Annotated in this window: 52 protein-coding genes, 1 tRNA gene and 3 pseudogenes (1 of these 56 cut by a window edge); 29 read left to right on the forward strand and 27 right to left on the reverse strand. The window is 60.5% G+C overall.

Annotation, left to right across the window (positions count from 1 at the left end; all coding sequences use genetic code 11):
• Positions 1–231 precede the first annotated feature (231 nt).
• Positions 232–1,206, reverse strand: coding sequence for a helix-turn-helix domain-containing protein (locus tag BFN10_RS10420; RefSeq protein WP_071489614.1), 975 nt, complete (start codon positions 1,204–1,206; stop codon positions 232–234).
• 205 nt (positions 1,207–1,411) lie between these two features.
• Between BFN10_RS10420 and BFN10_RS10425 the strand changes: the two genes are divergently transcribed.
• The 3 genes from BFN10_RS10425 (at position 1,412) to BFN10_RS10435 (ending at position 4,907) form a co-directional block, all read left to right on the forward strand.
• Positions 1,412–2,788 carry an aspartate aminotransferase family protein gene (locus tag BFN10_RS10425; protein WP_071489615.1) on the forward strand — a complete coding sequence of 459 codons (1,377 nt, stop codon included), beginning with the start codon at positions 1,412–1,414 and terminating at the stop codon, positions 2,786–2,788.
• Positions 2,789–2,803: 15 nt separating this feature from the next.
• The gene (locus tag BFN10_RS10430) at positions 2,804–4,258 is read left to right on the forward strand and encodes an aldehyde dehydrogenase family protein (RefSeq protein ID WP_071489741.1); all 1,455 of its coding nucleotides are present in this window, start codon (positions 2,804–2,806) and stop codon (positions 4,256–4,258) included.
• A gap of 85 nt (positions 4,259–4,343) precedes the next feature.
• Positions 4,344–4,907: a cytochrome b gene (locus BFN10_RS10435; RefSeq protein WP_071489616.1), complete on the forward strand. Its 564-nt coding sequence runs from the start codon at positions 4,344–4,346 to the stop codon at positions 4,905–4,907.
• A gap of 41 nt (positions 4,908–4,948) precedes the next feature.
• On the opposite strand, the gene BFN10_RS10440 is transcribed toward BFN10_RS10435, so the two are convergent.
• Positions 4,949–6,286 carry an alginate export family protein gene (locus BFN10_RS10440; RefSeq protein ID WP_071489617.1) on the reverse strand — a complete coding sequence of 446 codons (1,338 nt, stop codon included), beginning with the start codon at positions 6,284–6,286 and terminating at the stop codon, positions 4,949–4,951.
• Between the two features lie 206 nt (positions 6,287–6,492).
• Between BFN10_RS10440 and BFN10_RS10445 the strand changes: the two genes are divergently transcribed.
• From BFN10_RS10445 to BFN10_RS10500, 12 genes are all read left to right on the forward strand, one after another.
• Positions 6,493–6,885 carry a DUF6152 family protein gene (locus BFN10_RS10445; protein ID WP_071489618.1) on the forward strand — a complete coding sequence of 131 codons (393 nt, stop codon included), beginning with the start codon at positions 6,493–6,495 and terminating at the stop codon, positions 6,883–6,885.
• A 61-nt stretch (positions 6,886–6,946) separates the two neighbouring features.
• Entirely contained in the window at positions 6,947–7,693 is a 747-nt protein-coding gene (locus BFN10_RS10450) for a hypothetical protein (RefSeq protein ID WP_071489619.1), read from the forward strand.
• Positions 7,694–7,703: 10 nt separating this feature from the next.
• Complete coding sequence (locus BFN10_RS10455; protein WP_083351566.1) at positions 7,704–9,191, forward strand: alpha/beta hydrolase domain-containing protein; 1,488 nt, start codon at positions 7,704–7,706, stop codon at positions 9,189–9,191.
• Between the two features lie 21 nt (positions 9,192–9,212).
• On the forward strand, positions 9,213–9,689 hold the full coding sequence (locus BFN10_RS10460; RefSeq protein WP_071489620.1) for a DUF6644 family protein: 477 nt from the start codon (positions 9,213–9,215) through the stop codon (positions 9,687–9,689).
• A 32-nt stretch (positions 9,690–9,721) separates the two neighbouring features.
• Positions 9,722–10,210, forward strand: a complete 489-nt coding sequence (locus tag BFN10_RS10465) for a DUF6644 family protein (protein ID WP_071489621.1) — start codon at positions 9,722–9,724, stop codon at positions 10,208–10,210.
• The gene (locus BFN10_RS10470; RefSeq protein WP_071489622.1) at positions 10,210–10,911 is read left to right on the forward strand and encodes a DUF6162 family protein; all 702 of its coding nucleotides are present in this window, start codon (positions 10,210–10,212) and stop codon (positions 10,909–10,911) included. The genes BFN10_RS10465 and BFN10_RS10470 overlap by 1 nt, the downstream gene beginning before the upstream one ends.
• On the forward strand, positions 10,908–11,855 hold the full coding sequence (locus BFN10_RS10475; protein ID WP_071489623.1) for a metal ABC transporter solute-binding protein, Zn/Mn family: 948 nt from the start codon (positions 10,908–10,910) through the stop codon (positions 11,853–11,855). Before BFN10_RS10470 ends, BFN10_RS10475 begins: the two co-directional genes overlap by 4 nt.
• On the forward strand, positions 11,855–12,523 hold the full coding sequence (locus BFN10_RS10480) for a metal ABC transporter ATP-binding protein (RefSeq protein WP_071489624.1): 669 nt from the start codon (positions 11,855–11,857) through the stop codon (positions 12,521–12,523). The genes BFN10_RS10475 and BFN10_RS10480 overlap by 1 nt, the downstream gene beginning before the upstream one ends.
• Positions 12,520–13,425, forward strand: coding sequence for a metal ABC transporter permease (locus tag BFN10_RS10485; RefSeq protein WP_071489625.1), 906 nt, complete (start codon positions 12,520–12,522; stop codon positions 13,423–13,425). Before BFN10_RS10480 ends, BFN10_RS10485 begins: the two co-directional genes overlap by 4 nt.
• The gene (locus BFN10_RS10490) at positions 13,422–14,360 is read left to right on the forward strand and encodes a metal ABC transporter solute-binding protein, Zn/Mn family (protein WP_231999490.1); all 939 of its coding nucleotides are present in this window, start codon (positions 13,422–13,424) and stop codon (positions 14,358–14,360) included. Before BFN10_RS10485 ends, BFN10_RS10490 begins: the two co-directional genes overlap by 4 nt.
• A 13-nt stretch (positions 14,361–14,373) precedes the next feature.
• Positions 14,374–14,697: a hypothetical protein gene (locus BFN10_RS10495; RefSeq protein WP_071489626.1), complete on the forward strand. Its 324-nt coding sequence runs from the start codon at positions 14,374–14,376 to the stop codon at positions 14,695–14,697.
• Positions 14,698–14,705: 8 nt separating this feature from the next.
• Positions 14,706–15,557, forward strand: a complete 852-nt coding sequence (locus BFN10_RS10500; RefSeq protein ID WP_071489627.1) for a DUF4198 domain-containing protein — start codon at positions 14,706–14,708, stop codon at positions 15,555–15,557.
• On the opposite strand, the gene BFN10_RS10505 is transcribed toward BFN10_RS10500, so the two are convergent.
• On the reverse strand, positions 15,551–16,300 hold the full coding sequence (locus BFN10_RS10505; RefSeq protein ID WP_071489628.1) for a creatininase family protein: 750 nt from the start codon (positions 16,298–16,300) through the stop codon (positions 15,551–15,553). The genes BFN10_RS10500 and BFN10_RS10505 overlap by 7 nt on opposite strands.
• Before the next feature lie 19 nt (positions 16,301–16,319).
• Positions 16,320–17,651 (reverse strand): MFS transporter, encoded by a 1,332-nt coding sequence (locus BFN10_RS10510; RefSeq protein WP_071489629.1) that lies wholly within the window; start codon positions 17,649–17,651, stop codon positions 16,320–16,322.
• 137 nt (positions 17,652–17,788) lie between these two features.
• On the opposite strand from BFN10_RS10510, the gene BFN10_RS10515 reads away from it, so the two are divergent.
• Positions 17,789–18,724 carry a LysR family transcriptional regulator gene (locus BFN10_RS10515; protein WP_071489630.1) on the forward strand — a complete coding sequence of 312 codons (936 nt, stop codon included), beginning with the start codon at positions 17,789–17,791 and terminating at the stop codon, positions 18,722–18,724.
• Here the strand turns inward: BFN10_RS10515 and BFN10_RS10520 are convergent.
• The 3 genes from BFN10_RS10520 to BFN10_RS10530 form a co-directional block, all read right to left on the reverse strand.
• Positions 18,707–19,744 (reverse strand): alpha/beta hydrolase family protein, encoded by a 1,038-nt coding sequence (locus tag BFN10_RS10520; RefSeq protein WP_071489744.1) that lies wholly within the window; start codon positions 19,742–19,744, stop codon positions 18,707–18,709. The genes BFN10_RS10515 and BFN10_RS10520 overlap by 18 nt on opposite strands.
• Before the next feature lie 9 nt (positions 19,745–19,753).
• A complete protein-coding gene (locus BFN10_RS10525; protein ID WP_083351565.1) occupies positions 19,754–21,118 on the reverse strand; it encodes an ArnT family glycosyltransferase in 1,365 nt (454 codons plus the stop codon).
• A 404-nt stretch (positions 21,119–21,522) separates the two neighbouring features.
• Positions 21,523–22,473 carry a LysR family transcriptional regulator gene (locus tag BFN10_RS10530; protein ID WP_071489631.1) on the reverse strand — a complete coding sequence of 317 codons (951 nt, stop codon included), beginning with the start codon at positions 22,471–22,473 and terminating at the stop codon, positions 21,523–21,525.
• 98 nt (positions 22,474–22,571) lie between these two features.
• On the opposite strand from BFN10_RS10530, the gene BFN10_RS10535 reads away from it, so the two are divergent.
• Positions 22,572–23,786: an MFS transporter gene (locus BFN10_RS10535; protein ID WP_071489632.1), complete on the forward strand. Its 1,215-nt coding sequence runs from the start codon at positions 22,572–22,574 to the stop codon at positions 23,784–23,786.
• Between the two features lie 187 nt (positions 23,787–23,973).
• Here the strand turns inward: BFN10_RS10535 and BFN10_RS10540 are convergent.
• From BFN10_RS10540 to BFN10_RS10560, 5 genes are all read right to left on the reverse strand, one after another.
• Positions 23,974–24,049 (reverse strand) — tRNA-Gly (locus BFN10_RS10540).
• 63 nt (positions 24,050–24,112) lie between these two features.
• Entirely contained in the window at positions 24,113–24,673 is a 561-nt protein-coding gene (pgsA, locus tag BFN10_RS10545) for a CDP-diacylglycerol--glycerol-3-phosphate 3-phosphatidyltransferase (RefSeq protein WP_003232771.1), read from the reverse strand.
• 32 nt (positions 24,674–24,705) lie between these two features.
• Positions 24,706–26,529: an excinuclease ABC subunit UvrC gene (uvrC, locus tag BFN10_RS10550; protein WP_071489633.1), complete on the reverse strand. Its 1,824-nt coding sequence runs from the start codon at positions 26,527–26,529 to the stop codon at positions 24,706–24,708.
• A 1-nt stretch (position 26,530) separates the two neighbouring features.
• Entirely contained in the window at positions 26,531–27,172 is a 642-nt protein-coding gene (gene gacA, locus BFN10_RS10555) for a response regulator transcription factor GacA (RefSeq protein WP_003190387.1), read from the reverse strand.
• Between the two features lie 151 nt (positions 27,173–27,323).
• On the reverse strand, positions 27,324–27,689 hold the full coding sequence (locus BFN10_RS10560) for a helix-turn-helix domain-containing protein (protein ID WP_071489634.1): 366 nt from the start codon (positions 27,687–27,689) through the stop codon (positions 27,324–27,326).
• 82 nt (positions 27,690–27,771) lie between these two features.
• Between BFN10_RS10560 and BFN10_RS10565 the strand changes: the two genes are divergently transcribed.
• Complete coding sequence (locus tag BFN10_RS10565) at positions 27,772–28,011, forward strand: DNA-binding protein (protein WP_071489635.1); 240 nt, start codon at positions 27,772–27,774, stop codon at positions 28,009–28,011.
• Positions 28,012–28,046: 35 nt separating this feature from the next.
• On the opposite strand, the gene BFN10_RS10570 is transcribed toward BFN10_RS10565, so the two are convergent.
• Together BFN10_RS10570 and BFN10_RS10575 are read right to left on the reverse strand one after the other, a co-directional pair.
• Positions 28,047–28,478, reverse strand: coding sequence for a GNAT family N-acetyltransferase (locus BFN10_RS10570; RefSeq protein WP_071489636.1), 432 nt, complete (start codon positions 28,476–28,478; stop codon positions 28,047–28,049).
• Complete coding sequence (locus tag BFN10_RS10575) at positions 28,479–29,228, reverse strand: carbon-nitrogen hydrolase family protein (protein WP_071489637.1); 750 nt, start codon at positions 29,226–29,228, stop codon at positions 28,479–28,481.
• Positions 29,229–29,836: 608 nt separating this feature from the next.
• Between BFN10_RS10575 and BFN10_RS10580 the strand changes: the two genes are divergently transcribed.
• Entirely contained in the window at positions 29,837–30,907 is a 1,071-nt protein-coding gene (locus BFN10_RS10580) for a 3-deoxy-7-phosphoheptulonate synthase (protein ID WP_071489638.1), read from the forward strand.
• A 137-nt stretch (positions 30,908–31,044) separates the two neighbouring features.
• On the opposite strand, the pseudogene BFN10_RS30120 reads toward BFN10_RS10580, so the two are convergent.
• Positions 31,045–31,334: pseudogene (locus BFN10_RS30120) on the reverse strand (hypothetical protein); the annotation flags it as partial.
• A 195-nt stretch (positions 31,335–31,529) separates the two neighbouring features.
• Between BFN10_RS30120 and dkgB the strand changes: the two are divergent.
• The gene (gene dkgB, locus BFN10_RS10585) at positions 31,530–32,345 is read left to right on the forward strand and encodes a 2,5-didehydrogluconate reductase DkgB (RefSeq protein ID WP_071489639.1); all 816 of its coding nucleotides are present in this window, start codon (positions 31,530–31,532) and stop codon (positions 32,343–32,345) included.
• Here dkgB and BFN10_RS10590 read toward each other — a convergent pair.
• From BFN10_RS10590 to BFN10_RS28740, 8 genes and pseudogenes are all read right to left on the reverse strand, one after another.
• The gene (locus BFN10_RS10590) at positions 32,342–32,764 is read right to left on the reverse strand and encodes an ANTAR domain-containing protein (RefSeq protein WP_071489640.1); all 423 of its coding nucleotides are present in this window, start codon (positions 32,762–32,764) and stop codon (positions 32,342–32,344) included. The two genes, dkgB and BFN10_RS10590, sit on opposite strands and share 4 nt — an antisense overlap.
• Before the next feature lie 134 nt (positions 32,765–32,898).
• A complete protein-coding gene (locus BFN10_RS10595) occupies positions 32,899–36,513 on the reverse strand; it encodes a transporter substrate-binding domain-containing protein (protein WP_071489641.1) in 3,615 nt (1,204 codons plus the stop codon).
• Position 36,514: 1 nt separating this feature from the next.
• Positions 36,515–37,141 carry a response regulator transcription factor gene (locus BFN10_RS10600; protein ID WP_071489642.1) on the reverse strand — a complete coding sequence of 209 codons (627 nt, stop codon included), beginning with the start codon at positions 37,139–37,141 and terminating at the stop codon, positions 36,515–36,517.
• Between the two features lie 301 nt (positions 37,142–37,442).
• Positions 37,443–38,159, reverse strand: a complete 717-nt coding sequence (locus tag BFN10_RS10605; RefSeq protein WP_071489643.1) for an MgtC/SapB family protein — start codon at positions 38,157–38,159, stop codon at positions 37,443–37,445.
• A gap of 16 nt (positions 38,160–38,175) precedes the next feature.
• Positions 38,176–40,881 (reverse strand): magnesium-translocating P-type ATPase, encoded by a 2,706-nt coding sequence (gene mgtA / locus BFN10_RS10610; protein ID WP_071489644.1) that lies wholly within the window; start codon positions 40,879–40,881, stop codon positions 38,176–38,178.
• 446 nt (positions 40,882–41,327) lie between these two features.
• Positions 41,328–41,672, reverse strand: coding sequence for an FKBP-type peptidyl-prolyl cis-trans isomerase (locus BFN10_RS10615; RefSeq protein ID WP_071489645.1), 345 nt, complete (start codon positions 41,670–41,672; stop codon positions 41,328–41,330).
• Between the two features lie 39 nt (positions 41,673–41,711).
• Positions 41,712–41,846: pseudogene (locus BFN10_RS28735) on the reverse strand (type II toxin-antitoxin system HicB family antitoxin); the annotation flags it as partial.
• 11 nt (positions 41,847–41,857) lie between these two features.
• Positions 41,858–41,986, reverse strand: a pseudogene (locus BFN10_RS28740) (type II toxin-antitoxin system HicA family toxin); the annotation flags it as partial.
• Positions 41,987–42,510: 524 nt separating this feature from the next.
• Here BFN10_RS28740 and BFN10_RS10620 point away from each other — a divergent pair.
• The 3 genes from BFN10_RS10620 (at position 42,511) to BFN10_RS10630 (ending at position 46,647) form a co-directional block, all read left to right on the forward strand.
• Positions 42,511–44,460, forward strand: coding sequence for a flavin monoamine oxidase family protein (locus tag BFN10_RS10620; RefSeq protein WP_071489646.1), 1,950 nt, complete (start codon positions 42,511–42,513; stop codon positions 44,458–44,460).
• A 112-nt stretch (positions 44,461–44,572) separates the two neighbouring features.
• Positions 44,573–45,460, forward strand: coding sequence for a nitrilase family protein (locus BFN10_RS10625; protein ID WP_071489647.1), 888 nt, complete (start codon positions 44,573–44,575; stop codon positions 45,458–45,460).
• Positions 45,461–45,474: 14 nt separating this feature from the next.
• Complete coding sequence (locus tag BFN10_RS10630; RefSeq protein WP_165447924.1) at positions 45,475–46,647, forward strand: hypothetical protein; 1,173 nt, start codon at positions 45,475–45,477, stop codon at positions 46,645–46,647.
• A 235-nt stretch (positions 46,648–46,882) separates the two neighbouring features.
• Here BFN10_RS10630 and BFN10_RS10635 read toward each other — a convergent pair whose 3' ends face one another.
• Positions 46,883–47,503, reverse strand: coding sequence for a transglycosylase SLT domain-containing protein (locus tag BFN10_RS10635; protein WP_071489648.1), 621 nt, complete (start codon positions 47,501–47,503; stop codon positions 46,883–46,885).
• 119 nt (positions 47,504–47,622) lie between these two features.
• Here BFN10_RS10635 and BFN10_RS10640 point away from each other — a divergent pair, with 119 nt between their 5' ends.
• Both BFN10_RS10640 and BFN10_RS10645 read left to right on the forward strand, forming a co-directional pair.
• On the forward strand, positions 47,623–49,119 hold the full coding sequence (locus BFN10_RS10640) for a PAS domain S-box protein (RefSeq protein ID WP_071489649.1): 1,497 nt from the start codon (positions 47,623–47,625) through the stop codon (positions 49,117–49,119).
• Positions 49,120–49,221: 102 nt separating this feature from the next.
• Positions 49,222–49,494 (forward strand): DUF1652 domain-containing protein, encoded by a 273-nt coding sequence (locus BFN10_RS10645; RefSeq protein ID WP_071489650.1) that lies wholly within the window; start codon positions 49,222–49,224, stop codon positions 49,492–49,494.
• Here BFN10_RS10645 and BFN10_RS10650 read toward each other — a convergent pair.
• Positions 49,457–50,650: an MFS transporter gene (locus BFN10_RS10650; protein ID WP_071489651.1), complete on the reverse strand. Its 1,194-nt coding sequence runs from the start codon at positions 50,648–50,650 to the stop codon at positions 49,457–49,459. The two genes, BFN10_RS10645 and BFN10_RS10650, sit on opposite strands and share 38 nt — an antisense overlap.
• 77 nt (positions 50,651–50,727) lie before the next feature.
• Positions 50,728–51,036 (reverse strand): RcnB family protein, encoded by a 309-nt coding sequence (locus tag BFN10_RS10655; RefSeq protein WP_071489652.1) that lies wholly within the window; start codon positions 51,034–51,036, stop codon positions 50,728–50,730.
• A 191-nt stretch (positions 51,037–51,227) separates the two neighbouring features.
• Here BFN10_RS10655 and BFN10_RS10660 point away from each other — a divergent pair, with 191 nt between their 5' ends.
• From BFN10_RS10660 to BFN10_RS10675, 4 genes are all read left to right on the forward strand, one after another.
• Positions 51,228–51,785, forward strand: a complete 558-nt coding sequence (locus BFN10_RS10660; protein WP_071489653.1) for a helix-turn-helix domain-containing protein — start codon at positions 51,228–51,230, stop codon at positions 51,783–51,785.
• Positions 51,786–51,796: 11 nt separating this feature from the next.
• Positions 51,797–53,143, forward strand: a complete 1,347-nt coding sequence (locus BFN10_RS10665) for a glutamine synthetase family protein (protein ID WP_071489654.1) — start codon at positions 51,797–51,799, stop codon at positions 53,141–53,143.
• Between the two features lie 20 nt (positions 53,144–53,163).
• Positions 53,164–54,264: a DNA alkylation repair protein gene (locus tag BFN10_RS10670; protein WP_071489655.1), complete on the forward strand. Its 1,101-nt coding sequence runs from the start codon at positions 53,164–53,166 to the stop codon at positions 54,262–54,264.
• A 147-nt stretch (positions 54,265–54,411) separates the two neighbouring features.
• Positions 54,412–56,271: a DUF3857 domain-containing transglutaminase family protein gene (locus BFN10_RS10675; RefSeq protein ID WP_071489656.1), complete on the forward strand. Its 1,860-nt coding sequence runs from the start codon at positions 54,412–54,414 to the stop codon at positions 56,269–56,271.
• Between the two features lie 23 nt (positions 56,272–56,294).
• On the opposite strand, the gene BFN10_RS10680 is transcribed toward BFN10_RS10675, so the two are convergent.
• On the reverse strand, positions 56,295–56,797 hold the 3' portion of the coding sequence (locus BFN10_RS10680; RefSeq protein ID WP_071489657.1) for a LysR family transcriptional regulator. 388 nt of this gene lie beyond the right edge of the window; only the last 503 of its 891 coding nucleotides appear in the window; its start codon lies off the right edge, out of view; it ends in the stop codon at positions 56,295–56,297.

Here is a 56,797-nt window from a genome sequence, read left to right on the forward strand (position 1 = left end):
GTTGACCGGGAGAGATACGCTCATGTTGTTGACCTTATTGTATGAGGCAGTCGCTGTTGGATCGGCACAGTCAACCGCTCACCGTCACCGAGTCGCTTATCGTTGTTGTTGCACGCTGGAATCGATCCTATGCCTGCCAACGAACGTCGCGGTAGCCCAAATCGGTCACGCACGTCCTCACCTTGCGCAAGCAGCGAAGGTGCTCTCAGGTCGTTCAAAATCGGTGAAGGTTCAGCCGCGCGCAAAACCGCTGATGGCGGCGCGTGCCGTCTGGGACGGCAGCTCGGCGAACAGTTCCTGGTACTCCGCGGCAAAATGGCTCAGGTGGTAAAAACCCCACTGGGCAGCGGCATCGCCGATGGAGAGGTCGCAGGCACGGGTCGACATCAAGGCCCGGCGCACGCCGTTGAGCCGCACCGAGCGCAGGTAGTTCAGCGGCGTGGTTTCGGCCACCGCACGGAAGCTGTTCTGCACGGTGCGCCGACTCACCTGGAGCCGCTGGCACAACTCGATCACGCTGGGCACGTTGATCATTTCCGTGGTGGTCAGGCGGTGGCATTTCTCGACAATGAAACTGCGCGTAGAGCTGGGGCTGCGCTGCTGCTTGTCACAGGCCGGATCGGTCATCAGTTGCAGCAGCTCACCGAGCATCGCCTGTTCCAGCACCATCTCTCGCTCCCGATCGCGCGTGCTGTCGAGGTCATCGTCGGCCAGGGCCTGGGAGAACAACGCGAGCAATCGGCGGCGCGCCTGGGCGAAACGCTGGGGCGACACCTTGATCACCGGCTGGCGCAGCAGCAGGTTGAGTTCCTTCGCCGACGCGGTCTGCTCCAGCGCCTGCTCGAACAGCTCACGCTCGAAGGTGATGGACAGCAGCTCCATGCCCATCGGCATGTGGAACATGAACTCCTCGCCACCGTGCAGGAAGAACAGGCTGCTGTCGTCCACGTCGCGCCCCTGCATGCGGATCGAACCGGGCACGTTGATCGGCACCGCGAAGCACATCTTGCCCCGAGGGGCCACGCCGTTCTGCACCACACGCTGGTTGATCTGTTCGAGGAACAAGTGGCAGCCGGCGGTCGTCAGCTGCATCAGTGTGCTTTCGGCGGAGCCGGCGGTCAGTTGGCTGTAGTCCTGGCTCCACTGCTGGACGGTGGCTGCATGCACATGGATATCGCGAAAATGGCTGATCGTCTGATTTTTCATGGAGTCGCAAGCCTCTGCCAGAAATTCTTGTTTTTTGATCGCCGCTGCGCTCGATAGTCGCACATAGCACACGTCCTGCAAATCGTTTGTGGGATAGCCGGCGGGCTGGAGCAGGCACGTGTATAGGTGCCGATTCGGGATACCGGTCAGGAACGCGCACCGGAGATGATCGGCACACGTAAATCGACCTGTCAGAGAGACCGTCATGAGTGAAGCCACACTAGAATCCCTGCACTTCGCGGATGCCCCGCGCATCCTCTCCAGCGCCCTGCCCGGCCCCAAGGCCAGCGAAGCCCTGGCGTTGTCGGCGCGCACCGAGTCGATGGCCCGTGGCGGCGGGCGCATGCCGGTGGCCATGGACCGTGCGTTCGGCGCAACCTTCAAGGACCCGGACGGCAATACCTACATTGACCTGTCCGCTGGCGTCGGCGTCAGCAGCGTGGGCCGTTGCCACCCCAAAGTGGTGCAGGCCATCCGCGAACAGTCCGAAGTGCTGATGCATGCACTGGAAATCAACAGCACCCGGCGCACCGAGCTGGCCGCCAAGATGTCCGAGATCGCGCCCGACGGCTTGCGTGGTGACTGCATCACCTTTTTCACCCAAAGCGGCAGCGATGCACTGGAAGCCGCGATCAAGTTCGCCAAGCGCATCACCGGGCGGCACCAGATCATTGCTTTCCACGGCGGCTACCACGGCGTGTGGAACGCGTCGGGCGCGCTGACCACCGGCACTGCCTACCGCAAAGGCTACGGCGCGCAGATGGGCGGTGTGATTCACGCGCCCTACCCGTATGCCTACCGTTTCCCGTTCGACACCACCCACAAGAGCGCCGAGCAGATCGCCGGCGACTACGTGGACTACCTGCTGAACACGCCCTACACCGCCGCCGATGATGTGGCCGCAGTGATCGTGGAACCGGTACAGGGCGAAGGCGGCTACGTGCCGCCTTCGCCGGAGTTCCTGCAACTGCTGCGCAAGGCCTGCGACCGCAGCGGCACCTTGCTGATCGTCGATGAAGTGCAATCCGGCGCCGGGCGCACCGGCAAGATGTGGGCGGTGGAACACTCGGGCGTGAAACCGGACATGCTCACCTTCGGCAAAGGCATCGGCAGCGATCTGCCGATGGCCGGCCTGATCATGCGCTCGGACCTGGCGGCAAAGATTCCCGATGGCTCGATGCCCAACACGTTCGCCGCCAACTCGCTGTCGGCGGCCGTGGCGCTGACCAACATCAGCATCCTGCAGGACCCTGAACTGGACCTGCTCAACCGTGCCCATGCGCTGGGCCTGGAAGCCCAGGCCTACATTCGCGGCTTCAACAGCCCACTGGTCGGCGAAGTGCGCGGGCGCGGTTTGATGATCGGTATCGAATTGGTCGAAGACCCAGTCACCAAGGCGCCCCTGGCGGGTGAAAAGATCGGCCAGCTCATGGGCTACCTGCTCAACCACGGCGTGCTGATGATTCCCTGCGGTCGCTACAGCAACGTGATGCGCGTGATGCCGTCGCTGACCATCTCCCGTTCGTTGTTCTTCAAGGCACTGGACATCTTCGGCGACGCCCTGGCCGCCCTCAAGGCATGACTCATGGAGCGCAACATGACTGAACACTTGAATCACTTCATCGCCGGCGCGTCGCTTGAAGCCTCCGATGGACGCCGCATCGACCTTATCGATCCGGTCACGGAACAGGTCTACGCCCGTTCGGCACGCGGCACGGCCGACGACGTCAACCGCGCCGTGGGTGCTGCGCTCGAGCAACTCGAACGGGGCGCCTGGAGCCAACTCGACGGCGCCCAGCGTGGCCGGCTGCTGTCGAAACTGGCGGATCTGGTAGAGCGCGACAGCGAACGGCTCGCCGACCTGGACGCCAACGCCATCGGCCGCTCCCCCATCGAGCCGCGCCGCATGGACCTGCCCAATGCGATCGCCCACCTGCGCGCCGCCGCCGGCTGGGCCAACCAGCTCGAAGGACGCACCATCCCCACCGGCGGCTACTTCGGCACCCGCACCCTCTCGTACACCGTACGTGAGCCGGTGGGGGTGGTCGGCGCTATCGTGCCGTGGAACTCGCCATTGATGATCACGGTCTGGAAGCTCGCCGCGTTGCTGGCGGCAGGCTGCACCGTGGTGGTCAAGCCATCGGAAGAGACCCCGCAGTCGGCCCTGCACCTGGCGGCGCTGGCGCAGGAAGCGGGTTTCCCGGACGGTGTGATCAACGTGGTCACAGGCTACGGCGCCGAAGTGGGCCGCGCCCTGTGCGAACACCCACACGTCGCCAAGATCAGTTTCACCGGCAGCCCCGAGGCCGGCCGCGAGATCCAGCGCACTGCCGGCGTGCTGTTCAAGCGCGTGGCCCTGGAACTGGGCGGCAAGAGCCCGCAGATTGTCTTCGACGACGCCTCCTTCGATGACGCCTTGCGCGGTTGTGCCCTTGGCCTGTTCGCCAACCAGGGCCAGGTGTGTGCGGCCGGTTCGCGCATCCTCGTCCAGCGCAGCTTCGCCGAGCGCTTCGGCGCGGCGCTGGCCGAAGCGGCCCAGGCGGTCAACGTGGGCGACCCGCGCCAGCCCGGCGTACAGATGGGGCCAGTGGCCAAGAAAGCGCAGTTCGATCGCGTCAACCGCTACATCCAGCTGGGCATCGACCAGGGCGCTACGCTGCTGGCCGGCGGCGTGTCCACCCCTGCACGCGGCTGGTTCGTGCGCCCGACGATCTTCGCCAACGCCCGCAACGACATGGCGATTGCCCAGGACGAGATCTTCGGCCCGGTGGGCACGCTGATCCCCTTCGACACGGAAGACGAGGCCATCGCGCTGGCCAACGACTCCACCTATGGCCTCGCCGCCACGGTGTGGACCACCGACCTGGTGCGTGCGCACCGTGTCGCCGCAGCGGTGAAAGCCGGCGCGGTGGGCATCAACTGCTGGAGCCCGCTGGACGCCAACCTGCCCTGGGGCGGCGTCAAGACCAGCGGAATCGGACGTGAAGGCGGCTTCAGTGGCGCGCTGGCCTACACCGAAGAGAAGGTGATCACCGTACTGATGCCCGGCTGAGCCAGCGCACTGAGCGAGCCACCCTCGATATCGCCAGGGTGGCTCACTCAACGGTGCATTTTTGATGATCGTTGGAGAGACCGTGATGAACCCAGAAAACCCAACCATAATCGATCGTTATCCAACATCCCTGCGCCTGCTGCACTGGGTGCGCGCTGTGCTCGTCGTCGGCCTGCTGTGGGCCGGCTGGCACATGACCGGTATGAATGATGAAGTGGCGAGCAAATTCGAGCTCTATTACCCCTGGCACAAATCCTTTGGGGTGCTGGCGTTCCTGCTGGTGTTGACACAGATCGCCGTGCGCTCGCGCACTCCGAATATTCCGCAACCGCTGCAAACCCTGGAACGCTACGAACAGGTGTTATCCCGACTGACCCAACGTGCGATGTATGCGCTGTTGGTGATCGTGCCGCTGATGGGCTACTCCATGTCGAGCACCTTCACCATGAGCGACGGTGTGTTCTTTTTCGGGGTCAACCTGCCCGAGTTGTTGCCGAAGAATGACGACTGGTTCGTGGTGTTCCAATGGCTGCACAAAACACTCGCCTATACCCTGCTGGTGCTGATCGTGTTGCACATCGCAGGGGCGCTCAAGCACCGCTTCTACGACAAAGACCCGCGCAACAACGTGCTGCGCCGCATGCTCTGAAACAACCAGGCGTCGGCGCCAGGCGCCGACGCCCTTCCCTTCTAGAACGTCACCCAGACAATGAACTGCATGTAGGTGTTGGTCGACGCACTGCCACTTTGCAGACCGCCATTGCCCAACCACTTCTCGGGTTTGTAGAAGCCGATCAGCGGTGACAGCGTGATGTTATCCGTCACCATCCAGTCCAGGAACAGGTCGACCTCGCGGGCGCTGAAATCCCGCTCCTGCTTGCGGGAAAGCTGGTGGTAATCGAAGGCCATCGCATTGAGGGTCAATGTATCGGTGGGCCGGACGGAGAGCAGCACATCGTTGATCCGCATGTTCGAGGTCACGGAACCGGCGTAATTCGTCGCTATCTCACCTTGGTAGCGTTTGCGGAAGCCACCCTGGAACAGGAAATCCCAGCCTTCGGAATAACGCGAATAGCGATAACTCACGGTCGGCTGCCATTTGACGTCGGCGAAGGTATAGCCCGCGTCGAAGAACATCGCCCGCTGCGAGCCGGAACGTTTTTCCTGGCGCGCCACTTCGAAGGCAAAGTCGGCACTCTCGATCCCGGCATTGCCCTGCCCGCGCAGGCTGTAGATGTTCATGCCCTTGCGCTCGAGCCGATCACCGAAGGCGTAGCGCTCCTCCACATCCAGGCCGCGAACGTAGGTAGAGCCGATGGAGCCGAGGGGTGTGGTGTAGTCAACCGTGGCCGCCGCCACTTCGGTCTTGGACTGTCCGGGGTTATCCGATTTCAGCCAGATCAGGCTGCCGTGAAGGCCATCCTTGCCACCCAGCTTGAGCACCGCCGTGTTGCCGAACGCCAGGCGCTGGCCCAGGTAGAACGCGCCGCCACGGTTGAAGCGCCCGTCACGCACACCCTCGATGGGGCTGAAGGCATTGCCGGGGTTGAAGCCATCGTCGGTGATCAGGAAACCGTCCACCGTCACCAGCTGGCGGCCGAAGGAAAAGTCGACGCCGTCCTGGCCCAGGGCGGGCACCAGGTCACCTGAGCGCCAGCCCAGGAAGGCATCTTCCACCGCGGTGCGGCGCTCGTTGCCGGCAGTGATCGCACCGGTGTCGCCATCGCCCCAGGTGCCGGAGCTGAGCAGGCTGAACCCGCCGTAGACCGACCCGGCGATGAGCTTGTCCGTCGAGCCGTTGAGGCCATATTTGGCATAGCCTTCCTGCCAACGCATGCTGCCGGGCGCCTTCTGCGGGTCGCCGAGGTAGTTGCGGGTGCTGCCGAACCAGCCAAAGCCGGCGCCCAGTTCCGCGTTCAACAGCGTGCCGCCGTCGTCTTCGTTATAGAGCGTGTAGGCGTGGGCCTGCGGCTCGAAGGCACAGAGTGCAACCAGCGAAAGCAGGGGGGCATAGGGGGGGGGGCGCATGACGTCTCTCCTGTTTTTATATTTATGAGGCGAGACACGAGTGTTCCGATTGCGGCGTGCAGGCGTTAACCCAAATCAGCATGTGCGGGGCTGCTCAAAACATTCCCCCCTCCTCCCTCATTGGTTGCCGTTTTGGGCTACGGCCCGAGAACGCCATCCCCCTATGCTGGGCCCATAAGAACCATAAAAAAACCGAGGCACCCGTCATGAGCGTTTCATCCCCCTCCCCGCTGTTCCGTCAGGCGCTGTGTCTGCTGACTCTCACTGCCTGCAGCGTGCTGTCGTCGGTCGCCACCGCCCACCATTCGTTCGCCTTGTTCGACCAGACCCGCACGGTCACGGTCAAGGGCGTGGTGGAGCGCTTCGCCTGGACCAACCCCCACATCACCCTTTACCTCGATGCCGACGGGCCGCCGCCCCAGCGCTACAAGATCGAGACCGGCAGCGTCAACGCCTTGCAACGCACCGGCTGGAGCGCGGACTCGATCAAGGCCGGCGACATCGCCGAGGTGTCCTTCAAGCCCCTGAAAAACGGTGAACCCGGCGGGCTCCTTGTCGAGATCAAGATCGGCGACGTGGTGCTCTCGGGCGGCGGATAGATCGCCCCTGCCCTGCGCCACGACATCCGAACTGCATCGATCCGCCGCGTGGAGACACCCCATGAAACCGACACGAACCTTGCTCGCCCTGGCCGTGGTCCTCGTGACCTGCGCCGGCATCGGCAACGCCGCGACAACACCGAATAAACACCGCCCCGACATCAGCGGCACCTGGGAAAGAACCCCGGACGACTGGTTCGGCGAGAACCCGGACGACCCTGTGCACCCGGGCGGGCCGATGGACCTCAAGGCGCCCTACGCCGCCGAATACGCCGCACTCAAGAAGAAACAGGCGGCGGCCAACGAAGCCGGGACGCCGCTGGCCACCACCAGCTCACGGTGCCTGCCCGAGGGCATGCCGACACTGATGGCGGCGCTGTTCCCGATCCAGATCATCCACGACGACCAGGACGTGATAGTGCTCGGCGAGTACCTGCAACAGGTCCGCCGCATCCGCTTGAACCAGGCCATGCCGCCCAAGGAAAAGCTCGACCCGCTCTACCAGGGCCATTCCCGTGGGCACTGGGAAGGCGACACCCTGGTGGTGGAGACCCAGCGGGTGCGTACGGATGTGCGGTTCTATGACGTGCCCCATGGCCCGGACATGAAGATCACCGAACGCATACGCCTGCGCGGGCCGGACCGCCTGGAAGACCAGGTGCTGATCGAAGACCCGCAGGTGCTTGCCACGCCCTATCGCTTCACCTTCGAGTACAAACGCTCCAGCTACGCCATCCAGGAGTACGTCTGCGAAAACAACCAGATCGTGATCGACAGCGAGGGCAAGGCGTCCCTCAGCCTTGAGTGAGGTTGACCGCATGGAACGCTCGATAATCCTCGGCGGCATGCTGCTATCGCTGGCCCTCACGGCAAACGCGTGGGCAGAAGTGCCACGCATGCCCACGGCGATTGCCATCCCGCCGTCGGGCCAGTTGCCGCTGTCGTCGGCCAGGCGTCCCGGCACCGAATACAGCGACCTCGACAGGTACGGCTACACCGAGGAAGAGTTTTACCTGCAAGGCGTCGCCCCGGCCATTACCGCCGCGGGTCAAACCCTGCTGGAGGCGCCTTACACCACGCGCATCCTGGTGCGTAAGCCAATGGACCCGGCGCGGTTCAACGGCACCGTGGTGATCGAGCCGTTCAGTTGGTTCGGCGAGCGCGGTGCCGGCTGGATCCTGACCCGTGACTACCTGCTGCGGCGCGGCTATGCGTTTGTCGGGTACACCCTGAACCTCAACCAGCCGGCCGTTGATCCGAAGTTCATCGCGGACACCCCGGCGGCCGAGGCCGATGGGATTACCCAGTACGGGCGGATCGTGAACTTCGAGTTCATGCGCCGCTTCGACTTCGCACGGTACGCGCCGCTGGGTACCTATTACGACCCGCAACGTTTCACCCGGGGCAACGCGCCCGACCCGTTCGTGCCGCAATCCCAGGGCATCGGCGCGCAACTCGCGTTGCTGCTCAAGACCCCGGCGACACAAGGTCCACTGGCCGGCTTCGCCGTACAGCGCGTGTATGTGAACAGCTGGGCGGTGACCGCCCAGGTCTGGATGGACTACCTCGACCAGGGCCGCCACCAGCAATGGCGCATGCCCGACGACACACCACTGATCGATGCCTACATGACCGGCCGCATGGCCTATGGCGAAGTCGGTGGCGACGTGATCCGGCTGCCACGCCGGATGCCCGAGGGCGTGCCGTTCGTGACCGTCTACAGCCAGTCCGAACTGATGCATGACGTGCTCGAAGGCATCCCCCTGCCGCCGGACACCGACAGCCCGCAGGTGCGCTACTACGAAGTCACCGGCATGCCCCACCTGCGCCTGGCCGACCTCGGCACGCAGCATACCGAACGGTTCGCCGCCGATGTCGGCAAGGGCGACGACCCACGTTGCCAGACGCTGTACGACGAACCGGTGGAACTGGTGGTGTCGGCGCTGCTCGAGCGCATGGATCAATGGGTGCGCGAGGGCACCCCCATGCCCCGTGCGTCCCGGGTGGTGCGTGACGGCAAAGCCGCTGCGCGCGCGCCCTCCACCGGCAACCTGCTGGGCGGCGTGCGCCCGCCGTGGGTGCAGGTGCCCAGCGCGACTTACCTCACCGACCAGGAGACCGGCTGCGGGCTGATCTACGACACCAAGGTGCCTTATGCGAAGGACGTGCTTGGCCGGCGCTATGGAAACTTCAACCGCTACGCCCAGAAATTCGAAGAGGCCAAGGCCCAGTCGGTCAAGGAAGGCTACCTGCTTCCAGACGATGCGGCGGGCCTGCGCCCGATCGCCACGCCCCAAGACTTCTAACCCCACGAGGAAGGTACGCCGATGTCATCGTCACTCATCATTGCCTGGCTCTATGCGACGCCCTTGAGCACCGCCATCCGTGACGTCCTCTGGGTCATCCCCACGGTCCAGAGCATTCATATCATCGCCATCACCGTGCTGTTCGGCTCGGCGCTGGTCAGCGACCTGCGCCTGGCCGGGGTGCTCGCCACGGACGAGCCCTTGCGGGGTGTGGTGCGCCGCTACTACCCGTGGATGCGCAACGCCCTCATGGTCCTGCTCTTCACCGGGCTGATCATGATCATCGCCGAGCCCGACCGGGTACTCGTCAACACCACGTTCTGGCTGAAGATGGTCCTGGTGGTGACGGCGTTCACCCTGACGTTACTCCTGCGGCGCCCACTGCTGCGAGCCCCCGATGAGCGCGAAAAGCGCCCCATCAAGGCACTGGCCTGGCTGTCGATCGGCCTGTGGTGCGCGGTGATCATTTGCGGTCGCTGGATCGCCTACACGATCTAAGCGTTTTCAACCCAAGCCTTGAGGTACTCGCCATGGACATCCAACCGCTGCTGCAAACCCTCCAGGACACTCCCGTCGCCGCGTTCATCCGTGAGTCGGGCTCGGTCTTCCCATTGCTTGAATCGGTGCATGTGATCGGCATCGCCATCGTCTACGGCACCATCGCCGTGGTGGACCTGCGCCTGCTGGGCGTGGCCTCCCATCGGCGCAGTGCGCTGAAGCTGATCCAGGATCTGCTGCCCTACACCTGGGTCGCGTTCGTGGTGTGCGTGATGACCGGCCTGCTGATGTTCTGCGCCAATGGCACGACCTATGTGCAGAACACCGCGTTCCTGTGGAAGATGGGCCTGCTGGTGCTGGCCGGGCTGAACATGGGGGTGTTCCACCTGGGCGCCTTTCGCCGCATCGGCGAATGGGACACCACGCTACCGCCGCCCAGCCAGGCACGCGTGGCGGGTTTCAGTTCACTGGCGCTGTGGGCAGGGGTGATTTTCCTCGGCCGCTGGATTGCGTTTCTCTGATGGCCAGCCTGAGCGATGCAATCACGGTGGTGCGCCCGCGCTCCGGGCGCTGGGAGTCGCTGGCACTGCTGCTGGCGACCCTGGCCGTGATCGCCGGCGTGGCCGGCTATGTGGCCCTGCGCCCGCAGAAAGCCGGCCCGCCCATCCCCTTGAGCTGGCAGGTGCGCTCCTTCGACGGTCTGGGCGCAGTCGACCAGGCGATCCATAGCGCGCTGTTGCCGGCCGGCGAGGAAATCATCTGGTTCAACAACGACACTGGCGGCTGGATCACCTTGGAGCATGCGCAAAAGCTGCTGTTGCCGCCCTTCTACCGCGATGGTTTCTGGAAGACCCATGGCGAGGTGCAATGGCAGTTGATTTTGCCGGGTACCCACCAGGCCCACGGGCTTTCCGGCGACGCCCATGCACCGGCGGACCCGAGCGCCAACCAGGTGTCGCAAGCCACCCAGGGCCAGGGTGCCACGGTGTACTACGGCGCTGGCGGCCGCGCCACGGGCCAGAGCGCCTACCTGCTGGTCATCGGTCACGCCCACGCCGGTGTGATGTGGGCCAACCAGGCGACGATCTGGGTCCATCCCGACCCGAACGCGCCCTACCCTGGCATCGTCAAGCCCGAGTCGCTGGTCGGCGATGGCTGGCGCCAGGTCATTCCATACGACGGCACCAGCGAAGTCGAACGTGTCAAAGGAACCCAGCCATGACTACCGCTACCCAACGCCCGTCACGGTGGCGCAGATGCCTTGCGCTGTTGATGCTGATGCCTGTGGTTGCACTCGCAGGCACCGCGACCGCCTCGGGCAAACCGCTCAGGATCGGCGTCACGCTCCACCCCTACTACAGTTTCGTGGCGAACATCGTCGGTGACCGGGCGCAGGTCATTGCGCTGATCCCGCCCGAGGCGAACCCGCACAACTACCAGCCGCAACCCGACGACATCACCCGGGCGATGAACCTGGATGTGCTGGTGGTCAACGGCATCGGCCACGATGAATGGGCTTTCCAGATCGTAAAGGCCGCCGGGCGCACGGCGACGTTGCCGATCATCCAGGCCAATGCATCGGTGGCCCTGATTCCCATCGCGGGCGACCAGAGCGGGGTCAAGGTGGTCAACCCACACACGTTCGTGTCCACCACCGCGGCGATCCAGCAGGTGTTCGAGATCGCCCGCCGGCTGGGCGAACTGGACCCGGACAACGCAGCGACGTACCGCCACAACGCCCTCGCGTATGCCGCGCGGATCCGCGAGTTGCGCGCGCGCTTCATGACCCGCTTCGCCGCGCTGGACCTGTCGGCGTTCCGCTGCGCGACCACCCATGCCGGCTACGACTACCTGATGCAGGAGTTCGGCCTGTTCGTCAGCGCGGTGATTGAACCACGCCATGGCGTGGCCCCGACGGCACGCCAGTTGGCCAACACCATCGAGGCCATCAAGCGCGCCAACGTGCGCGTACTGTTTGCCGAGAAGAACTTCTCCCTCGACCTGGCCAAACCGATCGAAGCCGCCACCGGCGTGAAGGTCTTCGCGCTGTCGCACATCACCGGCAACGCCTATAGCGCGGACGAGTTCGAGGTGGCCATGGCCGAGAACCTCGAAACCCTGGCCCAGGCCATTGAGTTCACCCAGCCAGCCAGGAGCACCCCGTGATGCGTGGACCTGCCATCGTGTTTGACAACGTGTCCCTGCAACTGGCCGGCACCCGGGTGCTCGATGCCGTGAGTTTCCGGGTCGAGGCAGGCGCCCTGCATTGCCTGGTCGGCCCCAACGGCGGCGGCAAGACTTCACTGGTGCGCACACTGCTGGGCCAGATGCCGCATTCGGGGTCGGTACGGCTGGAGGGCGAGATCACCACGCCACTGGGCTATGTCCCGCAGTTGCTGGACTTCGACCGCAATGTGCCGATGACCGTCAACGACGTGATGGCCTTGCTCGGCCAACGCCGACCGGCCTTCCTGGGTTCCAGCCGCGCAGCCAAGGCACTCAGGGCTGCGGCACTCGCGCGTACCGGCGTGGCGGCGATGGGCGCGAAACCCTTCGGCAGTCTGTCCGGAGGCCAGCGCCAGCGTGTGTTGCTGGCCCAGGCGATCAGCCCGGTGCCTTGGCTGTTGATCCTCGACGAGCCGACCGCCGGCATCGATGAACCCGGCGTGCGCCTGGTGGAGGCGTTGGTCGCCGAACTGCACGACCGAGGCGTCACCATCCTGTGGATCAACCACGACCTGGAACAAGTGAGGCGCGTTGCGCAATCGGTCACGGTGATCAATCAACGGGTGTCGTTCCATGGCAGCCCCGCCCAATGGGAGAACGTGCGATGAACGCGCTGTACGACTTCATTCGCGAGCACCTCCAGGCGCTCGCTGCGACGGGCGTGCTGCCGCAACCCTTCGAGTACGAGTTCGTGATCAACGCATTGCTCTGCGCGGTGCTGATCGGGCCGCTGCTGGGCGTGCTCGGCTCGATGGTAATGATCAAGCGCATGGCGTTCTTCAGCCAATCGGTGGGCAACGCAGCGATGACCGGCGTGGCCATTGGCGTGCTGATCGGCGAGTCCTACACCTCGCCTTACTTTTCGATGTTCGGCTTCTGCCTGCTGTTCGCCCTGACGCTCAAGTACACCCAGCATCGCACCACGCTGGCCAATGACACGCTGATCGGCGTGTTCCTGTCGATCTCGCTGGCAATGGGCGCCTCGCTGCTGCTGTTCGTGTCGGCGAAGATCAACACCCATGTGATGGAGAGCGTGCTGTTCGGCTCCATCCTGGCGGTGGACCACACCGACATGAACGTGTTGCTGGTAGTCACCGCGATCTGCGCGCTGATCGGGCTGCCGCTGTACAACGGCATGCTGCTGGCCAGCCTCAACCCAAGCCTGGCCCATGCGCGCGGCGTGCGGGTGCGCAGCGTCGACTACCTGTTCGTGGTGCTGGTCACCCTGGTCACAGTGGCCTGCCTGAAAATCATCGGCGCCGTGCTCGTCGAAGCGCTGTTGCTGATACCGGCAGCGGCGGCCCGCAACATCAGCCATTCACTGCCGGCACTGGTAACCCGCGCCGTGTTGATCGCGATGTTTTCCTGCGTGGTCGGCATCCTGGCGCCGATGCAGTTCCACATTCCCGTGCCCACGGGCGGCGCCATCGTGATCGTTGCGGCACTGGTGTTCGTCGTCACCACCGTCATTCGGGCGACCACGGCCCGGTTCAGAGGGGCCAGCGTATGAAATGGCTGAATGCTACGTGCCGCCCAAGACTGGCGCTGTTGGCGGTACTGCTGGGCAGCCCGTTGCTGGCCCAGGCGGACCAGGTGCTGGTGGCGTTGCCGGCGCTGTATGCACTCACCTCGGCACTCGGCGACGGCACTCGCCTTGAGGTGGTGCGTGTGCCGCCCGATGCGGCGGTGTCCCTGCAAAGCCAGGCCAATGCGCTGTCACGCCTGGACGCCAGTGTGTTCGAGCAGGCGACGGCGGTGGTCACCTTGAGCAGCCTGTGGCGTGCCGATCCTTTGTATGCCGCGGCCCGTCGCCACAACCTGCGGATCGTCGAGATCGACGCGTCACATTCCTGGGACGCCATCAAGCCCGGCGTGGCCGTGGCCCGCGTGCCGCCAAACGACGTGCCCTGGGCGGGCGCGCAAGTGGCCGACGACGGCCTGTCACCCTATGCCTGGCTCGGCCCCGTCAACGCCATGCGCATGTCGGCGCTGATCGCGGCCGACCTGGAACGCTTGTCTCCCGTCGACGCGCCACGCATAGAGCGCAACCTCACCGCACTCGACAGCCGCTTGCGCCGACTGAAGGCCAACTACGGCGCCCGGCTGCTGGCGGTGCCGGACCTGCGCGTGCTGTCGTTGGCCGACGAATTCATCTACCTGTTCGGCGAGTTCGGCATTTATGTCGACGGCTGGTTCGTACGGCAGGACATCGATTGGAGCGACGCTGACTGTGCTGCGCTGACCCGCTACCTGCGCGAGCGTGACATTCGCGTCGTCGTGCACAAGTGGGCGCCGGACGCCAGGATCGCCAAGGCCATCGAAGACGGTGGCGCACGCCTGGTGCTCCTGGACACCGGCGCCGATGCAAGCAACGGCTACGAGGCCCTGCTGAGTTCGAACCTGGACGCCTTGCTGGCGGCCTTCGCCCCCCTGCAACACCCTTGACTGTGGAGCGCTCATGAAACCCTTGGGTCCAACCCGTTTGATACTGATGACAGCAGCCCTGTCGTGCTGCCAGGCGGCCTTCGCCCATGGCCCGGTGTTCGACTGCTACCTCGAACACGATGACCAGGTGAAATGCGAGGCCGGCTACACCGACGGCAGCTCCGCCGTCGGGAGAAAAATCCGTGTCCAGGATGCCCGCAACAAGCTGCTGCTCGAAGGCAGCATCGGCGCGGACAACACCTATACGTTCCAGGCCCCCGCAGGCGACTACACCGTGTTGTTCCTGGGTGGCGACAACCATGACGCGACCATCCAGTCCGCCGACATTTCCAGGTGAAACAGACCATGACCTTCACACGACGACTGTTCCAAACCCTCGCCGGCGCCACTTTCGGCTGCGTGGCCTGTGCCGCCCAGGCCCACTTCCAGATGCTCTACGTCGAAGACACGGCGCCACAGCGCGGGGATAAGCTGGAGTTTGCGCTGGTGTTCACCCACCCCTTTTCCGGCGGCCCCACCCTGGTGATGGACAAGCCCCGGGCGTTCAGCCAGGTGAGCGCCCACGGCAGCAAGACCATCGACCTACGCCAATACCTGCGGCCGGTGCAGTGGCAGAGCCGCGACAACCAGGCGACGGCCTATCGTGCTTCAATCCCGCGGGAGTTGATGCGCTCGCTGGGCGACCATATTTTCGTCCTCGAACCCGAACCCTACCTGGAAGCCGAGGAAGGCCTGTACATCCAACAGTTCACCAAGCTGATCGTCAACGTCGGCGGCGTCCCCGGCGACTGGGCCGAGCCGCAGGGCTTGCCGGTGGAGATCCAGCCGCTGAGCAAACCCTACGCAAACTGGACGGGTGGCGTGTTCCGCGCCGTGGTACTGGCCGATGGCAAACCGGTGCCATTCGCCGAAGTCGAAATCGAATACCTCAACCATGCCGTCGATATCGAGCAGAACAGCTTCGGCCAGGCAGCCTACGTCACCGCGCCGCAAGCTTCATTCAACGCTCAGAGCACCTACGCGGACGCCCAGGGCATCGTGACCCTGGGCCTGCCCCGCGCCGGTTGGTGGGGCATTGCCGCGCTCGACATCGGCGCGACCAAGACCCACAAGGGCAAGCCGCTGTCGCAGGATGCGGTGTTGTGGGTGCAGGCCAGGGACATGGTGCCCGGCAAGGACTCAGGTATCGCTCATTGAGCTATTGGCTCGCGACTGAACGCCTCGACTTCGCGAATCAAGCCCTGTGCCGCCATCATCACCAGGTCTCGCCCTTTCTCCGGCGAGGCCTGCGCCGGGTCCGAGCCCATGCGCCCGTCGACGTGGCGGGCGCGGAAATCGAAGGCCTCGCGGATCGGTCCCCACGGCGCGATCCGGGGTGAGTAGTCGGCGGTCTTGATCGAGTCCGGGTAGGCCCATTGGGTCACGGCGATCTCGGACGGCGTGGCATGGATGCCGTGGCCGGTGGGGAACTGCGCCTTGGCCAGTTCGCCCACGCCTTCCAGGTCCCACCAGTTGCATAACTTCAGGGCGAACCCCGCCGGGCGACGGGCAAAGCTGGCTTCGGCATACAGCTCGGAAAACGCCGCTTCAATGGACGCGACGTTGCCGCCATGGCCATTGAGAAACAGGATCTTTTCAAAGCCATGGGCCGCCAGCGAATGCACCCAATCGCTGATCGCGGCAATGAACGTCGAGGGCCGCAATGAGATCGTGCCGGGGAAGCCGATATGGTGCTGGGCCATGCCGATATTGAAGGTCGGCGCGATCAGGATATCGGCGCTTTTTTGCGCCTGACACGCAATGATCTCGGGGCACATCCAGTCGGTGCCGAGCAGCCCGGTCGGCCCGTGCTGTTCGTTGGAGCCGATGGGGATGACAATGGTGCGGCTGCGCTCGAGAAAGTGGCCGATCTCGGCCCAGGTCGACAGGTATAGAAGCATCTTGGGTTCCTCAGGGTTTTCAATGATGGCGGGCCACTCGACCCGTGCTGTATTCGCCCGCCGAGCCGGTGCGCGTTCGCGGTTTGGTCGCGATGATCACGAACGCCGCGCACAGGAACACGCAGCCCACGGCTACGACCCCCGTGTTCAAGCTGCCGGTGGCGGTTTTGGCCCAGCCGATCATGGCCGGGCCCCAGAAACCACCGGACAGGCCGATGGTGTTGATCAAGGCAATGCCGCCTGCGGCCGCGTCGCCCTTGATGTGCTCGGAGGGCATCGCCCACAACACGGTGTAGGCCATGAACATCATGCTGATCGACAGGATCAGCAGGGTCATCGACCCCACCAGGTGGCCGCCCGCCAGGGGATAGAGCATCAGCAGGAGCGCACCGGTGGCCGCCGGGACGGCGCAGTGCAGCCGGCGCTCGCCCAGGCGGTCCGAACGGCGCCCGATCCAGTACATGCCCAGTGCCGCCCCGACATAGGGCATGGCGGCATACCAGCCCACTTGCTGGGTGTCTTGCAGGCCCAGGGTCTTGATGATCGCCGGCAGCCAGAAACTCATGGCGTAGATCGAGAAGATGATGCAGAAGTACGCCGAAGCCAGGACATACAGCTTAGGGTCGCGCAGTACCGCACGGAACGAATGGCTGCGGGCATTCGCCGTGCCCAGTTCGGTTTCCAGCAGCTGTTTTTCCGCCTCATTCAGCCAAGGCGCATCGGCGGGCCGGTCGGACAGCACGCAGTACATGAGCACGCCGAGCAATACACAGGGCAAGCCTTCAATCAAAAACATCCATTGCCAGCCGGCCAGACCGCCGACACCGGCAAGCGTGGTGATGAGCCAGGCCGACAAGGGTCCGCCCAGAATGCCGCCCATGGGGCCGGCGATAAACACAACGGCAATCGCCCGCGCCATGCGGTTCGGGCCGTACCAACGCGACAGGTAATAGATCATGCCGGGAGCGAACCCGGCTTCGAATACGCCGAGCAGAAAACGCATCGCATAGAACGTCGGCACGTCCCGTACAAACAACATGCACGCCGAGGTAATACCCCACAGCACAAGGATCCTGCTAAAGGTTTTACGCGCACCGATGCGGGGCAGCATCAGGGTGCTGGGCAGTTCGAACAGCACGTAGCCGATAAAGAAAATCCCCGCGCCGGCGCCGTAGGCAGCATCGGACAAGCCCAGGTCACTTTGCATCTGCAGCTTGGCAAAGCCTACGTTGATGCGGTCCAGGTACGCAAAGACATAGCCGATGAACAACAGCGGCAACAGCCGCCAGTTGAGCTTGTGGTAGAGGGCAGAAATGGCTGCACTTTCTGCCGGCGCCAGGGAGGTTGGCATACGAGTCTCCAGTTGTTTTTGTGGGTCTGCGTACTTGCCAATTCAGGGTGCGCCGGCCCACGATAAGCAGCAAGAGCAACTAAGTTCACTTAGCGTTGCTCTGTAGGCAACACAACTTCTGGAGCGGGTCATCCTTCATGCGTGAGATCAATCAACAACGTCTTCGCTACTTCCACGAAGTGTTGGTGCACGGTTCGATCAGGGGGGCGGCGGACAGCATCAACACCTCGCCCTCGGTGATCACCCGCCAGATCAAGCTGCTGGAAGAGGAATTGGGCGCCAAGCTGTTCGAGCGCCAGGCCCGTGGCGTTCAGCCCACCGAGGCGGCGGCGCATCTGCTGGAGTTCTGGCGCGGCTATCGCTCGCACCAGGAAAAACTCGAAGACCAGTTGCAAGCCATCAAGGGCCTGCAGCAAGGCCATGTGCGGGTGGTGATCAGCGAAGGCTATGTGGATGCGCTGGTCGACAACGTGCTCGCGCCTTTCAGCAAGCAATACCCCAGGCTTGAAGTCACCCTGGACATCCTGCCGGTGGACGATGTGCTCAACGAAGTCGCCGAAAACCGTGCGCATATCGGCCTGGCCTACAACCCGCCGCCCCATCCACACATCGACTACCGCGCCGCCTCGCTGCAGCCGGTGATGTTGCTGGTGCGCCCGGACCATCCACTGGCGGTGCGTGGCACCATGGCGACCGTGACGGAGGTGTTGGAATGCCCATTGGTGCTGACGCCGACCACATTTGGTATTGGCCATGCCATCACCCTGCTGGAATACGCCGAGAAGATCGAAGTACGCCCGACCCTGGTCAGCAACTCCCTGGCGGCACTCAAGCGCCTGGTTGCCACTGGCGGCTTTGCCTCGCTGGCCGGGGAGTTCGCGGCCTATCGGGAAATTGAAAACGGCGAGCTGGCATCGGTGCTGATCGACCATCCGCTGTTGCTGGGGGTGGAGGCCAAGCTGTTGGTGAAGGCCTCAAGACCGCTGGCGGCACCCGCTCAGGAATTGTTGACGTGGATGCTGGAGCGGTTGCCGATGTTTAAAGCGCAGAGCGATTCACATCCCCGACGTTGAGGACTTGACCCAGCGACTTATGAGTTCCAGGGAACCCGGCGCATAGGCGTGGCGCCCCAGTGCCATGAACGCAGACTCTTTCCACACAGGCCATTGCGATACCAATTGATCATTGAACAGGCCGGCCCTCAACAAACTGTGGGTGGCGTTGGGGATGACCACAACGTGTCTATCCCTGGCGCCTGCAAACATCTCCCTGTAGACGCTTGAGTCCTCGGCCGTATTGACGTTCAGGTCCTGGTCGCCCCAAACCGCCAGCACCGGGCCTTGCATGGTTTTCACTGCGCCAGTCACCTCTTCGTTGTAGTTTTTCTGGACGAAGTTGAAATGAGCGCGGTCCATACCGGGAAACAGGTGGGGACTGTAGGCTTGATTCGCTGTGCCGAAAACCTTGTCGTTCTTCTCGTATTGCTCTTTGATAATGGCGTCGATCTCATTCTGGGAACGGCCTTCCTCCGCCAAACGCACCTGCGTGTAGTACATGCCTTGTCGGCGCCAGCTCACGGCCCCGCCGATAATCACTGAAAATCCAGGGGCTCCTTCACTGGCGGCACGCGGAATGACCCAGCCGCCTTGGGAAAAACCCAGGAACCCGACCTTATCCGGAGCAACCCCCTCCTGCTTGCGAACCTGGGCGAGCGCGGCCACCGCTTCCGTGGCACGGTCCGCCATCGACTGGCTGAGCCAATGGCCTGTGCTCTCGCCGATCCCCTGTTTGTCCCAGGTAAACACGCCGATTCCAGCGTCGAGCAAACTGTTGATCAGCGGGAAGTAGCCGTGGGCTGCGAAGCGGTCCATGGGACCATCCCCATGAATGATCAGCGCCACGGGCGGCGCCTGGACATTCAATGGCAAGGCCAGCGTTCCGACCAATTGTGCATCGCCAGAGCGAAACGTCAGCGTCGAAACCCGAGCGTCCTTCAGTTCCATATCGGACAGGTTTTGCAGGACGACTACCGCCAATGCCAGCAGTACCGCGCAGATGCCTGCGCCCGCAAAAACCGCCAGCTTTTTTTGCACGCCCACTGTTCACCAGAACCAATAAGGCAGGAATTTAGGCGTCGGCTCATGGGCCAACTCCAGATGGTAAGTAACGCAATTGAAGAAAAACATATCCAGTATGAGAAAGGTGACAGCCCCGAAAGAAAAGATGACGAACTCACGATGGGGATGCCCGTGAAAACGTGATTCCAACCAGGGCCGCACGGCGACTAGCGTAATCAGACCCAGGCAGGCACCGAGGTAGTTGGGCTGCAGCGGGGTCACCGCATACAAGCTGTACCCATAGGCAAGTAACAGCATCACGAGGCCTATCAGCGGCAACTCCAGGCAGAACCCAAGCAGTTTTTTCCGGGTGTTTGCAAACATTTCACTGCGGTCCACGAAGACATAGGCCGCCAACAACGAAATAGCTGGCGTGATCGACAGTATGTAACGCGCCTTTTTCGAACTTGGAATCGTGAACAGCACAATGATCACAAGGAGCCAGCCGGTGAGGTACAGGAGCATGTTCGTGGCGGCATGAGGCGTACTGTCGAAAAAGTGTTTGCCCTTCCTGATGATCACACTCACTGCAATCAAGGCGGTGACACCGTAGGTCAGCAAGCCTGCCGAAAAGTAGAAGTAATAACGGGGCGCGTGATCACTGCCGAACCGCCCGAGTCCTTGCATGATCAAAACCTCTTGCAGAAAAGCATCGCCGCCCTGCACATAGGCCGCCCAGGTCAGCACCGCGATACCCGTGGCCAGGACCAGGCCCGCCAATAATGAGAACACCACCAGCATGCGCCACTGCCGGCTCAACAGGTAATAAGAGGCGACGACACTGGCAGGTCCGATCAGGCCGATCGGGCCACGAAACGCAAAGCCCAGTGCCAGGCCCGCGAGTACCAGCGGCAACCGATAACGCTGTTGGTGCACCTCGCCCGCGTAGGCCAGGTAAAAGCACACCACCGTAAAAAGTGCCGGGTACACATCCAGCGCCAGGGAGTTCACGCCATCCAGAAATGACCAGGTGAACAGCGCAAACACCACCCCGTAGGCGCCCCACTTCTTCTCATGCAAAGCCCCCAATTTATAAATGAACACCAACATCAACGCGGCAGCGACGCAAAAAGGCACGCCCATCGACAGAATGGAGACACGGCCAAACGGCAAGGACACCAGATAAACCAGGAGTGTATTGATCACCGTGTAATCGGGGTAAGGCTGCAGATCTTCGGCGATTGGAAACAGCGTGACGCCGTGCGCAAGCATATATTGGGCAAAGTCGACAAAGCGCGTGGTGTAATTGAGCACGGCGGGCTTGTATTGCAAGACAGCCAATAGAATAAACGCGACGACAAAAATAAATGAACAGGGCTTTTTTACAGCCACTTCCTTTAGCTTATTCATACGACCTTGCCGTCCCTGAAAAAAGCGCAGACTAGCACTTTGCTTTTCAGGCGTTCCAGATTGGAAAAGTGAAGAGTTGTAAAGGCCGCACACTGTATTCATTCAACCCGGCAACTCGCCGTGGCATTCTGAACATTCGCTGAACATGCGTTAAAAAAATGCGAAGTCAGCCTAAGAAAAACTTCAACTGAATTTAATTTAGCGCCTTGTTGTGTGCGTCATGTGAAGAGGCACCAAGGAATAGTTTTATAAACAATCCGGTCACCTTGAAAAATAAGCAGTCCGTGCGAAAATTCGGAACAAGAGCAAAAAGCAAGGGTAGACACCCGGTGGTACATCAATCAGTTATCCGCACATCAACTCCCTGTTCTCCCCCTCAATCCCTCTTCATAAGATCGCGTGGCTTACAGCCTCCTGGCATCAGGCATTTCAAGGCCTGACAACAACTGATCGGTTGCGCAATCGAACTGTTCGATAAGGAAGTCCAGCAATACACGCACGCGGGGAACCCGGTAACGGTTGCCATGTAGCACCGCGTAGACGCCGGCCTCTGGGACACAAAAGTCAGGCAACAGGACGTTCAGTCGTCCAGCACAGATATCGGCTGCCGCATCCCAGATGGTCTTGCGTGCAATGCCATGCCCGGCCAACGCCCATGCACGCGCGAGTGCGCCATCATTGGTTTCCCATGCCTGGCTCATAGGTACGGTGTAGTTCCATGCCTGACCGTCCACCACAAAGTTAAACGTGTTCAAGGGCCCTGCGCCAGTCACCAGCACGATGAACTTGTGGTTAACCAGGTCAGCAGGGGTCTGCGGTTCGCCGTATCGCGCCAGATAGTCAGGCGAAGCGCACAGTACTCGCCAGTTGGGCGCCAACTGCCTGGCGATCATCGAGCTTTCATGTGGCTGCCCAAACCGGATTGCCAGATCAATATCGTCCTGCAGCAGATTCGACACCGAATCCGACAACGTCAGCGCAACGGACAGTTCCGGGTGCAACTTACTGAATGCCTCAAGCCAGTCATTCAAAAGATTGCGGCCAAAATCGGCAGACGCGGATATCCGTACCTTGCCACGCACCTCAGTTTGACTGGCTTGAAGCCCCGCTTCCGCCTCATCAATCGCCCGCAATGCGACCCAGCATTGCTGCAAGTAAAACCGACCTTCTTCCGTAAGGCGCAACTGACGCGTTGTGCGATCAAACAATTTGGTGCGCAGCGCCGCCTCAAGCTTGATAAGGCGCGCGCTGGCCGCGGCTGGCGACAGCGCCAGTTTGCGCCCTGCGGCAGACAGGCTGCCGAGTGCTGCCGCCTCGACAAACAAACGCATATCACCCAATCGGTCAGTGGCCATATTCAATTCAAATTTGATAGTTCATCAAATGTTAAGCCAATTATCAAATCGTAGGCAATTCATCACACTCATGCCTCCTCTCCCATTGAGCACAAGTCATGACCGGCAAATCACAGGTTGAAAATGGCTCTTTCACAACATCGAGCAATATCGAACACCTCACTACCGAGGGTCTCCCACTGACGGTCCTGTTGGCGCTGACATTGGGTAGCTTTATCGCCACCGCCAACGAAACGGTGCCGGCAGGACTTTTGCCGCAAATCGCCGAAGCATTTGGTGTGTCGCAAGCATGGGCCGGTCAGATGGTGACGCTGTGTGCACTGGGCTCAGGGTTGGCGGCTATTCCTTTGACGCTCGCGTTGCAGGGTTGGCGTCGGCGCGGGGTGCTGTTACTGGCGGTCGGGGTGTTTTGCGCCTGCAATGCGGTGACCGCCCTGTCGCCCTGGTTTGCATTGACGCTGGCGGCTCGCTTCATGGTGGGTATTGCAACCGGTCTGGCCTGGAGCCTGCTGGCCGGCTACGCCAGACGGTTGGTCACCCCACCACTGCAAGGTCGCGCTATGGCGCTGGCCATGCTCGGTATCCCTCTGGCACTTGCCCTGGGCGTACCGCTGGGTGCCTGGCTCGGCAAACTGCTGGGATGGCGATGCGTGTTCGGGACGCTCTCAGGACTCAGCCTTTTGCTGATGGCCTGGATCTATCTGAAAGTGCCTGATTACCCCGGACAACACGCCGATCGACGCCTGCCGCTGCGCAGGGTCTTGCAAACCCCGGGGGTGCGGCCGGTACTGGCGGTGGTCATGGTCTGGATCCTGGCCCATTACACCTTCTATACCTATATTGCTGCGTTCCTGGCTTCTGTTGGCTTGGCCGATCAGGTTGATCAGGGCCTCCTTGCATTCGGTATTGCGGCCTTGTTCGGTCTATGGATGATCGGCACGCTGATTCATGGCAGGCTTCGTAGCCTGGTACTGCTCAGCCTGACAGCATTCACCCTGGTGTCGTTTGTCCTTGGGCTGGGTGACCTGCCCGCCAGTGCGATCTACATCAGCATGGTCTTGTGGGGGATGAGCTTCGGTGGCGCGCCAACCTTACTGCAAACCGCCTTGGCTGAAGTTGCCGGAGACGGCGCTGACATTGCGCAATCGATGCTGGTCACCGTCTTTAACCTGGCGTTTGCAGGCAGCGGTGTGATCGGTGGCGTTCTCTTGGAAACCTGGGGGGCAAGCGCTATTCCCTGGGTAGCGCTGGCGTTGTTGCTGCCGGCGCTGATGATGGTCTCGGTGGCCAAGAGGCATGCTTTCAGGCGTTGACCGTTGAGCTGTGCTAACAATCGGCAATCGAGACTGGCCGAATGGCGGACACGACTCTGCACCAAATGAGTCCATTTGCCCGTGCACGTCGATAAAAATCAAAGTCACGAAAAAAGAGGACGAAGCGCCCACCCAGTAAATTGCAGGCAAAAAAAAGCCACTCGTTAGAGTGGCTTTTTTTTGTGTTTGGAGCGGGAAACGAGACTCGAACTCGCGACCCCGACCTTGGCAAGGTCGTGCTCTACCAACTGAGCTATTCCCGCGTCTTGGTGATGCGCATTCTATAGAATTATCAGAACCGGTCAACCCCTTGATTCGAAAATGTTTTATTTCTTTTCAACGGTGGTGCGCAGATGCGGCCAGGCAGCGCGCAGGTACTGGAGCATGGACCACAAGGTCAGGCCGGCGGCGATGAGCAGCAGGGCGTAGCCGGTCAACACCCAGAAGGAGAAGTCCGACGGGTTGGCCAGCAGGATCACCAGCGCGAGCATCTGCGCGGCGGTTTTCCATTTGCCCATGTTGGAGACAGCGACGTGGGCGCGGGCACCGATTTCGGCCATCCATTCGCGCAGTGCGGACACCACGATTTCGCGGCCGATGATCACGGCGGCCGGCAGGGTCAGCCACAGGTTGCCGTGTTCCTGCACCAGCAGGACCAGGGCGACGGCCACCATGAGTTTGTCCGCTACCGGGTCGAGGAACGCGCCGAACGGCGTGCTCTGTTCCAGGCGACGGGCCAGGTAGCCGTCGAGCCAGTCGGTGGCAGCCGCGAAGGCAAAGACGGAGCTGGAGGCCGCATAGCTCCATTCGTACGGCAAATAAAACAACAGGATGAAAATAGGAATAAGCAGGACGCGTAGAACGGTGATCAGATTAGGGATATTCATCGGCACAACTGGCTACGAGGTGGAAAGGCATTCTATTCGCTGTGCAGATTCGCATAAATCAACTCAGCGAGCTTTTTACTGATACCGGGAGCTTTGGCTATTTCGTCAATGCTGGCACGGGATAGCTCCTGCAAGCCACCAAAATGTTTAAGCAAGTCGCGTCGCCGTGTCGGCCCGACGCCCGCCACCCCTTCCAGGGTTGAGGTTCGCCGGGTTTTGCCGCGTCGGGCGCGGTGACCGGTAATGGCGAAACGGTGCGCCTCATCGCGGATCTGCTGGATCAGGTGCAACGCCGGTGAGTCGCCCTTCAAGGTGAACTCATGGGCGGCATCATTCAAGTACAACGTCTCGAAACCGGCCTTGCGCGTAGCGCCCTTGGCCACGCCGAGCAGGATCAGGTCGGGCACCGCCAGTTCGTTGAGTACGTCGCGGGCCATGGACAGCTGGCCCTTGCCACCGTCCACCAGGAGGATATCCGGCAGTTTGCCCTCGCCGTCCTTCAACTTGCTGAAACGCCGGGTCAGGGCCTGGTGCATGGCTGCGTAGTCATCGCCGGCGGTGACGCCTTCGATGTTGTAGCGACGGTAATCGGCTTTGATCGGCCCTTCCGGCCCGAACACCACGCAGGACGCCACCGTGGCTTCGCCACTGGAGTGGCTGATGTCGTAACACTCCAGGCGCTGCGGCGGCTCGTCCAGGTTGAGGACTTCGGCCAGGGCGTCGAAGCGTGCGGCGACGTGCTGTCGGTTGGCCAGGCGTGCGCCCAGGGCCTGCTCGGCATTGGTCACGGCCAGTTGCTGCCAACGGGCTCGCGTGCCGCGTACGCGATGGCTGATGTCCAGCTCGCGGCCGCGCAATTCGTGGATGGCCTCGATCAGCGTGGGGAAGTCTTCGTGCACCACGTTGACGATCAGCTCCGACGGCAGGTCGCGCTCCGGGCTGCTCACGTAGTACTGGCCCAGGAAGGCCGCCATGACCTCAGCCACGTCTTCGTCGATACCGGTCTGCGGGAAGAAGTTCTTGCTGCCCAATACCCGCCCGCCCCGCACGCTGATAAGGTGCACGCAGGCACCGCCCGGGTTGACGAAGGCGGCGATCACATCGACGTCACCGGTACCGCCTTCCATGCTCTGCTGGTCCTGCACGCGGCGCAGCAGGGAGATCTGGTCGCGCAGTTCGGCGGCCTTTTCGAAATCCAGGGTGCTGGCCGCCTGCTCCATGGCGCCGGAGAGTTCGTCGGTGAGGGCATTGCTGCGCCCTTCGAGAAACATCACCGAGTGACGCACATCCTCGGCGTACTCGGCCGCCTCCACCAGGCCCACACAGGGTGCCTTGCAGCGCTTGATCTGGTATTGCAGGCACGGCCGGGTGCGGTTCTTGTAGAAGCTGTCTTCGCACTGGCGCACAAAAAAGGTCTTTTGCAGCAGGCTCAGGCTTTCGCGGATCGCGCCGGCGCTGGGATAGGGCCCGAAATACTTGCCCTTCTGCTTCTTCGCGCCTCGGTGAATGCTCAGGCGTGGGAAGTTGCCGTCGGATAAAAACACGTAGGGGTAGGACTTATCATCGCGCAGCAGAATGTTGTAAGGCGGCCGCCACTCCTTGATCAGCGTCTGCTCAAGCAGCAGTGCTTCGGTTTCATTGGCGGTGATGGTGGTTTCGACCTGGGCGATGCGCGCCACCAACGCGGCGGTTTTCGGCGCGAGACCGCTCTTGCGAAAGTAGCTCGCCAGGCGGTTCTTCAGGTTCTTGGCTTTGCCGACATACAGCAGGCGCGCCTCGCTGTCGAACATGCGGTACACGCCGGGGCGGCCACTGCAGGTCGAGAGGAAGGCACTGGGATCAAACGGTGTGGTCATGTCAGGCGCTGGCGTCCACCATGCCGTGGCGCACCGCGAGCAGGGTCAATTCAACATCACTGCTGATGGCGAGCTTCTCGAAAATGCGATAACGGTAGGTGTTGACGGTCTTGGGCGACAGGCACAACTTGTCGGAGATCGTCTGCACCTTCTGGCAGCCGACGATCATCAGGGCAATCTGGATTTCCCGCTCCGACAGCGCATCGAACGGCGAGTCGCTGGTGGGCTGGAAAGATTTGATGGCCAGTTGCTGGGCGATCTGCGGGCTGATGTAACGCTGCCCGGCAAACACCAGGCGAATGGCTTGCACCATCTCGGCCAGGCCGGCGCCCTTGGTCAGGTAACCGGCCGCGCCGGCCTGCAACAGGCGCGTCGGGAACGGGTCTTCTTCACACACGGTCACCACCACGACCTTGATGTCCGGGTGGCTGCGCAACAATTTGGTCGTGGCGCCAAGACCACCGATACCGGGCATCTTGACGTCCATCAGTACCACATCGGGTTTCAACTCCCGGGCCTTGATCAGGGACTCTTCCCCGGACTCGGCCTGACCGACTACTTGCAGGCCATCGATGTCAGCCAGCATTCGTGTAATGCCTGTACGAACGAGATCATGGTCATCGACTACTAGCACCCTAATCAAGCAGACACCTCGCGATATGGTCTTATAGGTTGCTGAACACCTTAGCAAAAAACCAAGGCGCAGACCTAGCTGCAAGCGTCATATATATAGAGTTTGAATACACAGCAGCCGTCCACCCTGCGGTGGACGGCTCTATTTGTTGGGCAGCAGGTCAGGAATCCTGGGGCTGCGGTCTGCTTTTTCCATTCAGTGACACGGAGTGCTCGGCCAGGCTTGACGTCAAGCGACGGATTGCAGCCTGGTCTTCCTTGAACATCGCACGGTAGTCACCCAATACTTTTTCTTCAACCTGGCTCAGGTTATCCAGTTGAATCGGGGTAGGCGTACCGGTCAACACGTACAGCACATCCACACCTTTCTCGGCGACACGCGACAGGTAGTCCGCTTTAGGCGCCCGTCCTCCACTTTCGTATTTACCTTGTGCGTTGGCTTCAACGCCGCCTATTTCACCAAAAACTTTTTGCGACAAGCCAAGTCGCTCCCTTTCTTGCCTCAAACGCGAACCGATTCCACTCATTTGGATGTATGATCCTGGCTGGGACACCCCAAGAGGTGACACACTCATCTTTTTGCTAAACAAACTTGAACGGTTTTGAACTATGCCCGGAATCCGTACTGCCGCACAAGCCAAGGCCTGGCTGGAACATCAAGGAAAGTCAGTTCAAGCGTTCGCGCGTGAACATGGCGTTGATCCGGCAACCACCTATCAAGTGCTCGCTGGGCGCAAAAAGGGACGACGTGGAGAGGCCCATAAGGTAGCGGTCCTCTTGGGCATGAAAGAAGGGATCATCCATTCTGAGGCTGATGCTCAAAAAAACGATCAGGAGGTCATTTCCTGAAGCCAGTATGCGCTTATTAGAATTGGGTGCGTGGTTTAGCTTGATGGACAGAGACGTTCCATGCGCCAGAAGCAGTTTTCTTCACCGACGATACTCAGCCCCATGCGCTGATAGAGCCTTCGGGCCGGATTGGTCTTGAACACGGTCAGACGCAGCAACCCCAGGACCTGAGCTTTGAGCGCCATCTGCTCCAAGACCCAACTGCCCGCGCCCTGCCCACGACATGCCGCAAGCATATGCAGCTCACGGATATAGAGTGCGCGGCTGTCGCGGCTCAAACTGATAAAGCCCAACACGGTCTCGTCGTTGCAGATCAGCCAGTTTTCGCGGCCCGCCCAAGCCACATCGAAGCCGTCGTTGGACCACACCAGATCGTATTGCAGGTAATAGCGACTCATGGCCTCAAAGGTCAGGGTTCGGGCGAACGGCAAGTCCTGGTCCGTCGCAGCGCGCAGGTGAAACGCCATTTACAGCGCTACCACTTGGCCAGCCCACACGGCGCCATGACGACGGGCGATTACCAGCGCATCACCCAGGCCCGACGCAGCAGCCAGTAAACGGCCATCTGCGGCCCAAATGACGCTGCGACCGGCACACACATAGCCACCCGATGGCCCGCCATGGTTGGCTACCAGCACCACCAGGCCATGCTCGGCCGCATACCCCTGGAGCAACGCGCTGTCCGCTGCGTAGCCGCCTTCGCTGATCAACACACCGGCGGCATAGACAGTGGCGCCCACCTGGGCCGCCTGGCGCGGGTGACTGGCGCGGGAGAAATCCGCGCACACCGCCAGCGCAATCCGCTCATCGCCGATGTCGAGCGCCGCTCCCCCCTGCCCTGGGGCAAACGCCGCTTCTTCGCCTGGATGCAGATGCTGCTTGGTGTACACCGCAAGAGAACCGTCTGCCCTCAACACCAGCGCGCCGATCAGCACACCTGCCCCAGGTGCCAGGCGAATCGGCATGCCGACCACCGCCGTCAAGCCCAATTCCCGTGCCATTTCGCGCAGCGGTGCCAGCAGCGCGTCTTCGGGAGCAATCGCTAATTCGGCCGCGAGTGATGGTTCATAGCCGGTCAAAGACAGTTCCGGAAATACCAGCACGTGCACGCCATGTTCGGCCGCCGCGTGCATGAGGGCCAAGTGCCGTTCGATATTGGCCGGCACGTCGCCCGCGATGGAAACAGATTGAGCAGCAGCAAGGGTCAGGGCAGTCATGGTCGCGTCCAGGCAATCATCCAAGGTGTTGCAAGCATATCGCGGTCGATAGCGGTCAGTACCCCCGCGCAATAGAAATTACTGATTGAATCCACCTGCGTGCCTCTAGTAAGCTCCCCCCATCATTTGGAGACACACCATGTTGCAACTCACCCCCACTCAGGTTTGCCCTGTTGCCAGCGCCCCGCGCTCGGTATCGGCTACCCGTGTGAACGGTTCGAGCGCACTGGTCAGCTTTTATTTTGGGTATTGGTTTAGCCACTGGCGCGCCTGATACCTGAAATCGGCGCCCACTACTCAAGGGGTCGCCTACCAGAGAAATCCAAACCCCCGGTCGGCTCCCCGACCGGGGGTTTTGTTTTTTCAGGCCCCAATATTTTTTGACGAACACTTAAAGGACACACGACATGAACTACGCCACCTATTACCGCTACGACACTTCCACTGCATGGCGATTTAGCCAGCTCCGCTCGGGACAGCCTGCCGCCTCCGATCGGTCACCTATGGGTGGCAAGCCAACACACACAGCCAATACGGCCCACTGTCGAACACCCCAGTAGGGCCAGGCGCGCGGGAACAGCCCGCCGCTTGCCCAGGAAGCCTTGAATATGAACTCTGCCACCGCCGCTCTGCCCGTTTCTGCCCTGACCAGCGCCAATGAAGCCCTGACCCAGCGCTTGCCCAGCGCGCTTGATTTAAAGCTCAAGCTGCCGCTCAGCCCGTTCCTCAATGAACAAGTCCACGCCCATCGCCACGCCGTGCGCGCTATCCTCAATGGTCAGGATTCACGTTTGCTGGTGATCGTCGGCCCGTGCTCGATCCACGACCCGGAGTCGGCCATGGAATACGCACGCAACCTGAGGAAACTCGCACTCGAAGTGAGCGACCAGATGTTGCTGGTGATCCGCGCCTACGTCGAAAAACCGCGCACCACCATCGGCTGGAAAGGCCTTGCCTACGACCCGCACCTGGACGGCAGCGACGACATGGCCGCGGGTCTCAGCCTGTCCCGCGAACTGATGCGCGAAATGCTGCGCCTGGGCCTGCCGGTCGCCACTGAGCTGCTGCAACCGATGGCCGCCGGCTACTTCGATGACCTGCTCAGTTGGGTCGCGATTGGCGCACGCACCACCGAATCACAGATCCACCGCGAAATGGCCAGCGGCCTGGGCATGCCCGTGGGCTTCAAGAACGGCACCGACGGCGGCGTGGCGATTGCCTGCGACGCGATGCGCTCGGCGTCCCACCCGCACCGTCACTTCGGCGTCGACAGCCAGGGGCACCCGGCGATCATCCAGACCCCGGGCAACCCCGACACCCACCTGGTGCTGCGCGGCGGCCACCGTGGGCCGAACTACGATGCGCAAAGCGTGGCGCAGGTGAAACACGACCTGGCCAAGTCCAAGGTGGCGGCGCGGATCATGGTCGATTGCAGCCATGCCAACAGCGGCAAAGACCCGCTGCGTCAACCGGCGGTGTTCAACGACGTGCTGGAGCATCGCTTGCAGGGCGACACGTCGCTGATCGGCATGATGCTCGAAAGCCACCTGTTCGAAGGCTGCCAGCCGTTGAGCGCATCGATGAAGTACGGCGTGTCGGTGACCGATGGCTGCCTGGGCTGGGATGCCACCGAGCAGTTGTTGCGTAGCGCTGCCGAGCGTCTTCGCGCACAAGGCTGAACGACCAAGGCGCTGCCACATCGTGTACGGCGCCTCATCAAATTGCTCGAGTTTCGCAAACACCAGGCGTCAGTGCCGCTGTGAACGACTGCGGCTCGGGATGGGCGTGAACAATCAAAAACCTTCACGTGAGTTCCTCAAACAGCGCAGGCATGTTTCATGCTCTATCAGGGTCACGCCATTGCCTTGGAAACACGTTGCGCAGGTCCGTCTGCAATTAATCCAGGTTGCGGAGCTGGTTCACGGTGCAGCCGAACGCCCGGGCGAACAGCGCAAAGTCCGGGTTACATGGCAGCACCACCAGCGGGCAGTCCAACTCCTCCGTCAACTCGGCCGGGTAGTCCAGCACTAACAGGGCGGCATCGGCTTCGGTGCGCAGGGCGGCGTCGAGCATGGCATCGAGGGCCTCACGGTTGCCCCAGATGGCCTTGGGTCATGCGGAGGTTTCCTTGGATTGAGTCGCCAGCATGACTCTACATCGTCGCGAAAGCCCGGCGACACCCATCCAGCCCCCCGTAAATTCGTGATCTGCGGTAAAGAGTCCTTTTCGGGTTCGACGGTTTTTCCGAAGGAGCAACAGGCGGATACTCGACTCCATTGTTCCCCCCTTCAGGAGTTACTGATGTCCACCACGCAAAACGTTCCGGCCTTTGGCCTAGGCACCTTCCGTCTGCAAGGTCAGGTGGTGATCGATTCCGTCAGCACCGGCCTCGAGCTGGGCTACCGCGTCATCGATACGGCGCAAATCTACGAGAACGAAACCGACGTCGGCCAGGCCATTGCCGACAGCGGCATCCCGCGCGATGAGCTGTTCATCACCAGCAAGATCTGGATCGCCAACTTCGCCGACGGCCAGTTGATTCCAAGCCTGAAAGAAAGCCTGCGCAAACTGAAAACCGACTTCCTGGACCTTACCCTGATCCACTGGCCCTCGCCGGAAGACCAGGTGCCTGTCGCCGAGTTCATGGGCCAGTTGCTGGAAGCCAAGCGCCTGGGCCTGACCCGACAGATCGGCATCTCCAACTTCACCATCGACCTGATGAAGCAAGCGATTGCGGCGGTGGGTGCGCAGAATATCGCCACCAACCAGATCGAGCTGCACCCCTACCTGCAAAACCGCAAGGTCGTGGACTTCGCCACCGCCAACGGTATCCAGATCACGTCCTACATGACCCTGGCCTACGGCGAAGTGCTCAAGGACCCGGTGATCCGGCAAATCGCCGAACGCCATCAGGCGACCCCGGCGCAAGTGACGCTGGCCTGGGCCATGCAACTGGGTTACGCCGTCATCCCGTCGTCGACCAAACGCGTCAACCTGGAAAGCAACCTCAAGGCCCTGCAACTGACCTTGAGCCCTGCCGACATGGTACAGATTGCCGAGCTGGAACGCGGTCATCGCCTGACCAGCCCCAAGGGTATCGCCCCGCAGTGGGACTAAACTCCGGCCACAGGCGTGCGGGATAATTCCCGCAGCCATGGCAGCACGCGCAGGCCTGTGGCGGCCACGGGCGGGTCGATGATGTCCATGAAGTGTTCGAGGTTGACGTTGTCCGGCACGCCGGGCAGGCGTACCAGCACCGCCGGCGTTGCGTCGGCAGACAGGCCCAGATCCAGGTGATCATAGACCAGCACATGATGCACCTGGGGTTGAGGACCGCAGGTGTGGATCGCCAGCCCCGCGTTGATGATCAGGACATCGAACGGCTGCGCCGGGATGGCGGTGAGCAGTTGGACCTCTTCGAAGGTCTGCACCGGAACGATCCGGTGATAACCCAACTGGTTGAGCATTTTTTCGATATACAGGCGTTGCAGGTGTTGCTCATCGGCAATCAGGATGGTCAGTGCTTTGTTTGGCATGGCGAACCCCTGGGCAGGCAGTGCTCGTCAGTGAGCGAGGCCCATTTTCCAGACATATGCCGACGATAAAATCAGGCTTGTTCCCGTTCTATGTAGGAGTTCTCCCAAACCTGCCGAGCGGCTGTCCGCTTCGGTCAAGCCTGCTTGCAGTACTGACTCAGGCCATGATGCAAACCATCGATAGCCACGCTCAATGCCGCCACCGCCACCGCCACCGCATCGCCGTCGCGCCTTTCGCACGCGTCCTCCAAAGCCTCGCAACAGGCGATCAGCGCCTGGGCCTTGACCATGCGCGCACCGCCTTTGACACGATGAGCCAGGTCATACAACTTGGCGAAATCGGCCCGGTCCTGCAGGGTCGACAGCATTCGGAGGTCCTCTGCAAGGCTAGTGAGCAAGGGTGCCAGCAAGTCGTTGAGCACAGCCGTGTCGCCACCTGTCAGCATCGCCAGCGAGCCCAAATCAAATTGCGCTTGGGCTTCATCCGTTGCAGCGCTGGCCGTGCGCGATGCCAAGGCCGCACGTAGATCGTCAAGTCCCGTCGGCTTGAACAGGCAACCGTCCATGCCGGCCTGTCGGCAGCGCTCGACTTCCTCAGGCTGGGCGTTGGCGGTAAATCCCAGTACCAGGCAAGGTACCAGGCCACGTTGCCGTTCCTGGGCACGAATATTACGCGCCAACGTGTAGCCGTCCATGACGGGCATATTGCTGTCAGTGATCACCCCGTCAAAATACCCGCCTTGCCAAAGTGCAAAGCCTTCGGCGCCATCCTCGGCCGTAACGATGTGATGCCCCAGGAAGGTCAACTGTCGAGCCAGCAGCAAGCGGTTGGCCGGATAGTCATCGACCACCAGAAGTTTCAATGCCTGCGTGACAGGAGCACAGGGGACAGATGAGCAAACCGGTGCTGCCGTGGTCAACGCCAGTGCCAGTGTCACATCCACCCGCGTCCCCTTCCCCAGCACGCTGCTCAGGTGCAGCTGGCCGCCCATCATCTCGCACAGGTTACGGCTGATCACCAACCCCAGGCCCGAACCGCTACGTGCCGATTGCTCGTTATTGCTGCCCTGGATGAAGGGGTTGAACAAACGCAGCTGATCTTCGGCACTGATGCCGATCCCCGTATCTTCCACGCAAAGCCGCAGATTCAAATGCTCCCCGGCCAACACCGATGCGGCTTGGGCACCCAAGCGTATGTGACCGGAAGAGGTGAATTTGATGGCATTGCCTAACAGGTTCGACACCACTTGCTTGAAACGCAACGGATCGACCAGTACCGGCCGGTCGATCATCGGGTCCAGCTCGACATGCAACAACAGGCCCTTGTCCCGCGCCAGCCCTTCGAACACCCGCGCCACAGAGGCCAACAGCTCGTGCAGGTTGGCCGGCTCCAGGGTCAGGGACAGGTGGCCGGTTTCTATTCGCGCAATGTCCAGGATATCGCCGATCAGCTCCAGCAAGCTGTGCGAAGCCACCGACGCCACTTCCAGCGCATCTCGGTCCACATACCCCTGCTCAGCGTTTTGCTGGGCGAGTTCAATCATGCCGATCACCGCGTTCATCGGCGTTCGGATCTCATGACTCATCGTCGCCAGGAACGTGGTCTTGGCACGGTTGGCGGCGTCCGCTTCTTCCTTGGCTTCCCGAAGTTCGCCCAACAGGCGTTGACGTTCGCTCACATCCACCCAACCGGCAATCATGCCCACCACGTTACCGTTGCTATCACGGTACGGCAGCATCCACTGGTAAATCGTCAGCACACCGCCACCGGGCACCTTCAGCACCCGGTCGTGAATCTGCGGCTCACCGCGCGCCATCAAGTCCAGGTAGTCGGCATGGAACGACTGGGCCTGGGGCGGGTTGCCCGTATCGGTCTCCACAACGGTCTTGCCGATCACGTCCTCCAGCTTGAAGCCGAACACGTCAAGGTACGCGTTGTTGCACGCCATCAAGCGCCCCTGGCGGTCGCGCACGTAAATCGGGTGAGGCGTGCCGTCGATCAGCACGCTCATAAACCGCATCTGGTCGCTCAAGGCGCGTTCGGCCTGGGCACGCTTGCGAATCAGGTTACGCAGGTAGAACACCCAACCCAGGGTGATCAGCAACAACAATGCGGCCAGGCCAAACCCTTGGATGATTACATTGCGATGACTGACCCAGTAGCTGTCTTCAATGATGATTTCACTGCGCCAATGATTAGTCAGTCCGTCCATTTCTTCAGGCGAAATGCTCAACAGCGCTTTCTCGAGGATCGAATACAATTCCAACTGGCTGCGGTTGACGCCGAAGGCAATCCGCGCCGGTTCCGTACCGACCGTGCTGGTGATACGCAGACGATCGCGATAGCTGCGCGTGATCATGTAGCGTGCGCTGATCAACGAAATGACTGTCGCGTCGGCATTGCCCTTGGCCACCCATTCCATAGCCTGCTCAGGGTTTTCGACGTCGACAAACACGATCCCCGGATAGTCCTGCGCGATTTGCGCAGCGAGGCTGTTGCCACCGATGACCGCCAGGCGTTTCCCCGGCATGTCCTCCAGGGTCAGCAGACGTTGGTCGTCGGCGCGCGCCACAAGCACATAGGGATTGGACAGGTAAGGCCGGGTAAAGCGAACCTTTTCGGAACGCTCGATACTGGGCGTGATCACCGCCAGCATGTCCATTTGGCCGGCGCTGACCTCGTCGACTTGCCGAGGCAGCGAACTGCCCTGCACCACCTCGAACTTCAAGCCCGTGCGCAAGCTGATACGCGACAAGACCTCATCACTCAACCCCGCGAACTGCCCTTGCTCATTGAAAAATGACAGCGGCACGAACTTATCCAGTACTGCCACTCTCACCCGGGGATGCTTCTCCAGCCAACGCTGCTCGCTGTCACTCAAGCGCAATCGGTCAGCCTCCAGGAACCCACTGCCGCCGGCACTCCAGCGACGCAGGATTTCCATCTGCTGGCTGGCCGGGATAACTGCCAGCGCGGCATTGATGATCGTCAACAGACGCTGGTTGTCGGCAGTAAACGCGAACCCGAACGGGTTGACCTCCAGCGCGGAGAAGTCTGCCATGCGCACGTTATTAAGGTGGTTCTTGTTGATCAGATAGCGGGCGCTGATGGCATCGCCCAGGTAGACATCCGCCTGGCCGAAAGCCACGGCACCGATGGCCTGATGAGTCGAACCGTACAACAACAGTTGCGCCTGGGGGTAAAAGGCCTGGACAGCTTCGGGTTGCATATAGTGGTAGAGCATCGCCACGCGCTTGCCGGCCAGGTCGGCGCTCAAGGAATGGCTTTCACCCGTGCGGGTCACCAGCACCGGTTGATCATTGGCGTAGGAACGCGACAGTACCAACGCCTTGTCGGCCGCCTCATAACCATTGGCCGACCCCACCAGATCCACCTCGCCCAGCTTGAGCGCCTCGATCACTTCATCACGGGTGTCGTAGCGCCGAACCTCGATAGGTACATTCAAGATCAGGCTGATCAGCCACGTGTAGTCAGCCGTGATGCCTTCAAAATCGTTGTCGTTGCTCAGGTCGAACGGTGCGTAGTCGGGTGCCGACACGCCCATCACCAACGTGCGGCGCTCGCGCAACCACTGCCAGTCGCTGTCATCCAGCGCTACTGTTGGGTGCTCCAGGGTGGAATGGCCGAGCAGTCGAAGGGCATGCGGTTCGTCCAGGGCCATCGCTGCACAGGGCAACAGCCCCATCAGCAGGATGGCCGTGAATGTCACCAGCCGGGAGATGGTCATTTCAGATCAGATGATTGCGCTGGGCAAACTTGGACAGGTGCACCACCGAGGACATGCGCAGCTTCTCTTTGAGGCGGGTCTTGTAGGTGCTGATGGTCTTGTGGCTCAAGAGCATATCCTCGGCGATTGACTTGTTGTCCAGGCCCAGCGCCAGTTTTTGCAGTACCGTCAATTCGCGGTCGGACAGCGCCTCCACCAACTCCTGTTCGGTGGTCTGCAAATCGTCGCGGCGCACGGAACTGGTGGCCGTGCTCGGGAAGCAACTGTAACCGGCCCTGATGGCCCTGATCGCCTTTTGCAACTCGTCCAGTTCACCGGTCTTGGCAACAAAGCCCATGGCCCCGGCGCGCATGCAGCGAGTTGAGAAAAATACCGCCAGGTAGGACGTGAGCACCAGGATCTTGCAGGGCAGTCCCAGCGCCTTTATCCGGCTGATCACCTCCAGCCCGCCAAGCTTTGGCATTGCCAGATCGAGGATAACCAGATCCGGGCGCTCCTCCCGAGCAATCTGCATGGCGTCGGCGCCGTTGCCCGCTTCAAAGATGGTATCGAAGCCCTCCTGCTTCAACAGGTACTTCACGGTGGCGCGGATAAAAGGGTGATCGTCCACAATTAAAGCTTTGCTCATAAGACTCCCCGAGGGATCAGTACGCTTACATATCACACGGGACCTATCTACCTGTGAAAAGTAACAGTTCCGACAAACGGTACTGATTACTCTGCATGACACTTCAGGCAGTACAGACCCCTCCTTTTGATAGAACACGCTAAACACGTAGAGCTGCGCCCTGCCTCCTGGGAAGACGCAAGCGCGCAACCTTAACAACGGCGTGTCCGCTCAAATGAAGGGATAGTCTCCAATACTTGTAGGACTTTTCCTTGTCATAGCATAGCCAGCTTTGCGCGGGGCAAGGCCCGACAGGCGGGGACTACTCGGTGGTACTGGGGCTCCAGAACGCTTGCACCACCAGGGTCGACATCGAAATTCGCGCCACCAGGGCGTCCAGCTCATCACCGTCTACCGAGGTCACGGCCAGGGTGGCTTCGATTTCCACTTCTTCCGTGCCAAAAGGCCGCACGTCCACATCGCTGGCTGGGTAGTTACAGCGCGCCAGCTCGGCCTCCAGCAAAGCCAGAACGGCCTTTTGCTGGGTACGCCGGGCAATCACGTACAAGATGTTGGTGACTTCCGCCGACACCACGTCCAGTGGCTGACGGTTGATGTTATTGACGATGGGACGCAGCAAGGTGTTGGCCGCCAGCACAAACAGCGTGCCCAGCAGCGCTTCGAGGACCAGGTCGGCGCCCGCGCAAGCGCCCACCGCCGCCGACGCCCAGAGGGTGGCCGCCGTGTTGAGCCCGCGCACATTGCCTTCTTCGCGCATGATCACGCCGGCACCTAGAAAGCCGATGCCCGACACCACATAGGCCACCACCCGCACCGCGCCTTCCGCGCCGCCGAGCCGGCTGGCCATGTCGACAAAAATCGCCGCGCCCACCGCCACCAGCACGTTGGTGCGCAGGCCCGCCGTGCGCTGGCGGTACTGACGCTCAAAACCGATCAGGCCACCCAGGATGAAGGCTGCGGTGAGGCTGACCAGGGTGTCGACCAGGGATTGGAGGTTGATGTTGTTGATTGCTTGCATAGGAAATCTTCCCTGTTCATTGCCAGCCAAACTTACGGATGTAGTACCCCTTCACCGCCTGGGTCAGGGCCATGTATGCCAGCAGGATCACCGGCAGGAACACGAAGTACAGCGACGGCAGCGCCTGCAATTTGAAGTAGTGCGCCAGTGGCCCCATCGGCAGGAAAATCCCCACCGCCATGATCACGCCAGTCATCGCCATCAACGGCATCGCCGCACGGCTTTGCAGGAACGGAATCTTCGGGGTGCGAATCATGTGCACGATCAGCGTCTGGGTCAGCAACCCCACCACGAACCAGCCGGACTGGAACAGGGTCTGGTGGTCGGGGGTATTGGCGTCAAAGACGTACCACATGAGTGCGAACGTGGTGATGTCAAAAATTGAACTGATCGGCCCGAAAAACAGCATGAAACGGCCGACATCTCCTGGCTGCCAGCGCTGGGGTTTACTCAGCATCTCGTCGTCGACGTTATCGAACGGGATCGCAATCTGCGAAATGTCATACAGCAGGTTTTGCACCAGCAGATGCATTGGCAGCATCGGCAGGAACGGAATGAACGCACTGGCCACCAGCACCGAGAACACATTGCCGAAGTTGGAGCTGGCGGTCATCTTGATGTACTTGAGCATGTTGGCGAAGGTGCGCCGGCCTTCCAGCACGCCCTCCTCCAGGATCATCAGGCTCTTTTCCAACAGGATGATGTCGGCCGCTTCCTTGGCGATGTCTACCGCACTGTCCACCGAAATACCGATGTCGGCAGTACGCAGCGCCGGCGCATCATTGATGCCATCCCCCATGAACCCCACCACATGCCCATTGGCCTTGAGCAGGCGCACGATGCGCTCTTTATGGGAGGGCGTCAGCTTGGCGAACACGTTGGTGGTTTCCACGGCCTTGGCCAATTCGGCGTCGGTCATTTCCTCGATGTCGTTGCCCATCAGCAGGCCCTGTTGCTCCAGGCCCACTTCGCGGCAGATCTTGGCGGTGACCAGTTCGTTGTCACCGGTCAGCACTTTCACGGCGACGCCGTGGGCTTTCAGCGCCTTGAGCGCGGGCGCGGTGCTTTCCTTCGGTGGGTCGAGGAAGGCAACGTAGCCGATCAGCGTGAGGTTTTTCTCATCCGCCAGGCTGTAGGTATCACGTCCCGGTGCCATCGGCTGTGCGGCCACGGCGACCACGCGCAGGCCTTCTTCGTTGAACGCTGCCGTTACCTGACGAATGCGCGCCAGCAACTCTTCAGTCAGCGCCTCATTGGTCTCACCATGGCGCACGTTGTTGCACACCGAGAGGATTTCCTCCACGGCGCCCTTGCAGATCAGCAGGTGCGGTTGACCCTGTTCGGCGACCACCACCGACATGCGGCGGCGGTTGAAGTCGAACGGGATCTCATCAATTTTCTGGAACGCGGTGCCGACCTTCAACTCGCGATGCACCTCCACGTGCTCCAGCACCGCTACATCCAACAGGTTTTTCAGGCCGGTCTGGTAGTAGCTGTTGAGGTAGGCCATTTCCAGCACGTCATCGGACTCTTCGCCCCACACGTCCACATGGCGCGCCAGGAAGATCTTGTCCTGGGTCAGGGTGCCGGTCTTGTCGGTGCACAGCACGTCCATGGCGCCGAAGTTCTGGATCGCGTCCAGGCGCTTGACGATGACTTTTTTGCGCGACAGGAACACCGCGCCTTTGGCCAGGGTGGAGGTCACGATCATCGGCAGCATTTCCGGGGTCAGGCCCACGGCAATCGACAGCGCAAACAACAGCGCTTCGGTCCAGTCACCCTTGGTGAAGCCGTTGATGAACAGCACCAGCGGCGCCATCACGAACATGAAGCGGATCAGCAACCAGCTGACCTTGTTGACGCCGTGCTGGAACGAGGTGGTTGCACGGTCGGTGGCGGTTACACGTTGGGCCAGCGCCCCGAAATAGGTGCTGTTGCCGGTGGTCAGGATCACTGCCGTCGCCGCGCCGGACACCACGTTGGTGCCCATGAACAGGATGTTCTCCAGGTCCAGCGGGTTGCGGGTCTTGGCGTCCTGCTGCTGGGCGAACTTTTCCACCGGCATCGATTCGCCGGTCATCGCCGCCTGGCTGACGAACAGGTCCTTGGCACTGAGCACGCGGCAATCGGCAGGGATCATGTCACCGGCGGAGAGCACGATCAGGTCGCCCGGCACCAATTGCTTGATCGGCAGTTCGATGCGCTTGGCTTCATCGCGGCGCAACACGGTGGCGGTGTTGCTCACCATCGCCTTGAGGGCATCGGCAGCCTTGTTGGACTTGGCCTCCTGCCAGAAACGCAGCAGCGTCGACAGCACCACCATGGAGAAAATCACCGTGGCGGCCTTCATGTCTTCAGTCAGCCACGAGATCACCGCCAGCAACGTCAGCAGCAGGTTGAACGGGTTCTTGTAGCAGTGCCACAGGTGCACCCACCAAGGCAGCGGCTGCTCATGCTCGACTTCGTTGAGGCCGTATTGCACGCGCAGGGCGTCGGCTTCCTGGGTATTCAACCCCTCGGCGTGACTGCCCAGGGTACCGAGCAATTGCACGGCACTGCTGTTGGCCGAGACCACCAGGGTTTGCGCCAGGGTCGGCGGCACTTCGCGGCTGACGCTGGCGTCGGTCACGGTTTCGAGCATCGCCAGGCGGCGGAAATGCCGGGCGATGTGCCGGGTCCGCAGGAAGCCGGCAAAGAACTCTTTGAGCAGAGTGAGGTTCATGGTGTTACTCCTGCGCGAGGAAAAAACCGTCGTGCAGGTACTGCCTTGTGCGCCGCGCCCTTTTTACAGGCACAGCCACTTTGGCCCGCCTGCCGCAAAGGACAGGCGCGTCCGTAGCATCCCGAGGTGAACCGGGTGCTGGTCAGCGTCGATGAGAGGGATTCGGGCAGGTGCCAGGACTGGCCGCTGCCGGGATGCCGCTTCTCGCTTTTAGTGGCGAGACAACGGCATCGGAAAAATGCGCGTTACCTTGCCAAGCCTGTGCCGGTTACTGAAACCGGCCGACTACTGTCACTCGAACAAGTACCCACTGAGGGTCTCCGCTATTGATGAAAACGCGCGAAGCTTACGCCCCGATGATGGGAGAGTAAACCGTAGGAAAGTTTCCGTATGGTGAATAAGAAGATTCTTCAGGGAGGGTTCAGGAAGTGTTTATCCAGGAGGTCTCAATCATCCCGCGTCAGTACTTCCAGCAACTCAATCTCAAAACGCAGGTTGCTGTTGGGCTTGATATGCTTGCCCATCGATCGCTCGCCATAGGCCAGATGCGCCGGAACGAACAAGGTCCGTACACCGCCGACCTGCATGCCCATCAAGCCCTGGTCCCAGCCCTTGATCACACGCCCGGTGCCGATCACACACTGGAACGGCTTGCCGCGTTCCCAGGACGAATCGAACACCGTGCCATCTTCCAGGGTGCCGGTGTATTGGGTGGTGATCAGCGCGCCCTTGACCACGGCTTTGCCGGTGCCGGGTCGCAGGTCGGTGATTTGGAGTTCTTCGGGGCTCATGGGGAATCCGTTGGATAGATAGTGTTCGCTTGAGTTGGTTTACGCTGAAAGCTCGCGCAATGCGGCAGTCGCAAAGAACCCTGACCGCGATGCATAGCGATGGTGCTTCTGCACACGCTCATCAATGCGTTGCAACAGGTGTTCCGGCAAAGAGGCATTAAACCGCACTGACTTGAAAATACTGCAATCTCCGACTTGGGATGAGGGACGGTTACTCTCCCCCGCTTCATAGGGTGTTTGAACTGGTGATGACTCCCCTTCACCGCCACCCAACCATCTGCAACCAACAGGTCAATCACCTCTCGACTTCTCATTGCCCACCTTTAGGTGTGCATATTACACACCGCTAAATGGCAATGCGTTTTTTGTACACACATGACACACCAATGAAAAAAGCCCGCTACCCCTCAAGCAAGCTTGCGTGCCGTGATGATGACGATGTGCGAAACCTTTGCGCCAGAGAACTAATGTCAGTTTTTGTGCCTTGATCTTATGGCGCCATACGGAATATTGGAGAGATGACACACCTCAAGTCAGTGACATTTCCCTTTATCTCGCAGAACGTTTCCGAAAGAATCCCAACCGCGTGCGCCGCTCAAATCACGTGGCTAGTCTTCGTCGGTCACTGCCCATTCTCGTTCACTGGAGTGCATGCAGCCTCGCTCGTAATACACTGTCGTTAAGGGTGAAGCATGCTCTCCCACTCTAAATCTTTTGCACCGCCCCTACAAAAAAATACGAACTTCCCTCATCAAAACCCAACTGCAGCCTATTTCTGGCCAGCAGCGCTCACATCCATCCTTTCAGAGTCCGTTAACTCTGAACAGGAAATATCAGAATGACCATCGGTTCCACCTTTAATTACCCCGCAGATACAGCCCAACACGCTCATCGAAAAAAGCGCTCCAGCAAGAGCAAATGGGCGGCCAGCTTTCCAAACCCACCAGACTTATGTTTTGACTACCGCACCTTGGTGGAACAATTCAATGGCATTGCCCAAGCCACTGAGCCACATCATAAAATTTGCATCATTGGCGCTGGCATTACTGGACTGACAACTGCACGTGAACTTTACCGATGTGGTTTCACAAACATAACGTTAATTGAAAAGTCACAACGTATAGGCGGCAGGCACCTTACGGCCCTTGGAAATAACAATACCGATACCGTTGGAAGACCACCTTTCGAAATGGGCGCAATGAGAATGCCGTTCTTCAATAAATCAAACGAACTGCCTAAAGATGGGCGTTCACTCATGGCCTATTACGCCAACGAGTTCGAATTGCGCCATACAGACTTTCCCAACCCAGGCAGCCCTGCAGTGCGGTCGACGGGTATATTTCTACGTGAAGGGAGCATAGATGACAGCACCGAACCCACAATGCTTATCTGGAAAAACACTGATGGCAAAACACCGCCTCCCGGTCAAACACTGGGTAGTGTTTTCGCAAAATGGAAAACCTTCGCCGAGCGAATGACGCTGATTGTCTCCGAGCATTACGGTTGTGAAGGCTGGGAGCACATGTGGAATTCAATCGTCAAAAAATATGAAAGTGTTTCCTTCCGCGAATTGGTAAAAATGCCAAGCCTTGATGGCTGGCACCACAGCGACCCTGGAAACTTCGGTGGCTTGGGTATGACCGCACAGGAATCCGCTGTTTTCTACGCCATCGGCATTGGTGACGGCAGTTGGGGGGCATTCTATGACGTATGCTCGCTTTACCCACTTCGCACGGCGATATTTGGATTCAGCAGTCATCTGCAATTAATTCACGGGCGCGTAAACGTGGACGGTAAACCGATAGCATCGCCTTACTTGAATCATCCAGAGACCTTGGATTCAAGAGGCCTTGCATTCAACAAACCCACCTACATCGGCCTTGGTTCACTGGCCGAATCACTCCTTTTCATCAAATCCCAAGAAACACATGAGTCTCTATACGAGCACCTCATAAAAAGTCATTCAGGTTTCATGACCAGCAGTGCAGTGACAAAGCTCAAGAAACTAAAGAACGGAAAAATACGGGTCTATTTCGACTGGAACATCACACAAAAAGAACAGGCAAAGAAAGAGTTCATCGATTACGACTCTGTGGTAATGACACTGCCTTCGTGGCTGATCGAAACACACATATCAATTGAAAACTTCAGCCAGGAAATGCTTCCATTTGAAGTCATAGAAGCCTATAAGTCAGCGCACTGGGAAACCAGCTGCAAGGTGTACGCACCTCTCAAAAAGTCGTTTCTCTCTCAAAATAAAAAAATCCCTCAAGCCATCGTCACAGATAGCTTGATTCATGACGTATACACTTACCGCTACAACGCTACCAATACCTACGATTGCATCCTTCTCAGCTACACATGGGAAGACGACGCTACCAAGCTATCGATATTTACTGACAAAGAACTGGTTGACCGGTGCATCGAAGACCTCGACAGAATTCTTTTGAAATCTGCCAATATAAAGGAAAAAATATCACCGTATATCGGACGCGATAACGCGGTGGTTCAACGGTGGATGAATGATAAAAACTCCCTTGGCTGTGCAAAACTTTATCGTGCAGGTACTTATTACGACGCCATGAAGCTACTGAAATACAATCGAGATTTTTCTCACACCTCAGGTTTGTATCTCTGCGGTGAATCTTTCTCCGTAGATGCGGGCTGGACGGAACCTTGCTTCAGGGGAGCAATTGATACCGTGATAAACATTTGCAGTAAAACCCAAGCCGATTTCAATGGTGACTTTACGATGCATGACTACCCACTCTACAAAGCTGAACCGTAAAAGAAAGAGACTACAACGCAACGGGAATCACCTGACTTTTAATTAAACATTTGTTCGCCTCTTATAAACGCCCAACCGACTCCCGGTTGCATAACAATAAGAGGTCACCGCCATGAGCGAACCAGCAAGCCCCGCCCGCGTAGCCGTCATCCAACTGGACCCTCAGGTTGGCATGAACAACCGAATCAACAACCTGCGTCAAAGTCTTGCACTGGCGACCGAGGCGGCAAACGGTGGAGCGAATCTGATCGTACTGCCCGAACTTACCAATTGCGGGTATTTCTTCAGCAGCCGCCAGGACGCCTTTGATCATGCAGAGCTGATACCAGGCGGCGAAAGTGTGCGGGCGTGGGCAGATTTTGCCTGCAAGCACCAGGTGTACCTGGTGGCGGGCCTGTGCGAAATAGACGGTATGCAGTTATTCAATACGGCTGTGCTGCTGGGTCCCGATGGGTTCATCGGCAAATACCGCAAGGCACATCTATGGAACCTGGAAAAGCTCTGGTTCACGCCTGGTGATAGCGGATTTCCAGTATTTGAAACGCCGATAGGCCGCATTGGCTTGCTGATTTGCTGGGATATCTGGTTCCCGGAGGTGCCACGTATTCTCAGCCAGCAGGGCGCCGATATCATTTGCAGCCTGAACAACTGGGTGTGGACGCCTCCGCCCCTGTTCGATGAGGCAGGCAAATGCATGGCGTCGTACCTGACGATGACCGCCGCCCACGTCAATAACGTGTTTATCGCTGCCGCCAGCCGCATTGGCGAAGAGCGGGAAGCGCGCTACCTCGGATGCTCGTTGATTGCCGGAACCAACGGCTGGCCTATAGGCCCGGTAGCTTCAGCCAATCGCCAGGAAATCCTGTTCGCCGACATTGATATCACCAGCGCCCGCAGTGCTCCGATCTGGAACAGCCTTAATGACCTGCAGCGTGATCGACGCAATGATCTCTACGATCAAATGCTTGGCTACTCCCGCCACCCTGCCCTTCCACGCTGATCGGAGGGCTCTGTATGAAAACACTCAGTACAGAAACGAGGCCCCGCCGGTCCATGGCCGATATAACCGTCCTGATGTTGGGATTAGCCAGCGTGCTATTGATGCTGTGGGTTGCACTTAGCAACCAGTGGTCCTGGCCGGGCTATACCGAGATGATCACAAGCCTGCCCCATCCCGTTGCCTGGCTGCGGTGGATAGTCGGGGATATCAGTGAAGTAGCCTTCTACAAGCACGAACTGGCATCGCTCGGTTTGTTGGGCGGCGCCTACCTTGCATGGTGGGCGAGCAAGCACGGTAAAGCCTGGCAAGGGTTTTCTATTTCCTACGGAACAGGGCTATGGCCTTGGTTGGTGACAAGTTCACTGCTGGGGCTGATGTTGAGCAATCTTCTGTGGGGTTGGAGCGTCACCGCACAAACGTGGCAACCCACGTTTGCGGCATTCGTCTCGTTACCGGCAGCCATGGTGCTGATGTTCGGCGGCGGCTGGAAAGTTGCCGTAAACGGTGCGGTATTGGGCGCATTGCTGGTGACCCCCCTTTGTCTGCTGATCGTGAACTTCGTATGCGTTCCACTGGGTCTTCCAGTGGTGATCGGCAACGTGGTGGGCATGGCACTCGGCAGCGTCATTGCGTTTGTACTTTGTCGCCGAGTGCCGTCGTTGGTGAGTTCTGATTACATAGCCCTCGCCAAACCGGCCCCCGCCCCGCCCCCCACTTATGGTATTGCCTGGAGTCTGCGTCGGGTGCTCGCAGATTTTTCCGAAGCGCCTTTTTTCGGGAACGAACTTGCCAGTCTCGGGTTGCTGGCAGGTGTACTGGTAGCCTATGCGCTGAACCCGATCAGCCCGGCGTATGGATCAGGCCTGGTGTTGCCCCTGATAGCGGCCCAGGCGCTGACATCGGCACTGGGTGTCGCGATCTGGCGAAAACAGTGGAAGAAACGCGGATGGTATCCGACCTACGTTCCACTGGTCTCAGTGGTCCCGGCGGCTGTATTGACCCACGGTGGCAGTTGGACCGTCATCGGTTCAAGTGCACTGCTCGGGGCTTTGATCGCGCCGCCACTGGCCTGTGCAATTGCAGGTCGCTTGCCCACACACTTTCACCCGTACATTGGCAATGTCACCTCAATGGCGTTGAGTACGCTGATGATAGTGCCTTTGGTGGGTTGGTTGATTCAGATGTAGCCCATCCCCACGCTGTGCTCTTCACAATACCCTCCCAATAGGGCGGTCACTGCAACTGTGGCGAGCGGTCTTGCCCCGCGTTGGGCTGCGAAGCGGCCCCAAAACCAGCGGCCGAGGAGTGCCTGATTCACCGCATTCCTTCCTCCAGGGTCGCTTCGCGACCCAACGCGGGGCAAGCCCGCTCGCCACAGGGTACTTACCGCCTGTGACCTTAAGACCTTGAAAGGGCTGCCCCTTAAAACCAATGCCAGAACCGACTCCAGAACCCCCGCCCCAAGTCATCCTTGCACCGCGCATATTGCGCCGCATACATCTGCGACCGCGCCTGTACCTTGCTGGCTACCGGTGGCAGCCAGGCCTTGGCGGCGTAGGTGCGCTGGCGATAGCCGCCCCAGCCTTCGTGGTAGTTCAGGTACTGGCCGTAGGCGTCGTATTTGTAGACGCCGTTGATGGTGTAGGTCTTGTCCATGTACCAGCCGACGAAGTCGATGGCGTCGTCGAAGTCCTGGCGGCTGGCGCCGCTGCGGCCGGTGCTCTTGCGGTAATCGTTCCACACCTCGTCCTTGGCCTGGGCGTAGCCGGCGGCGGTGGAGACGCGGCCCCAGGGAATGATCCACAGCAGGTATTTACGCGGGGCCAAGGCGTCCTGATGGAAGCCGGACTCCTGATACAGGATCGCGAACGGCACCTGGATCGGTACGCCCCAGCGTTTTTGCGTGACTTTGGCAGCGTCGTACCAGTCGTCTTTTTCGCGGAAGATGCCGCACAGATCATTTGGCGTACGTGGCGGCGAGGTGCCGCACGCCGTCAGCAGTGAGGTGAGTAACAACAGTCCGACGGCTTTGCCTGCGCTCAAAATGCACCTGTGCCTGATACGTATGAAACGGGCATTTTACGCAGGTCTGCGCCTGGTGCATCTGCACTATCCTGAGGCCCAGGTGTCGTAATTCCATGCGCCCACTCTCAGGAAGACCTATGACCCAGGATGTGCTTGCCAAGGAAACCAACCGCCGCCAGTTGCAGCAGATCATCTCCGGCCTGTCCGACGGGGTGATTCTGGCCGAGGTCGACCAGACCATCCTGTGGGCCAACGAGGCCGCGCTGACCATGCATGGCGTGGGTGACGTGATGGGGCTGGGCGCCAACGGGCAGCAATACGCCGAGCGCTTTGCGCTGCGCTACCGCAACAACCACCCGGTGCAGGCAGACAACTACCCGCTGGCCCGGGCCGCGGCGGGCGATGAGTTCAGCGACGTGGTGGTGGAAGTCACGCCCACCGCCGACGAAGAAAAAACCTGGGTGCACCGCCTGCGCAGCCTGGTGATCACCGACTCCCACGGTGAACCGGAACTGCTGGTGCTGATCCTCAGCGACGCCACCGAGTGGGCCAGCGCCGAGCAGCGCTTCGAAAAAACCTTCAATGCCAACCCGGCGCCGGCGGTGATCTGTCGCCTCAGCGACCTGCGCTATATCAAGGTCAACCAGGGCTTCCTGGAGATGACCGGCTACAACCGCGACCAGGTCATCGGCAAATCGGTGTATGAACTGGATGTACTGGAACAGGCCGAACGCAAGGACCTGGCCATCCAGCGCCTGGGCGAAGGCGCGACCATCCCGCAGATGCAGGCGGAGCTACGGCTGCCCGGAGGCGGCAGCAAGCTGGTAATCGTTGCTGGCCAGCCATTGGACATGAACGAAGAGGACTGCATGCTGTTTTCCTTCATGGACCTGGAGCCACGGCGCAAAGCGGAAATTGCCCTGCGTCAGAGTGAGGAGCGCTTCGCCAAATCCTTCCGCCTGACCCCGGTGCCGACCCTGGTGTGCAGCGCCGGTAACCGCCAGGTGGTGGATATCAACGAAGCTTTCATGAGCATCACCGGCTACATCAGTGAAGAGCTGATCGGCAAATCGATCGAGGACATCGACTTTATCGACAGCCCCCAGGCTGCCGCACAGTTGTTCGCCAGCCTGGAAAAAGCCGGCAACCTCGACGGCCAGGACCTCAAGGTGCGCAAGAAAGGCAACGAGGTGATCGACTGCGTGGTCTCCGCCGACACCGTGATCATCCAGGACGTGCCCTGCTACCTGATGGTGATGATGAACATCACCGAACGCAAACGCTCGGAGCTGGAGCTGGTAGCGGCCATCGAGGAAGTGATGCAGGATGCCTCGTGGTTCAGCCAGACGCTGATCGAAAAACTGGCCAACGCCAAGAGCGTCAACAGCGCCAGCCAAACGAACGTGGCCTTTACCGACCTTACCGCCCGCGAGCGCGATGTACTGGGCCTGATCTGTGAGGGGCTGGCCGACAAGGAGATCGCCTCGCGCCTGAAACTGGCGCCCAACACCGTGCGTAATCATGTGGCCACGGTGTACTCCAAACTGGGGGTGCACAGCCGCAGCGCTGCCATCGTCTGGGCCCGTGAACGCGGGCTGTTCGCCGGGGAATTGCGGGTCAAAAACAAGCCGTGACAGTGCAAATGCACTAGTGCACCTAGTGCGAATTCGCCTTATTGCGGCGACGGCTAGTCAATAACCTTCAAGGTATCAAACTGAATGCCTGAAGGAACCCGCATGTTTACCCTCTCTCAACTGCGAAACTGCATCGAAGAAGGCCTGTCGCCGCTGACGTGCGAGTTCACCCTGTGCCGGGATGCGTCCCTGACCCTCAAGGTCTATGACGCCGAAACCGGCCGGGTCGACCTGGTCGTCACCGGGATCAGCACCAACCGCCTGCAGACCCCGCAAGAAGTGGAAAAGATGGTGGAAGAGCTGCGTTACGAACTGCAGAGCAACACCATGGGCAAGCTCACGCTGGATGACTTGCCTTCAACGACGCCCCAATAAAGTAGAACACCCCGCCCCCGACGATAAACGCTCCCAGCATCCAGAACATGTAATGGGCCGGCAGGCTGGCCAGCACCAGCCCGCACAACACCGGCCCCAGCGCGGCGCCCAGGTTGGACAGGTTCTGTGCCCCGTAGTACATGCCGCGCAAGTGGTGCGGGGCTATCCGGTCGATGAACATGTATTCGGCCGGGAACACAATGATCTCCCCCACGGTGAACACCGCCATCGCCAGCACCCACCACAGTACGCTGGTGGACAGCGCAAACCCGACGATCCCCAGCATGAACATGCCCAGGCCCGCGACCAGCCACTGGCCGAGGTAACGGTGCGATATCCGCCGCCCAATCAGGTATTGCAGGGCAATCACCAACACCGCGTTGGTGGTCAGCACGGCGCTGACCACGGTGTAGGTGTATTCGGCCGTGGTGGTGGTCACCAGGTATTGCGACAGCCACGCGGTGAACTGGCCGAACACCACGGCACTGAGTACACCGCCGAGGGTGAAGCACACGAGACGATGATCCCTTAAAAGTACTCGCCCGACGGCAAGGAATGGCACCGGTTTTTGCGTGGCATCAACGGTGGCCAGGGTACGGTCGCCCCAGCGCCAATACAGAAGGAAAAACCCTACCCCCAACAACGCCGAAAGGATAAACGGCACGCTGATATCCAGCTTGGCCATCACCGCCCCGAAAGCGGGCCCAACCGCATAACCGATGTTGGTCAGGGTGTACTTGATGGAAAACACTTCGCTGCGGGCGTCTTCGGGCAACAGGCTGGCAAAACCGGCCTTGACCGCAATATCGATCACCGCATAAGCCAGGTTGATCAGGATCAGGCAGCTGTAGAACGCCCAGATGTTCTGGGCCAGAACAGTACCGACAAAGCCCAGCACAAACAGCACGCTGAAGGTCAGCAGCAACCGATAACTGTTGATACGGTCGACCAGGAAACCGCCATACACACTGAGCAGCGAGCCGACGATCAGCGAACTGCCGATCACCAGGCCAACCTGGGTGATGTCGAGGGAAAAATGGTGGGTGAGGTAGATCACCAGGTAGGGAAAAGTGATTGCCTTGGCCAGCGTGAGCAGCAATGTGGCGGACAGCAACAGGTTAACAGTGCGGGGGTAGTTTCTTATTGTCGCAAGCATCCTGCTCTCTTTCCTTGAAGGTAACACGGCCGTTTCCGCCGGTTACCTTAACTCAGGAACAGGGCACAAATGCAAGGTCATTTCTTGACAGGGGTGATCTCGAGAATGGTGCCGTTGGTGGTTTTGAGCAGCACGAACTTATCACCTACCCGCGCCCACTGGCTGTCCTCTTCAGGCTGTTTGAGACCGCGCTTTTTCCAGTCGCTGACGGCCGACTCCTTGCGCATCAGGATATCCGGGGCACGGTCACCTTCTTTCAAGTCACGGGTATTGATACTCGAAGGTTGTACGGTTTCCTGCGGGGTATCACCGGCCTGCACGATAAAGCTGGCGGTGGACAGGCTGGTGGCGACCAGCAGGCAGGCAGCGAGGGATCTGGATTTCATGGGAGTTCCTTCAATGAAAAGGTGTGTACCGAAGTTCGGACCGCTGCCACGCGCGATCATTCAATTGTGCCAACCTTCGCGCGTCGCTGCAGCAGCCGTTCCAGCCCGAACGGGTGCGCGCAAAAGCCCATGCCATTGCCCTTGTGAAATAAATCCTGTAATTTTTCATGAAATTTATCGAAATAAATTTCATGAACAAACAAGAAGAACTTGCCACCCTCGCGGCACTGATCCACGACCTGCGCAAGCACAAGAAGCTTACCCTCGCCCAGCTCGCACAGAAAATCGAGCGTTCGGTGGGCTTCCTGTCCCAGGTCGAGCGTGGCCTGTCGCGCCCGACCGTGGCGGACTTGACCGCCATCAGCCATGCCCTCGGCGTACCTACTACTTACTTCTACAGCCAGCCCAAACCCAAGGCCGTGGACTGGATCACCCGCCCCAACGAGCGGCGCACGGTGTATTACGCCAACGGCATCACCGACATCCTCGTCTCGCCGAGCATGAACGGCGCCTTCTCGATGCTCGACAGCCTGCTGGCCCCCGGTGCCAACAGCGGTGAACAGACCATGAGCGACCGCGCCGAACAGGCCGGGTTTGTGCTGGAGGGCGAGTTGACGTTGTGGGTGGACGGTGAAGCCGGCTCAGTCACCCTCGGCCCCGGCGACAGCTTCCACCTGGCCAGTTTTGCCCATTGCCGCTACGCCAACCTGACCGACCTGCCCGCCCGCGTGTTGTGGGTTTACAACTAGGAGCAACACCCGTGAAAAGCCATGCCTCCACGTTACTGGCCGAAGTACGGACTTTTCGCCAGAACCATCCGGACGTGCGTTATGTCGACCTGATCGCCCTGGACATTCCCGGGCACTTCTACGGCAAGCGCTACCCCATCGAGATGCTGGAAAAAGTCGCCGCCGGCAGCCCGCTGAAGCTGCCACAGAACGCCGTGTTGCTGGGGGTTCAGGGCGGGTTGTTCAAGATTGGCGACTACTGCTTCAACGACGGCGACCCGGATGCCAACCGTCGCCTGGTGCCGGGCACCCTCAAGCCGGTGAGTTGGGAATCGCAGCCGCTGGGACAGATGCTGATCACCTCGGACGGCACCGAGGCGCCCATCGAGTTCGAACCCCGCGAAGTGCTGGCCAAGGTGCTGGAACGCCTGCAACACAAGGGCATTCACCCGGTGGTGGCGTTCGAACTGGAGTTCTACCTGTTCGACAAAAAACTCGACAATGGCCTGCCGCAATTTGCCCGCGACCCGTTGAGCGATGACGCCGACGACCAGCCCAACCTGCACATCGAACGGCTGTCGCGCTTCAGCGAAGTACTGGATGACATGGCGCAAACCGCCAAGGACCAGGGCATCGATATCACCGTGATCACCGCCGAGATCGGCCCCGGCCAATTCGAAATCAACTTCGGCCACCTCGACGATGGGATGCGTGCTGCCGACTGGGCCGCCCTGTTCTGCCGCAGCACCCGTGGCGTGGCGTTGAAACACGGTTACCGCGCCAGCTTCATGGCCAAGCCCTACCTGCAATATCCCGGCAGCGGCATGCATGTGCATGTGAGCCTGTATGACGGTGCGGGTAACAATTTGCTGGCGGCGCACCAGCAGCAACCCTTGCGCCATGCCGTCGCCGGATGCCTGGAGTTGCTGCCGCACTGCATGCCGATCTTCTCGCCCAACCACAATGCCTTCCGCCGCCTGGGCGGTACGGTCAACGCCGCCACCCGCGCCAGCTGGGGCTTTGAAGACCGCGACGCGTGCGTGCGCATCCCCGAGTCCGACCCGCGCAACCTGCGTATCGAACATCGACTGGCCAGTGCCGATGCCAACCCATACCTGGTGCTGGCGGCGATCCTGGTTGGCCTGGAACACGGTCTTGAGGCCAGGCGCGAACCCATCGCCCCGCTGAATGAAGACCGCAGCAGCGGCAGCGACTTCCCCCTGGAAATGCTCGACGCCGTGCGTGCCATGCAGCATCACGCGGTATTGCGCGATAAGCTGGGCGCCGAATTTGTCGAGGTGTACTGCGAAAACAAGCGTCAGGACCACTTGGCCTTCCAGCAAGAGATCCATGCGCGGGAATATCGCTGGTTTCTCTAATAGCACTCACGGAATCATCGATGACCGACCAAAGCGCCCCGGCCCTCAAGGAAATCTTCAACGTCGAACGCCTGCAACACATCGCCACCGAGATGACGGCGGTGTACCCGGCGTTCGACGCCAAGGGGTTCCTCAAGCACGCCAAGGCCGGGCTGGCCGAATTGTCGGTGATGCAGCGCATGGCGCGGGTCAGCGAGAGCCTGCATGCGGTGATCCCGCTGGATTACCCGCAAACGCTGAAGCGGCTCTACGCCCTGGCCCCGCGCCTGAACAGTTCGTTTGTCAGCCTGTTCCTGCCGCACTTCGTGGCGAGCTACGGGCGGGATGATTTCAAACGTTCAATGGCCGCGCTCAAGTACTTCACGACGTTTGGCTCCGCCGAATTCGCGATCCGCCATTTTCTACTGCACGACTTCCCGCGCACGTTGGCGGTGATGCACGAATGGTCGCTGGATACCAACGAACACGTGCGCCGCCTGGCCAGCGAAGGTTCGCGGCCGCGCTTGCCCTGGTCGTTCCGCCTGGCCGAAATACAGGCCAACCCCGAACTGTGTGCGTCGATCCTCGACAACCTCAAGGCAGATACCAGCCTGTACGTGCGCAAGTCGGTGGCCAACCACCTCAACGACATCACCAAGGACCACCCGGAATGGGTGCTCAGCCTGATCGAAGGTTGGAATCTGGATAACCCTCACACCGCCTGGATCGCCCGCCACGCGCTGCGCAGCCTGATCAAGCAAGGTAACACGCGTGCGCTGACGATCATGGGGGCCGGGGCCAGGGCCGACGTGAAGATCCACCATCTGCAAGTGACGCCAGCGGTGATCAACCTGGGAGAGCGGATCAACCTGTCCTTCACCCTGGAATCCACCGCCGCAGCCCCACAGAAGCTGGTGGTGGACTACGCCATCGACTATGTGAAAAGTGCCGGCCACAGTACGGCGAAGGTGTTCAAGCTCAAGGCGTTTACCCTCGGCGCTGGCGAGCTTCACAGCATCCGCCGTGAGCAACATATCCGCGAGTTGACCACGCGCAAGCATTACCCCGGCAAGCATGTCGTCCATGTGCTGATCAACGGCGAGAAGCTTGCCAGCGCCGACTTCGAACTGAGAAACGACTGACACAAATCAAAGAAAAGGCTCTAGCACGGGCCTTTCAGCCACATAAATTGTCGAACAATCCTGGCTTTCTTAGTTGCGAGCAATTATCATCCAGCGCCTTCTCGCTACCCACCGGGTAGCTGTTTCAATGTGTCACCCGAGGCGCCCATGTACCGTTTTTCGTTTCACCGCCCCCTGATTGCCATCAGCTTGGGGCTTGTTGCTCCTGGCGTATTTGCCGCGCTGCAGCCCCTGGCCGAAGCACCACTGGCCAGCGACACCGAGCTGCACTGCCACTTCAGCCGCGACGCCAGTACCGACTGCACCACCACCTACCGCTATACGATCCTCAAGCCGAGCGGCCGCGAAATGCTCTCACGCATCGACTTCGATTATTCCGAAGGCGACATCTTTGAAGTGATCAGCGCGCAGTCCACTCAGCCCGGCGCCAAACCAGTGGCGCTGGATGCGACGCAGATCGACACCCGCATCGCGCCCAATCCGGACCAGGGCTTCAGCCGCGACAAACAGACCTCTCTAGCCTTCCCCAACCTGCGCGTCGGCACGCAGATTCGCTACACCGTACGCGAGCACCACGCCGCCAAGCCCTTGATGACCCAGTTTCACTACGTGCTCAAATTCGGCGCCAGCCCGGCGCGGCGCGACCGGTTCAAGGCGCGTTTTACTGCCGAGCGCCCCATCCAGTGGCGCAGCGAACTGTTCGAGGGTTTCAGCGTAACGCCGTCGCAGAATGGCAAGACCCTGGACGTGGTGCAAAAGGCCCCGACCTACCTCAACTACATCAACGAAGCTTCCAACGCCGCGTTGCTGCGCATCCCGCGTATCGAGATAGGCAGTGCTCTGGAGCCTCAGGCGTACTTCGGGGCGTTCGCGCAGCGCTACAACCAGATCCTCGGTGCCAACCTGCCACCACAAGGTGCTGCTGCCGTGGTTGCCGTACGCGGTTTGGCACCGGCCGAACAGGTTGCGGCATTGATGCAGCACATCAACGATCACTATCGCTACCTGGGTGACTGGCGTGCGACAGAGCGCGGCTACGTGCCCTTCAACCTCGCTGAAATCGAACAACACGGTTATGGCGACTGTAAGGACCTGGCAATCCTGCTGACCGCCTTGCTCAAGGCCAGTGGCATCAAGGCCGAGACCGCCTGGGTCAGCCGGGGCGATGTGGTCGAGTCGCTACTGATCCCCGGCCCCCAGGCGCCGAACCACGCCATCGTCCGCGCCGAAGTGGATGGCCAGGTGTGGTGGCTCGACCCGACCAACCCGGTGTTCGCCCCCGGTCAGGTCATGCCCGATATCCAGGACCGCTGGGTGCTGGTCAACGACGCCCAGGGTCAGGTGCGCGAGGAACATATCCCGCTGGAACGCCCCGAAACCACCCTGCGCCTGGATAAACAGGTGCACTACGACAAACAAGGCTACGGCACGACCCAGGCCACGATCACCTTCAGTCGCCTGCCGCTGATGCAACTGAGCGTCGCCGACCGCCAGCAAGGCAGCACCGCCACCGACCAGGACATCTGCGCCAACTTCGGCAACGAGATCAGCGACTGCCAGATCACCCGCCCGGCCACCGGCTTTGTGGTACATGACGGCTATACCGTCACGGCCAAAATGAATGATCAGCGTGCGCTGGAAAAGCTGGCGAATGACTACGTATATAGCGATGAATCGCTCAAGGGTCGTTGGGATGGTTTTATCAACTACCGCCGCCAAGGGCAGCAGGCCGAGCTTGATCTGGGCAACCCGCAAACCCATGACTACAGCATCACCCTGAGCGGTGGGCGGATGGAAAAAGCCATCCCGGGTTGCCAGGTGCGTTCGCCGTGGTATGACTTGGATCTGCAGGGTTCGCAGGCGAATGGCGGGCTGCGTTATCACTATCGCCTGAGCCAGAAGGTGCGTTGGTTGAGCCGTGATGAGATTGTCAGCAAGGCGTTCGGGAAAATGATCGAGGATGCACGGGCTTGCGCGGAGCAGGTGCATCAGGTGGTGAAACTCTAACCCTCTGTTGGGCAGGCCTGGCATCAGGCCTCGCCCAACAACAACCCCTGCTCCCGCGCGCACAACTCCACCACGTAATCCCACAACACCCGCAGCCGCACTGACTTGTGCAATTCCCGGCGCGAGCTGATCCAGTAGCTGCGCTGGATCCCCTCCCCCGGCAGCAACGGCACCAGGTCCGGGTCGCCGGCGGCCATGAAGCACGGTAATACCGCAATCCCCAAACCGGAGCGCGCCGCCTGATGCTGGGCGATCACGCTGGTGCTGTGGAACACCACCTTGGGGTTGCGGCAGAAGCTGCTGAGGAATTTGAGTTCCTGGCTGAACAGCAGGTCGTCGACGTAATCGATCCAGGCGTGTGCCGCAAGGTCTTCGCGCTTTTCAATCGGCGGGTTGCGCGCCAGGTAGGCGCGACTGGCATAGAGGGCCAGGCGGTAGTCGGTAAGTTTGCGCGTGACCAGTTGATCGACGCTCGGCCGCTCGAGGTGGATGCTGATTTCCGCTTCGCGGTTGAGGATGCTGACAA

Source organism: Pseudomonas extremorientalis, from assembly GCF_001870465.1.
Classification (GTDB): Bacteria; Pseudomonadota; Gammaproteobacteria; order Pseudomonadales; family Pseudomonadaceae; genus Aquipseudomonas; species Aquipseudomonas extremorientalis.

Excerpts from the sequence above, each read along its gene's own strand:
- BFN10_RS10435 (WP_071489616.1), top strand. The coding sequence starts at position 4,344 with ATGAACCCAGAAAACCCAACCATAATCGATCGTTATCCAACATCCCTG.
- BFN10_RS10530 (WP_071489631.1), bottom strand. The coding sequence starts at position 22,473 with ATGGCCACTGACCGATTGGGTGATATGCGTTTGTTTGTCGAGGCGGCA.
- BFN10_RS10620 (WP_071489646.1), top strand. The coding sequence starts at position 42,511 with ATGACCATCGGTTCCACCTTTAATTACCCCGCAGATACAGCCCAACAC.
- BFN10_RS10570 (WP_071489636.1), bottom strand. The coding sequence starts at position 28,478 with ATGGCGTTTCACCTGCGCGCTGCGACGGACCAGGACTTGCCGTTCGCC.
- BFN10_RS10645 (WP_071489650.1), top strand. The coding sequence starts at position 49,222 with ATGTTTACCCTCTCTCAACTGCGAAACTGCATCGAAGAAGGCCTGTCG.
- BFN10_RS10455 (WP_083351566.1), top strand. The coding sequence starts at position 7,704 with ATGGAACGCTCGATAATCCTCGGCGGCATGCTGCTATCGCTGGCCCTC.
- BFN10_RS10575 (WP_071489637.1), bottom strand. The coding sequence starts at position 29,228 with ATGACTGCCCTGACCCTTGCTGCTGCTCAATCTGTTTCCATCGCGGGC.
- BFN10_RS10600 (WP_071489642.1), bottom strand. The coding sequence starts at position 37,141 with ATGAGCAAAGCTTTAATTGTGGACGATCACCCTTTTATCCGCGCCACC.
- pgsA (WP_003232771.1), bottom strand. The coding sequence starts at position 24,673 with ATGAATATCCCTAATCTGATCACCGTTCTACGCGTCCTGCTTATTCCT.
- BFN10_RS10505 (WP_071489628.1), bottom strand. The coding sequence starts at position 16,300 with ATGCTTCTATACCTGTCGACCTGGGCCGAGATCGGCCACTTTCTCGAG.
- BFN10_RS10560 (WP_071489634.1), bottom strand. The coding sequence starts at position 27,689 with ATGAGTGGAATCGGTTCGCGTTTGAGGCAAGAAAGGGAGCGACTTGGC.
- BFN10_RS10425 (WP_071489615.1), top strand. The coding sequence starts at position 1,412 with ATGAGTGAAGCCACACTAGAATCCCTGCACTTCGCGGATGCCCCGCGC.
- BFN10_RS10440 (WP_071489617.1), bottom strand. The coding sequence starts at position 6,286 with ATGCGCCCCCCCCCCTATGCCCCCCTGCTTTCGCTGGTTGCACTCTGT.
- BFN10_RS10500 (WP_071489627.1), top strand. The coding sequence starts at position 14,706 with ATGACCTTCACACGACGACTGTTCCAAACCCTCGCCGGCGCCACTTTC.
- BFN10_RS10430 (WP_071489741.1), top strand. The coding sequence starts at position 2,804 with ATGACTGAACACTTGAATCACTTCATCGCCGGCGCGTCGCTTGAAGCC.
- BFN10_RS10535 (WP_071489632.1), top strand. The coding sequence starts at position 22,572 with ATGACCGGCAAATCACAGGTTGAAAATGGCTCTTTCACAACATCGAGC.
- BFN10_RS10630 (WP_165447924.1), top strand. The coding sequence starts at position 45,475 with ATGAAAACACTCAGTACAGAAACGAGGCCCCGCCGGTCCATGGCCGAT.
- BFN10_RS10615 (WP_071489645.1), bottom strand. The coding sequence starts at position 41,672 with ATGAGCCCCGAAGAACTCCAAATCACCGACCTGCGACCCGGCACCGGC.
- BFN10_RS10490 (WP_231999490.1), top strand. The coding sequence starts at position 13,422 with ATGAAATGGCTGAATGCTACGTGCCGCCCAAGACTGGCGCTGTTGGCG.
- BFN10_RS10445 (WP_071489618.1), top strand. The coding sequence starts at position 6,493 with ATGAGCGTTTCATCCCCCTCCCCGCTGTTCCGTCAGGCGCTGTGTCTG.
- dkgB (WP_071489639.1), top strand. The coding sequence starts at position 31,530 with ATGTCCACCACGCAAAACGTTCCGGCCTTTGGCCTAGGCACCTTCCGT.
- BFN10_RS10595 (WP_071489641.1), bottom strand. The coding sequence starts at position 36,513 with ATGACCATCTCCCGGCTGGTGACATTCACGGCCATCCTGCTGATGGGG.
- BFN10_RS10525 (WP_083351565.1), bottom strand. The coding sequence starts at position 21,118 with ATGAATAAGCTAAAGGAAGTGGCTGTAAAAAAGCCCTGTTCATTTATT.
- BFN10_RS10450 (WP_071489619.1), top strand. The coding sequence starts at position 6,947 with ATGAAACCGACACGAACCTTGCTCGCCCTGGCCGTGGTCCTCGTGACC.
- mgtA (WP_071489644.1), bottom strand. The coding sequence starts at position 40,881 with ATGAACCTCACTCTGCTCAAAGAGTTCTTTGCCGGCTTCCTGCGGACC.
- BFN10_RS10515 (WP_071489630.1), top strand. The coding sequence starts at position 17,789 with ATGCGTGAGATCAATCAACAACGTCTTCGCTACTTCCACGAAGTGTTG.
- BFN10_RS10510 (WP_071489629.1), bottom strand. The coding sequence starts at position 17,651 with ATGCCAACCTCCCTGGCGCCGGCAGAAAGTGCAGCCATTTCTGCCCTC.
- BFN10_RS10565 (WP_071489635.1), top strand. The coding sequence starts at position 27,772 with ATGCCCGGAATCCGTACTGCCGCACAAGCCAAGGCCTGGCTGGAACAT.
- BFN10_RS10470 (WP_071489622.1), top strand. The coding sequence starts at position 10,210 with ATGGCCAGCCTGAGCGATGCAATCACGGTGGTGCGCCCGCGCTCCGGG.
- BFN10_RS10675 (WP_071489656.1), top strand. The coding sequence starts at position 54,412 with ATGTACCGTTTTTCGTTTCACCGCCCCCTGATTGCCATCAGCTTGGGG.
- BFN10_RS10625 (WP_071489647.1), top strand. The coding sequence starts at position 44,573 with ATGAGCGAACCAGCAAGCCCCGCCCGCGTAGCCGTCATCCAACTGGAC.
- BFN10_RS10590 (WP_071489640.1), bottom strand. The coding sequence starts at position 32,764 with ATGCCAAACAAAGCACTGACCATCCTGATTGCCGATGAGCAACACCTG.
- BFN10_RS10420 (WP_071489614.1), bottom strand. The coding sequence starts at position 1,206 with ATGAAAAATCAGACGATCAGCCATTTTCGCGATATCCATGTGCATGCA.
- BFN10_RS10650 (WP_071489651.1), bottom strand. The coding sequence starts at position 50,650 with ATGCTTGCGACAATAAGAAACTACCCCCGCACTGTTAACCTGTTGCTG.
- BFN10_RS10660 (WP_071489653.1), top strand. The coding sequence starts at position 51,228 with ATGAACAAACAAGAAGAACTTGCCACCCTCGCGGCACTGATCCACGAC.
- BFN10_RS10670 (WP_071489655.1), top strand. The coding sequence starts at position 53,164 with ATGACCGACCAAAGCGCCCCGGCCCTCAAGGAAATCTTCAACGTCGAA.
- BFN10_RS10640 (WP_071489649.1), top strand. The coding sequence starts at position 47,623 with ATGACCCAGGATGTGCTTGCCAAGGAAACCAACCGCCGCCAGTTGCAG.
- BFN10_RS10465 (WP_071489621.1), top strand. The coding sequence starts at position 9,722 with ATGGACATCCAACCGCTGCTGCAAACCCTCCAGGACACTCCCGTCGCC.
- BFN10_RS10485 (WP_071489625.1), top strand. The coding sequence starts at position 12,520 with ATGAACGCGCTGTACGACTTCATTCGCGAGCACCTCCAGGCGCTCGCT.
- BFN10_RS10480 (WP_071489624.1), top strand. The coding sequence starts at position 11,855 with ATGCGTGGACCTGCCATCGTGTTTGACAACGTGTCCCTGCAACTGGCC.
- uvrC (WP_071489633.1), bottom strand. The coding sequence starts at position 26,529 with ATGACCACACCGTTTGATCCCAGTGCCTTCCTCTCGACCTGCAGTGGC.
- BFN10_RS10495 (WP_071489626.1), top strand. The coding sequence starts at position 14,374 with ATGAAACCCTTGGGTCCAACCCGTTTGATACTGATGACAGCAGCCCTG.
- BFN10_RS10460 (WP_071489620.1), top strand. The coding sequence starts at position 9,213 with ATGTCATCGTCACTCATCATTGCCTGGCTCTATGCGACGCCCTTGAGC.
- BFN10_RS10655 (WP_071489652.1), bottom strand. The coding sequence starts at position 51,036 with ATGAAATCCAGATCCCTCGCTGCCTGCCTGCTGGTCGCCACCAGCCTG.
- BFN10_RS10475 (WP_071489623.1), top strand. The coding sequence starts at position 10,908 with ATGACTACCGCTACCCAACGCCCGTCACGGTGGCGCAGATGCCTTGCG.
- BFN10_RS10605 (WP_071489643.1), bottom strand. The coding sequence starts at position 38,159 with ATGCAAGCAATCAACAACATCAACCTCCAATCCCTGGTCGACACCCTG.
- BFN10_RS10580 (WP_071489638.1), top strand. The coding sequence starts at position 29,837 with ATGAACTCTGCCACCGCCGCTCTGCCCGTTTCTGCCCTGACCAGCGCC.